Origin of the sequence: Chitinophaga solisilvae, from assembly GCF_009928525.1 — a bacterium.
GTDB classification, from domain to species: Bacteria; Bacteroidota; Bacteroidia; order Chitinophagales; family Chitinophagaceae; genus Chitinophaga; species Chitinophaga solisilvae.
Genome location: NZ_JAABOK010000021.1, coordinates 57672 through 102158, shown reverse-complemented (window position 1 = coordinate 102158; position 44487 = coordinate 57672). Strand labels below are relative to the sequence as shown.

Annotated in this window: 41 protein-coding genes (1 of these 41 cut by a window edge); 15 read left to right on the top strand and 26 right to left on the bottom strand. The window is 48.4% G+C overall.

Annotated features, from left to right (window positions below):
* Positions 1-171 precede the first annotated feature (171 nt).
* The gene (locus GWG06_RS28090; RefSeq protein ID WP_160717726.1) at positions 172-1623 is read right to left on the bottom strand and encodes a hypothetical protein; all 1452 of its coding nucleotides are present in this window, start codon (positions 1621-1623) and stop codon (positions 172-174) included.
* 287 nt (positions 1624-1910) lie between these two features.
* On the opposite strand from GWG06_RS28090, the gene GWG06_RS28085 reads away from it, so the two are divergent.
* On the top strand, positions 1911-2240 hold the full coding sequence (locus tag GWG06_RS28085) for a carboxymuconolactone decarboxylase family protein (protein WP_160717724.1): 330 nt from the start codon (positions 1911-1913) through the stop codon (positions 2238-2240).
* Here GWG06_RS28085 and GWG06_RS28080 read toward each other — a convergent pair.
* From GWG06_RS28080 to GWG06_RS28065, 4 genes are all read right to left on the bottom strand, one after another.
* On the bottom strand, positions 2237-2761 hold the full coding sequence (locus GWG06_RS28080; RefSeq protein WP_160717722.1) for an RNA polymerase sigma factor: 525 nt from the start codon (positions 2759-2761) through the stop codon (positions 2237-2239). The two genes, GWG06_RS28085 and GWG06_RS28080, sit on opposite strands and share 4 nt — an antisense overlap.
* A 24-nt stretch (positions 2762-2785) precedes the next feature.
* The gene (locus tag GWG06_RS28075; RefSeq protein ID WP_127040489.1) at positions 2786-3544 is read right to left on the bottom strand and encodes an SMI1/KNR4 family protein; all 759 of its coding nucleotides are present in this window, start codon (positions 3542-3544) and stop codon (positions 2786-2788) included.
* A 137-nt stretch (positions 3545-3681) separates the two neighbouring features.
* A complete protein-coding gene (locus GWG06_RS28070; protein ID WP_160717720.1) occupies positions 3682-5877 on the bottom strand; it encodes a TonB-dependent receptor domain-containing protein in 2196 nt (731 codons plus the stop codon).
* A gap of 330 nt (positions 5878-6207) precedes the next feature.
* Entirely contained in the window at positions 6208-6666 is a 459-nt protein-coding gene (locus tag GWG06_RS28065) for an Lrp/AsnC family transcriptional regulator (RefSeq protein WP_127040495.1), read from the bottom strand.
* Positions 6667-6788: 122 nt separating this feature from the next.
* Between GWG06_RS28065 and GWG06_RS28060 the strand changes: the two genes are divergently transcribed.
* Complete coding sequence (locus GWG06_RS28060) at positions 6789-7982, top strand: aminotransferase class V-fold PLP-dependent enzyme (RefSeq protein WP_160717718.1); 1194 nt, start codon at positions 6789-6791, stop codon at positions 7980-7982.
* A 155-nt stretch (positions 7983-8137) separates the two neighbouring features.
* On the opposite strand, the gene GWG06_RS28055 is transcribed toward GWG06_RS28060, so the two are convergent.
* The 7 genes from GWG06_RS28055 to GWG06_RS28025 form a co-directional block, all read right to left on the bottom strand.
* On the bottom strand, positions 8138-8872 hold the full coding sequence (locus GWG06_RS28055; protein WP_160717716.1) for a M57 family metalloprotease: 735 nt from the start codon (positions 8870-8872) through the stop codon (positions 8138-8140).
* Between the two features lie 45 nt (positions 8873-8917).
* Positions 8918-9517, bottom strand: coding sequence for a M57 family metalloprotease (locus GWG06_RS28050; RefSeq protein ID WP_160717714.1), 600 nt, complete (start codon positions 9515-9517; stop codon positions 8918-8920).
* Positions 9518-9761: 244 nt separating this feature from the next.
* Positions 9762-10487, bottom strand: a complete 726-nt coding sequence (locus GWG06_RS28045; RefSeq protein WP_160717712.1) for a M57 family metalloprotease — start codon at positions 10485-10487, stop codon at positions 9762-9764.
* Positions 10488-10596: 109 nt separating this feature from the next.
* On the bottom strand, positions 10597-11319 hold the full coding sequence (locus GWG06_RS28040; RefSeq protein ID WP_160717710.1) for a M57 family metalloprotease: 723 nt from the start codon (positions 11317-11319) through the stop codon (positions 10597-10599).
* A 105-nt stretch (positions 11320-11424) separates the two neighbouring features.
* On the bottom strand, positions 11425-12159 hold the full coding sequence (locus GWG06_RS28035; protein WP_160717708.1) for a M57 family metalloprotease: 735 nt from the start codon (positions 12157-12159) through the stop codon (positions 11425-11427).
* A gap of 539 nt (positions 12160-12698) precedes the next feature.
* Positions 12699-13229 carry an OmpA family protein gene (locus GWG06_RS28030; protein WP_127040516.1) on the bottom strand — a complete coding sequence of 177 codons (531 nt, stop codon included), beginning with the start codon at positions 13227-13229 and terminating at the stop codon, positions 12699-12701.
* A 170-nt stretch (positions 13230-13399) separates the two neighbouring features.
* Entirely contained in the window at positions 13400-14296 is an 897-nt protein-coding gene (locus GWG06_RS28025; protein ID WP_160717706.1) for a glycerophosphodiester phosphodiesterase family protein, read from the bottom strand.
* Positions 14297-14454: 158 nt separating this feature from the next.
* On the opposite strand from GWG06_RS28025, the gene GWG06_RS28020 reads away from it, so the two are divergent.
* Positions 14455-15588, top strand: coding sequence for a serine hydrolase domain-containing protein (locus GWG06_RS28020; RefSeq protein WP_160717704.1), 1134 nt, complete (start codon positions 14455-14457; stop codon positions 15586-15588).
* Between the two features lie 169 nt (positions 15589-15757).
* Here the strand turns inward: GWG06_RS28020 and GWG06_RS28015 are convergent, their stop codons facing one another.
* The 4 genes from GWG06_RS28015 to GWG06_RS28000 all read right to left on the bottom strand — a co-directional run bounded on the left by GWG06_RS28015 (position 15758) and on the right by GWG06_RS28000 (position 18155).
* Entirely contained in the window at positions 15758-16306 is a 549-nt protein-coding gene (locus tag GWG06_RS28015; RefSeq protein WP_160717702.1) for a hypothetical protein, read from the bottom strand.
* A 3-nt stretch (positions 16307-16309) separates the two neighbouring features.
* Positions 16310-16780 (bottom strand): RNA polymerase sigma factor, encoded by a 471-nt coding sequence (locus GWG06_RS28010; protein ID WP_160717700.1) that lies wholly within the window; start codon positions 16778-16780, stop codon positions 16310-16312.
* Positions 16781-16876: 96 nt separating this feature from the next.
* Positions 16877-17407, bottom strand: a complete 531-nt coding sequence (locus tag GWG06_RS28005) for a DUF1697 domain-containing protein (RefSeq protein ID WP_160717698.1) — start codon at positions 17405-17407, stop codon at positions 16877-16879.
* Between the two features lie 7 nt (positions 17408-17414).
* Positions 17415-18155 carry a DUF4184 family protein gene (locus tag GWG06_RS28000; protein ID WP_127040534.1) on the bottom strand — a complete coding sequence of 247 codons (741 nt, stop codon included), beginning with the start codon at positions 18153-18155 and terminating at the stop codon, positions 17415-17417.
* Between the two features lie 163 nt (positions 18156-18318).
* Between GWG06_RS28000 and GWG06_RS27995 the strand changes: the two genes are divergently transcribed.
* Positions 18319-18843: a YceI family protein gene (locus GWG06_RS27995; RefSeq protein ID WP_127040537.1), complete on the top strand. Its 525-nt coding sequence runs from the start codon at positions 18319-18321 to the stop codon at positions 18841-18843.
* A 77-nt stretch (positions 18844-18920) separates the two neighbouring features.
* A complete protein-coding gene (locus GWG06_RS27990) occupies positions 18921-20171 on the top strand; it encodes a DEAD/DEAH box helicase (protein WP_127040540.1) in 1251 nt (416 codons plus the stop codon).
* A gap of 153 nt (positions 20172-20324) precedes the next feature.
* Here the strand turns inward: GWG06_RS27990 and GWG06_RS27985 are convergent, their stop codons facing one another.
* The 4 genes from GWG06_RS27985 to GWG06_RS27970 all read right to left on the bottom strand — a co-directional run bounded on the left by GWG06_RS27985 (position 20325) and on the right by GWG06_RS27970 (position 22807).
* The gene (locus tag GWG06_RS27985; protein ID WP_160717696.1) at positions 20325-20912 is read right to left on the bottom strand and encodes a YceI family protein; all 588 of its coding nucleotides are present in this window, start codon (positions 20910-20912) and stop codon (positions 20325-20327) included.
* A gap of 57 nt (positions 20913-20969) precedes the next feature.
* A complete protein-coding gene (locus GWG06_RS27980; RefSeq protein WP_127040546.1) occupies positions 20970-21404 on the bottom strand; it encodes a DoxX family protein in 435 nt (144 codons plus the stop codon).
* 81 nt (positions 21405-21485) lie between these two features.
* Positions 21486-21938: a MarR family winged helix-turn-helix transcriptional regulator gene (locus tag GWG06_RS27975; RefSeq protein ID WP_127040549.1), complete on the bottom strand. Its 453-nt coding sequence runs from the start codon at positions 21936-21938 to the stop codon at positions 21486-21488.
* 47 nt (positions 21939-21985) lie between these two features.
* The gene (locus GWG06_RS27970) at positions 21986-22807 is read right to left on the bottom strand and encodes a class I SAM-dependent methyltransferase (RefSeq protein ID WP_160717694.1); all 822 of its coding nucleotides are present in this window, start codon (positions 22805-22807) and stop codon (positions 21986-21988) included.
* Positions 22808-22986: 179 nt separating this feature from the next.
* Between GWG06_RS27970 and GWG06_RS27965 the strand changes: the two genes are divergently transcribed.
* Entirely contained in the window at positions 22987-23532 is a 546-nt protein-coding gene (locus GWG06_RS27965) for a DinB family protein (RefSeq protein WP_160717692.1), read from the top strand.
* A 152-nt stretch (positions 23533-23684) separates the two neighbouring features.
* Here GWG06_RS27965 and GWG06_RS27960 read toward each other — a convergent pair whose 3' ends face one another.
* From GWG06_RS27960 to GWG06_RS27945, 4 genes are all read right to left on the bottom strand, one after another.
* Entirely contained in the window at positions 23685-24425 is a 741-nt protein-coding gene (locus GWG06_RS27960; protein WP_127035483.1) for a 3-oxoacyl-ACP reductase family protein, read from the bottom strand.
* 120 nt (positions 24426-24545) lie between these two features.
* Positions 24546-25055 (bottom strand): DinB family protein, encoded by a 510-nt coding sequence (locus tag GWG06_RS27955; RefSeq protein WP_160717690.1) that lies wholly within the window; start codon positions 25053-25055, stop codon positions 24546-24548.
* 76 nt (positions 25056-25131) lie between these two features.
* On the bottom strand, positions 25132-27411 hold the full coding sequence (locus GWG06_RS27950) for a glycosyl hydrolase family 95 catalytic domain-containing protein (protein WP_160717688.1): 2280 nt from the start codon (positions 27409-27411) through the stop codon (positions 25132-25134).
* A gap of 117 nt (positions 27412-27528) precedes the next feature.
* Complete coding sequence (locus GWG06_RS27945; RefSeq protein WP_127035477.1) at positions 27529-27900, bottom strand: transmembrane 220 family protein; 372 nt, start codon at positions 27898-27900, stop codon at positions 27529-27531.
* 606 nt (positions 27901-28506) lie between these two features.
* Here GWG06_RS27945 and GWG06_RS27940 point away from each other — a divergent pair.
* From GWG06_RS27940 to eboC, 6 genes are all read left to right on the top strand, one after another.
* Entirely contained in the window at positions 28507-31740 is a 3234-nt protein-coding gene (locus GWG06_RS27940) for a SusC/RagA family TonB-linked outer membrane protein (RefSeq protein ID WP_160717686.1), read from the top strand.
* A 32-nt stretch (positions 31741-31772) separates the two neighbouring features.
* A complete protein-coding gene (locus GWG06_RS27935; RefSeq protein WP_127035473.1) occupies positions 31773-33548 on the top strand; it encodes a RagB/SusD family nutrient uptake outer membrane protein in 1776 nt (591 codons plus the stop codon).
* Between the two features lie 184 nt (positions 33549-33732).
* Positions 33733-35241, top strand: coding sequence for an FG-GAP repeat domain-containing protein (locus GWG06_RS27930; protein ID WP_160717684.1), 1509 nt, complete (start codon positions 33733-33735; stop codon positions 35239-35241).
* Positions 35242-35626: 385 nt separating this feature from the next.
* Positions 35627-36520, top strand: a complete 894-nt coding sequence (locus GWG06_RS27925; protein ID WP_202183143.1) for an EboA domain-containing protein — start codon at positions 35627-35629, stop codon at positions 36518-36520.
* An 18-nt stretch (positions 36521-36538) separates the two neighbouring features.
* Positions 36539-37525 (top strand): TatD family hydrolase, encoded by a 987-nt coding sequence (locus GWG06_RS27920; protein WP_127035469.1) that lies wholly within the window; start codon positions 36539-36541, stop codon positions 37523-37525.
* Positions 37526-37578: 53 nt separating this feature from the next.
* On the top strand, positions 37579-38499 hold the full coding sequence (gene eboC / locus GWG06_RS27915) for a UbiA-like protein EboC (protein ID WP_202183142.1): 921 nt from the start codon (positions 37579-37581) through the stop codon (positions 38497-38499).
* Between the two features lie 111 nt (positions 38500-38610).
* On the opposite strand, the gene GWG06_RS27910 is transcribed toward eboC, so the two are convergent.
* Positions 38611-39246: a response regulator gene (locus GWG06_RS27910; RefSeq protein WP_127035467.1), complete on the bottom strand. Its 636-nt coding sequence runs from the start codon at positions 39244-39246 to the stop codon at positions 38611-38613.
* Positions 39247-39271: 25 nt separating this feature from the next.
* Positions 39272-41242 carry a tetratricopeptide repeat-containing sensor histidine kinase gene (locus GWG06_RS27905; RefSeq protein WP_127035465.1) on the bottom strand — a complete coding sequence of 657 codons (1971 nt, stop codon included), beginning with the start codon at positions 41240-41242 and terminating at the stop codon, positions 39272-39274.
* A 646-nt stretch (positions 41243-41888) separates the two neighbouring features.
* Between GWG06_RS27905 and GWG06_RS27900 the strand changes: the two genes are divergently transcribed.
* The 3 genes from GWG06_RS27900 to GWG06_RS27890 form a co-directional block, all read left to right on the top strand.
* Positions 41889-43043, top strand: coding sequence for a 3-dehydroquinate synthase (locus GWG06_RS27900; RefSeq protein WP_160717682.1), 1155 nt, complete (start codon positions 41889-41891; stop codon positions 43041-43043).
* Entirely contained in the window at positions 43043-44245 is a 1203-nt protein-coding gene (gene eboE, locus GWG06_RS27895) for a metabolite traffic protein EboE (protein ID WP_160717680.1), read from the top strand. Before GWG06_RS27900 ends, eboE begins: the two co-directional genes overlap by 1 nt.
* Positions 44246-44310: 65 nt before the next feature.
* Positions 44311-44487, top strand: partial view of an alkaline phosphatase family protein gene (locus tag GWG06_RS27890; RefSeq protein ID WP_127035459.1) — the 5' portion only. It continues 1191 nt past the right edge of the window; the window shows 177 of its 1368 coding nt (coding positions 1-177); the start codon lies at positions 44311-44313; its stop codon lies off the right edge, out of view.

Genomic DNA, 44487 nt, shown 5'->3' with positions numbered 1-44487 from the left:
CGGATTTTGAGATTTTGAGATTTTATAATGCAGCGGAGATATTCGCGTAAATCTTTGCTGCATTATAAAATCTCAAAATCTCAAAATCCGAAAATCCGAAAATATTCAAGGGGGCTCCAATTATTGAAACAAATCTCAAATCTCAAATAACTAAATAATAAAATAATAAAATTATTTTAGGGCTTTGCGGTAGATCTCAATTTTAGATGTGCGTCTGCCGGCATCGGGGGATTCAAAGGGTTTGTCTACAAAATTCATCAGGAAGGAGCAGTCGCTGCCCAGCTGTACCTGTGTTACCCCGTGGCAGCCCTGACAGCCGCCCATGCGGTAGCCGCGGCCTCGCTGTACATTGTTTACTCCATAGTTAAAAGGATTGTTGATACTGCTGCCATGAAAATCTGCCAGCGTGGGATCAGATTCAATCACATAATTCGCCAGGAAATAACTGAAGCTGGTGCTGTCGTTCGTAGGGTTGCCCTGTACGCCCACCAGCCGGTAGTATTGCCAGATAGAGTTGGGATTGTTCAGCCGCAGCAGCCGGTGCGCATGGGCAGTAGAGGAATCTACCACCGGAGGAATAGGGTGCAGGCGGTTATACGCCTGGGGTACAGGATTGAAAGGGCCGTTTCTCAGCTCCACATATCCCATATTGCTTTGTTGTACACCCACATGTTCAAAGGTGGCAAAGATGAAGTTGGGATAGTTCTGTGTTTTGTGAATGATATGCATGCCGATGAGGCCGTAGCGCCTGTTCTGTGCATAAACTTTATCACCCACCTTTTGATAGGTGATAACGGTGCGGGTAAAATACAGTGGCTCTTCAGCAGGAAATACAGGCTTCCAGGCGGTTTTTACTTCTATGGCGCCGGTATATTGCGCATTAGGGGCGCCGCCGGGCTTGAAAGCGCCGCCGCATGGCAGACAAAATACTTTGGCTGCATCCGGGCAGTTACAGGAGTTTTTAGCGCCGCGGTAATAGGCCGAATCCCTGGAGATATTGCGGACAGTATTGTCCAGCGCTTCTTTCAGCTGTACCGCTTTAGGATAGGTGTTGAGCAGGTATTCATATTCATCCCTGTTAACTTTGGCCTGATACAGCACCATCCTGTCCTTGTTATAATAGCGGGTATCCGCATACAGTTCACAGGAACCTATTTCATTGTTTTCATCGAGGTTGTTGAACAGCAGGTAATTGGTATTATTGATTTCCGGCTGATCTTTATACACATATTTGGGAAATTTGTCGAAGGGAAGCATGGAGTCGTTATAGGGCCGCAGCTCGGTACGATGTGCGTAGGTTTCCCATACCAGCGGATCATCCGGGTAAGGATGGCCGGGATAAACATAACTCCAGTTGTTATCAGGGTTACCGCGGGTGCCGGTTTGCTTCCAGCTTGATTTCCAGTTAACGGCAAAGAATTCGTTCCAGGCGAAGCTGACCAGTTCTTCCGGTGTGGCATCAGCCTTGAGTTCTATAGGAATGTAGGGGGTAATGTTAATGCCGAAATTAAATTGATGTTGCTGGGGTACCGCGGCGGTAGCAGGCGAATGTGGCTGACGGATAAGCGTAATGAGGATTACGCCCGCCAGGATCATGGCGGAAATGACAAGTGCTTTTTTCATGGCAGACAGCTTTTAAACGTGTAAGGATTATTTTGAGGTTATAAAATGTGAACAGTGATTTATATGAGAAGGCTGTCGGAAGGTGTAGCAGCAAACAACCCGCTTGCGGGCGGGTTGCTGACATATGGATGAATTCCCCTTGTTAATACCGTTATTAATAAATGATGTTTGCTTCTTTGTTATGCTATAACAACCTCGTCCGCTTTTTGTTCCGGATAGATAATTAAATATTTTTCAGGCAAACGGGTGATAAATTACTGGTAGTGGTATTAACATAAAAATACTTCATGAAACATTTATCTGATCCGGCATACCAGCAGCGCATAGCAGACCTGATGCAGGGGGCGCCGCTTCAAAGCAAAGCGTGGATTGCTTTTGATCAATCAGTTGAACATGCGGACAATCACCTGCCGGCAAAATACCGGGAGCTGACAGCCATTGCGGTAGCGGTAGCGCTGCAGTGCCCGTACTGTATAGAGAAGCATACGGTGAAGGCTAAGGAGCTGGGTATTTCCAGGGAGGAACTGGCAGAAGCAGTGATGATAGCCGCCGCCATACGCTCCGGTGCTACCCTGGCATACGGTCTGCAAACGATGGAACATTTCCGGAAGGCTTAACCGGGGTCTTGTCTGCTGGCTTTCCTGAGCTGCTGCAGGCATTTATATTTCTGGTTGTCGGAGGTATGTTTGTTTTTCCAACCCATCTGCTGCATGAGGGTTTGTACCGGCACCCGGTAGAAAAACAGTGCTTTCAGTATACGCTGACAGTGACCGGTGATGCGTTGCAGCCAGCGGCGTAACAATAAACTGTAATTACGTATATCCGGTTCCGTTATACAGGCTGTTTCGGGAATATCAGCGGTAACAATGCGGGGGGTATCCCGCAGCTGTTTCAGCCAGGTATTGCGGGCAACGGAAAAGAGATAGGTCTTTACGGCGGAGGTGAGTGTAAAATCAGGTTGCTGCAGTCTGGTTACCAGTACTATCATGGCTTCCTGGAAAATATCGGCGGCATCTTCGCGGGTGCCGCTGTTTTGTTGTATCCAGGCCGATATGGCCGGGAAACAGGTATCGTATACATATGAAAAGGCAGCGGGATCATGTTGCTTTAATTTTTCCGTCAGCAGGCTTTCGGTCATGGTCGTAAATATTTGGCTGATAGTTTATACCAGCTTTATCGTTTTATCACCCGAACGCCGGAATAATTTTGTGAAGAAATTCTGCCCGCTTTTCCGGGGAATACCCCAGATGAGTTCATCGGGACATTTTACTGTGCCATCCAGCTCCGGATTATGCCTGCCCCAGGCGAAACCTGCGCCTGCAGGCTTATGCCGGAGATCGGCTATCAGGTAGTTGTCCGGCAGTGACAGCGCGAAATTACTCAGCGCCTGGTCATCAGTATGGCGGGCATCTTCCAGTACCATAAAACCCTGGTGAACACGCCATACATCAAATACGGTTTTCTCATGAATGTGATACAGATTAGACTGTACCGGGAACTTCCCGTATTCGTCAATATGTTCCAGGAACTGAGAGAGGCTGTGGGAATGTACCACTACTACCGCCGGATCATGGGATACATAGAACACTTTACCCCATTGGCCTTTGCTGTTAATATCAAGTATCCAGAAATTGCCCAGGCCGTCATGCGCCAGCTGAACAGAATGAGGGAAAAGATTTTCAAAACCAAACTGCCCGATGCCATCGAAGGTGATTTCAATAACGGCATTAAATTCAAATCCCCGGGTAAACCGCAGCAGTTCTTTGATATCAGCAGGTAATTGCCCTGTTGGCAGCCTGCGTGAAATGCTGCTGATTTCTTCCTCGGTAAGTCCATTTTCCGGCTGAATGCAATACTCATAACCATTCTCGTCCAGATAGATTTCGGGCAGGAGGGATTTTAACTGCTCTGTAATTGTCATACGATGGGGTGTCTTTTAATTGGTTAAGCGCTGATCATCTTATCCAACAAATCCTCGTCTTAATGGCATGTTTTAAATCGCTATTGTAAAGATGCGGTTTTATTGCACAATTTCAAAACGGTGTTTTCCCCGGTACATTATATCCTTCCCCGCTCTTCTGTATTGCCGGAGCGCTTCTGCTGCCTGTCGCCATTAGCCCCGAAACGGTAGCTGATGCTCAACTGGTAAAAGCGGTTAATCTGGAATCCATAGAACGTTTGTGGTATACCATTGATATGAGATGATACAGCCACTGCACTGCTTCTCAGCAGATCGTTGGCAGTGAGCGTAACCGTCGCCTTTTTCCGGAACAGCATCGCTTTAATGCCGGCATCCAGCCTGTAATAGGTGTTAGTACGGCCTATCTGCGTTACTTCCGGAAACTGGCACCAGAAATTAAGACTGCCGGCCAGCGTTTTATCTTTACTGAAATAGAAATTATTGTTGGTAGAAACATAGCAGCCATAACCGGAAATATCGCGGATATCATCGCGGGTGGCGTGTGCATTGGTATGATATACTGTTAACAGCTGATTGCTTTCCCACCACGATCCGATGGTCAGCGCTACGTTTTCTGAAACCCCGATACGCTGCGTTTCCAGGTAATTCAGCGGCCGGGTGAATACCAGGCTGGTATCTGCCTGCCCAAAGGTGATGTTGGAAAATCCGTTGTTGGTGATACTATAAAATACACTGGTGGTGAACTTTTCCCGGTAGGTATGCGATACTTCTATGTTGGTATTGTATTCCGGCTGCAGATAAGGATTGCCTTCCAGGTAGCTGCTGGCGGTAGTCAGCGACTTATACGGATTGAGATTCCAGAAGGTGGGCCTGTTCACCCGCTTGCTGACAGAAAACGTATAGTGGTGATCGTTAGATGGTGTAAAGGCAATCAGTAAAGACGGATATAATTTGAGGTATTGCTGCCGGTGAGTCTGTTGCAGGGTATGGGAATAACCTTTCGTCTGCGTCAGCTCGCCGCGAAGCCCTGCCTGCAGGTTCCAGTTGCTGATATGTTTGCTGGCGCTGCCATACAATGCCTGCGTGTTTTCACTGTAATCAAACTCATTGCTCAGATTCCTGTTCAGCGTGAGCCGGTCGTCATTGGCTTTATCATAGTAAAAGGCATTGCTGTAATTGCTGATAAAGCTCAGCTTGCCACCCACCTGGTATTTCGCAAATTTTGCCGGAATATCGGCATCTGCCTTCAGGGTATATACATTGATATGTTGTTTGTTGTCGTCGTAAATACGCGTGCGTCGGTTGGGCTGCAGCTTGCCGTCGGCGCCGTAGCTGTTGCTTTCAAAATCAGAGCGGTCTGTTCTGTAGTAGTTGAAATAATCTGCGTCCAGCAACAGTTTTTTGCCACTGCTGTCCAGCGTAATATCTGAATGTATATTGAATGAGTTGGTAGCGGCTACCGGGTAATAATCAGCATACGTTGTCATTAGCTGCTGTTGTTTTCCGGAAAGGTCATACACCGGATTACGGACATGGTCTGCACCTTTATAGTTATTTTTACCACCCAGATAAGATACGCCAATTGTAGCGCGGGAGCTGAGCCTGTAGTCTACGCCGGCTACCACGCTGAGGTTATTGAAAGTATACAGCCCTGTATCTGTCTGCATCCAGGTTTTCTGCGGATATTGCAGATCTATGCCGAAACCTTCCAGGTGCCTGTCTTTCGTAACATTCACACTGCCGTAGGCAGACCACTTGCCGGTATTGTAATTGATGGTACCGCTGCCAGCCAGTTCACCGAACGTTTTTTTGCCATAGGCTTCGGATACGCCGGGAGCGGACAGTTTAGAAGATAGCTGCAGGCTACCGGAATATCCCTGCTTTTTATCATGTTGCAGCACAATATTAATCAGCCCCGCATTACCATCTGTTTCATATCTGGCAGAAGGATTGGTGATGACTTCAATCTTCGACACCTGGCTGGCAGACAGTGATTTCAGGTACCGCATCAGGTCTTCACCGGAAAGGTTCATCAGCCGGTTGTTAATCATTACTTTCACGGCGCCTTTGCCTGCAAGACCAATAGCATCCGTGCCTACTTTTACGCCGGGAATTTTCCCGATAGCATCCAGCACATCCGTGCCCTGTGCGGTAATGCTGTTGGAGAGGCGATAAACGGTTTTGTCATCAGATTTTTGTATGATGGCGGTATTGCCGCTTACGGTAACTGCCTGCAGCTGCTTCACCGTATCGCGGGAGCTCACCTGTGCAAAGGCTGTATGGCAATAGAAGGATAGTAGTAAAAGGCACGGAAACCTGAATGATATCTTCATGATTAATTGTTCACATATGGCGAATCCCTAAAAATAATCATTCAGGTTAAAAAATTATATCAGAATGTGATCAACGGAACAAGTCAGCATAATCACTGATGAAATGCTGCAAGGTCCTGGCAGGTTTCCCCGGTATGTCGGGAACAGCGCTGCTGGCATGATCTGTTTTTTCGTTGTATGGCTGTGCAATGCAGGATAGTAGCGGGTTTTAAGATGCATCGGCTGAATGGATATAACGTAGCAGCCTATACGAAATATAAACATCCGCATCATTTCGCGGCTGCCTTTAAAAGGAAGTTCGGGATCATGCCTTCACAATTGAAATCCTGATTACAGGGCAATGTTATAGCCTACCTTTACCTTATCCATGACTACGTGCGTGTGGAAATGTTTAACATTGGGATTATCCAGCAGCCACTGGTTGGTAAAAACTTCGTATTCCTTCATGGTACGGGTATTCACAATCAGCACAAAATCATAACTGCCGGTAACATAGTAGCATTGCATCACTTCCGGTGACTGCATCATAGATGATTTGAACTTTTCCAGCGCACGGGAATCACCTCTTTCCAGTGCCACATCTACCACACAGGTAATTTCCAGTCCTACTACCACGGGTGATATAATTGATACGTCTGCTTCAATGATTTTTTCTTCGCGCAGCTTTTTCAGGCGGCGTTGAACGGCAGAGGAGCTAAGTCCTACCTGTTCGGCCAGCTCGTCGGCAGTAAGACGGTTGTTCTGTTGCAGCAGGCGCAGGAGGTCTTTATCAAACTGATCTATGGTCATGCAGTTTTTATGCGTTTAGGCAGTGAAAATTAAAGTAAAAACCCGTTGAAGTGTTGTATTTGCAACTTTTCAGCAGCAGGCAGCAGGTAATTTTGTTATCAAATTAACAGATTATTATGCATATGCAAACGCAATTTTCTACCGGTGAAATAATTTCGCTGAGAAAGGAAACCCGGGGATGTGAACATGTCATACATTTAAATAATGCGGGGGCAGGACTGATGCCCGATATCGTCACCAATGCCGTTACAGATTATATCCAGCTGGAAGCTACTATCGGCGGGTATGAGGCGGCAGCCCTCAAAGCGGAGGACATCAGAGGATTTTATACGGCGGCTGCGGCGCTGATTAATGCGCGTCCTTCCAATATAGCCTTTACCTCCAGTGCTACAGATGCCTATACCCGCGCCTTATCATCAATTCCCTTTGTAGCAGGCGATGTAATACTTACTTCCAATGATGATTTTATTTCCAACCAGATACAGTTTCTTTCCCTGCAGAAGCGTTTTGGTATAAAGATAGCGCGTGTCCGCAATGCGCCGGAAGGTGGTGTGGACCTGGAAGACCTGGAACGGCAGCTGAAAGCCCTGCGTCCGAAGCTGGTATCGATCACGCATATTCCTACCAATTCCGGGCTGGTGCAGCCGGTAGAGGAAATAGGGGATATTGTCCGGCAGTACGACACCTGGTACCTCCTGGATGCGTGCCAGTCTATCGGGCAGATGCCGCTGGATGTAACAACGCTGCAATGCGACTTTCTCAGTGTTACCTGCAGAAAGTTTCTGCGCGGCCCGCGGGGTACGGGTTTCCTGTATGTGTCAGACAGGGCGCTGCAGGCCGGACTGGAACCGCTGTTTATTGATATGCGCGGAGCGGAATGGATAGAAAAGGATGAGTACCGGCAGCGGGCAGATGCCACCCGTTTTGAAGACTGGGAATTCGCCTATGCGCAGGTGCTGGGTACACGCTATGCGCTGGAATATTGCCGGCAGGTAGGAGAAGGCCGCATCTGGCAGCGCGTGAAATCACTGGCTGCCCATCTGCGGCGGGAGCTGGCAGAGATCCCCGGCGTTAATGTTCTGGACAGAGGTCCGGAGCTGGGAGGGCTGGTCACCTTTACCATGAAAGGTGATGATCCGGTAAAGCTGGTAGATCAGTTCAGGCAGCAGAAAATCAATGTGGTGCCCAGCTACCGGGGATTTGCGGTAATTGATTTTGATGAAAAACAGGTGCAGTGGGCGCTTCGCGCTTCTCCGCACTATTATAATACTGCAGACGAATTAGACGAATTTATCAGTAAAGTAAAACAAATGTGAACCACGGTAACAAAAAGAAGGGTGTACCTGTTCAGGTACACCCCTATCCTGTATTATATTCTGATCATGCTGGAATAGATAATGCTACGATTGTCCTTTCAGATTGGTAGCAATTTTCGTTGGACTTTGGATAAGTGCCGGATGATACGCACCCGTTATAACGGGTATAAGTAGCGGATGGCTGCCTTGTCATAATTGGAAAGCATAGTAGCACCTGTACCGCATTCCCCTGCATTCATCAGCGACAGCGGATCTACTGGTGTTCCCGGAATAGCAACTCCCCCCATTTCATTGGTATGTGAGAGGCCGATAGTATGTCCTAGTTCATGCGCAATGGTGCGCTGCCGCTGGGCAAAGCTATGTCCGGAAATATATGATTTGTTAATCTGGATCAGGTTGCCGGGAGCGCCTCCGGTAGGGAAGTTGGATAGTCCGCATACCCCTGGCCCGAGGTTGGCATCCCTGATCAGCACATCATATGTAGCGCCTGTGACCACTGACATATGCAAAGAGGTACTGCCCACAGTATTGTACTGATTCACCGCAAAATTGAGTTCGCTCACCATGGAGGTCATGCTGGCGTCTACTTTTATACGGATGTTCCTGACTAAGGCATTAGCCACTCTGCTGCCGCTCCATCTTTGTTCCGTTGAAACTGTGCCGTCAGGTACCTGCATATCTTTCGGAAACCGGATATCTCCCTGTACAATATAAGCGTCACCGTTATCAACGATGCTGCCGGAAGAATAGCCCATACTGAGAATAAAGGAATATACTTTAGCTGCCTGATCTCCTTTTGCAGGAGTGACAGCATCCGGTTTTTTGTTACAGGCTGCCAGGAATAGGACTGACAGCACAATAATCACGATTGATGTAAGAGATTTTACCATAACGGTTCAGGTTTTAGTAGGAAACAGCAGTATGAAGCCGGTTTATCAAGGGTACAGCCACTGAACAGCTACTTTATCATTAGGTGATAATACAGTAGCGCCGCTGTTGCACTGACCTGCATTCATCAGAGAGATGGCATCAGTAGGAGGGGTTCCTGTAATCAGTAAGCCACCGGACTGGTTAGTGTGCATGATGGAAATGTTATGTCCGATTTCATGTGTGATAGTGCGCTGACGCTGTGCGAAGCTGTTACCTGCAATGTAGGCTTTGTTGATCTGGATCAGGTTACCTGCTGCACCGCCTGAAGGGAAAGTACCCTGTCCGCAGATACCAGCACCCAGGTTGGTATCCTTGATCAGGATATCATAGGAAGCGCCGGTTACTACAGTAACATGTAAACCTGCAGCGCCGGAAGTATTCCACTGGTTCACAGCAGAAGTGATTTCAGCTCCCATGGAGGTCATGCTTGCATCAACTTTAATACGAACGTTCAGTGCGTTGGCTGCTGTCAGCTTACTGCCTGTCCATTTCTGTTCTGTGGAAAGTTTGCTGTCAGGAACCTGCATGTCTTTCGGGAAGCGTACGTCGCCTTCCACGATATAGGCGTCACCGTTATCAACGATGCTGCTGGAAGGATAACCCATGCTTTGGATAAAGTCTAATACTTTATCTCCTTTTTGATCAGGAGTTACAGGTGCATCTGAGTTTTTGCTACATGCTGACAGGATTAACGCTGACAGCGCAATTGAAGCGAGAGCTTGAAGGGTTTTTTTCATTTTGGTTTAATTTTGGGTAATTGTGGATGACGATCAGAAAATATACAGGATAATGTGTGCATCTGCAGAAACAAACTGTTTCCCGTTGCGGAATATTTTATAGCAGTACCAATCAGGGATACAGCCATTTAACGGCATTTTTATCTTTGGGTGACAATGTAGTGGCGCCAGAATTGCACTGGCCTCCGTTCATGAGACTAATTAGGTCAGGCTGACTGCCTGGAATCAATAATCCACCTGCCTCGTTGGTATGCATGAGTGAAATGTTATGCCCGATTTCATGAGCGATAGTACGCTGCCGCTGAGCAAAGCTATTTCCTGTAATAAAGGATTTGTTGATCTGGATCAGCGCGCCTGCGGCTCCTCCGGAAGGGAAGGTGCCCTGTCCGCAGATACCGGTACCTAGATTAGTATCTTTTATCAATATATCATAAGCAGCTCCGGTTACCACTGATATGTGTAAGCCAGGCGCACCGGCAGTATTCCAGAGATTTACTGCACCATTTATTTCAGCTGACATGACAGATATGCTGGGGTCAATTTTGATACGGACGTTCAGTGCATTGGCAACTGAAATTTTGCTGCCGGTCCATCTTTGTTCCGTATTTGCTTTGCTGTCAGGCACCTGCATGTTTTTCGGGAAGCGCACGTCGCCTGCTACAATGTAGGCGTCACCGTTATCAACGATACTGCCTGCTGTATATCCCATACTATGGATGAAGGCCAGTACTTTGTCCGCATTGCTTTGCGGATCGGGATTAACCGGTATGTCTGTGTTTTTGCCGCATGCGGATAGTATCAGCATCAAGGCAGCAATTACTTGAAAGTGTTTTTTCATGTTGGTTTCATTTTGGGTGTTAGTGGATGACGATCAGCATATACAGGATCATATGTGCATCTGCAGTAACAAAACCTTTCTATTGCAGCCTGCTTTTTAGTGTTACCTGTCATGGATATAACCATGCAACGGCTCTTTTATCGCCGGCTGATAGTATAAAAGGGCCGGTGTTGCATTGCCCTCCGTTCATAAGAGATAATATGTCTGGCAGGTTTGAATTAGTCAGAATACCTTCCGTTTCATTGGTATGCATCAGAGAAATGGTGTGCCCCATTTCATGCATAATGGTGCGTTGCCGCTGGGCCTGTGTGTGACTTGCTATATATGTTTTGTTGACCAGGATCAGGTTGCCTGCTGCGCCGCCGGAAGGAAAGGTCGCCTGTCCGCAGTTACCGGTACCCAGGTCAGCATCTTTTATCAGGATATCATAATCTCCGGCGGATAAAGAAAAATGCAGTCCCGGAGCCCTGGAATCATTCCATTGATTAATAGCAATTTTTATTTCTGCTGTCATCGAAGTCATGCTGGAATCGATTTTAATGCGGATGTTCGCTGCATTGGCTACCGAAAGTTTACTGCCTGTCCATCTATGTTCTGTCCTGATTTTAGTATCAGGCACCTGCATGTTTTTCGGAAAGCGCACGTCGCCTGCTACAATATAGGCGTCACCGTTATCAACAATATTGCTGCTTTTATAGCCCATACTTTGAATAAAGGCCATCACTTTATCTGCATTATTTTGAAGTTTAGTATTAACCGGTGTGTCTGTATTTTTGCTGCAGGCAGCCAGTATCAACATCAGGGAGCCAATAACTTGATAGCTTATTTTCATGTGTTTTTATTTTGGGTATTTCCGGGTGAAGCTCAGAATAGCTGTATGTTATTATGATGTACAGGCAGGTTTAACCCCTTTTTGGCATTGACGCGATATGTATTATTAATATAACCACTGAACTGCTTTTTTATCATCAGCTGATAATACAGTTGCGCCGCTATTACATTGTCCTTCATTCATCAGGGAACTTGCATCAGTAGGGGGAGTTCCCGGTATCCGAACGCCACCTGGCCTATTGGTATGCATGAGGGAAATAGTATGCCCCAGTTCATGTGTGATGGTACGTTGCCGTTGCGAAAAACTATGATTTGCAATGTATGCCTTGTTGATGAGGACCAGATTGCCTGCAGCGCCATTGGACGGGAATGTGGCTTGTCCGCATATGCCGGTACCCAGATCGGCATCCTTGATCAGGATATCATATGACGTACTGGTTACCACTACAAAGTGCAACCAGATGGCTTCTGCAGTATTCCAGTTGTTCACGGCGGATTGGATTTCAGCCATCATGGAAGTCATACTGGGATCAACTTTAATACGTATATTCTGGGAGTTAGCCCGCGTTAGTATGCTGCCTGTCCATTTTTGTTCTGTCCTGATTTTAGTATCAGGCACCTGCATGTTTTTCGGAAAGCGCACATCACCTGCTACAATATAAGCGTTACCGTTATCAACGATGCTGCTGCCGCTGTAGCCCATGCCTTGAATAAAGGCCAGTACTTTATCTGCATTACTTTGGGAATCAGGATTAACAGGTATCTCCGTATTTTTGCTGCAGGCGGCCAGTATCAGCACTGTCAGCGTCATGAAAGCAATAACGTGAAAGCGTATTTTCATGTTGTTGTTTATTTTGGGTATTTGTGGAGGATGCTCAGCAAACAGCATGATACAGGATAACATAAGCATCCGCAGCAACAATTTGTTTTGCGTTGCTGAAGGATTTTTATAATGGTTTGCGGATAATGAAAAATGTTGACAGCCTGAAAACGTTGTCAGCCAACAGATTTACTACTACGGGTTTACTGAAGGTTTAAACAGATTTACTAAATGTTGTTTGTTAGTCGGGTTTGATCAGATTTGTCTTATTCCAAACATCCCTGAGCCGGGACTTATTGCGTACAGATTTTGGTCTTGTATTACAATAATACAATAAGCAAATCAAAAAAAGAATTTTTTGAGTGAAAAAATATGAATATAGTTTTCATCAGATGTATAGGCTGCTGCTGCCGATGCTGAAGAATTGCAACAGTAGGGTGTAGCCGGTTTTCAGTGTAGCCGCCGGTTGTGTTAATGGCTTGTTAGGAATGCTGATAGATGGAATAAAAAAACCGCGGCAGAATTACTGCCGCGGTTTTTATTGATGAAGTAATAAGTATTTATTGTTTTACATCATACAGAATCACAAATTCTACTCTTCTGTTTTTTGCTTTCCCTGCCTCAGTGTCGTTAGTAGCAATCGGATCGCGGTCAGATTGTCCCCAGGTAAACATCCTGTCATTATTTACCTGGTATTGCCCCAGTAAACGTTTGGTGCTTTCAGCGCGGCGTTCGGATAACTCGCGGTTATATGCCGCAGTTCCGGTATTATCTGTATGCCCTGTAATCAGGATCTTTGTTTTATCGTATTTGTTCAATACATCCGCAAAATGTGAAAACGTAGGTTTGATCTCATCTCTCAGCTGATCAGAAGAAGAGGCAAACAGCACATTATTGGGAAAAATCACTTTGAGACTGTCTTTGATAATACTTACTTCCGCTTCGTTCAGCACATTCTTCAGCTCTTTATACTGTTTATTCATGTATTGCTGAGAACTGGTGCTTTTTTTGGAGGAAGCGCAGGAGGTCAGCAACGCAAGTACCGCTACAGCGTATAACCAGCAACGTGAGGTCAATAACATTTTTTTCATTTCTGATTGTATTTGCTGCAAAGTTATCTAAAATAAAGATTATCAGCTTTTTGTAATTATTTTATATAATATGTCTGCAAATAAATATGTATTTTATTGAAAATGAAAATGCAGCATGAAACACCAACAGATGTATGCATGCTGCATTTCAGCCCGTTGTGCGGAAAAATTTATTGCTGATAACTGCCGGCAATGCTGATTAACCGGTCAGGATAATTAGTGATAATGCCATCTACCCCCAGGGATAACAGGCGTTGCATATCTGCCGGGTCGTCTACTGTCCAGGGGAGTACCAGTACTTTTTCGGCATGTGCTTTCTGTATCAGCGCGGGCGTCACCAGGGCATGGTTGGGGCTGTAGATATCCGGTGTGAAACCCAGGCGGGCAATGTTTTCTGCAAAACTCTCCCGGTTTCCTACCAGCAGGGCGGTACGTTGTTTCGGGAAGGATTTATGCAGCACCTGCAATGTTCTGATGTCGAAAGATTGTATGGTAACCCTGTCTGCGATTTTTTTTCTGTTGATAACGTCCATAACCAGCGCAACAAATTCGCTGGGGGCAGGGTTATACGTGCCATCGCCATCGGCAGACGACTTGGTTTCCATATTATAATATACCGGTTTGAGGTGGTGCAGCCGGATATAGGCCTCTACGCTATCTATCAGGTCCGTCAGCAGCGGCCGGTGTACCATCATTTTCTCCTGTTGCGGAAACCGTGGATGCGGTTTGGTGCCGGCGTCGTATTTTTTAATACTGTCGTAGGTCATGGAGAATAATGCCAGCGACTTTTCAGTTGCTTTGGGGATATCGTTGCCATCAGGGCGGCGCATAAATTCTGCAGACATGTAAGCATCATGGGAAACCACCACTTTGCGGTCTGCCGTAATGATACAATCCAGTTCCAGGGTGCGTGCTCCCAGCTTTACGGCATTGAGCATGGCAGGAATAGTATTTTCAGGCATCAGGCCCATACCCCCGCGATGTGCCTGCACATCTGTCTTTTGCTGGGCTTCGCCGGCGGTGGCCAGCAGCGTGCTGCCCAGTAATAAAAAGAGAATCCGTTTCATGTATGCTGTTTTTGACATGTCAGTATCGCACAAGATAAGCCATTCAGGCGCTTTTCATATCTCCGGACCTGACGGGATCGTCATTCATAAACAAAATTTAATCCTTCCTGCACGACTTGTCTATCTTCACAACATCATTATTGTGTATATCCTGACGTATGAAATTACTGATAAGCCTGTTGCTGCTGTCAAAACTCGGCACCGGCACACTCCCTGATACGGTGGCGGTGCCGCAGGTAGACAAGGCGGTGAAAACCTTTATGGAGAAGTATAACGTACCTGGCGTATCTGTTGCGGTTACCCGTAACGGAAAGCTGGTGTATGCCCGCGGTTACGGTTTTGCCGATACTGCTGCCCGGCAGCGGGTAACTCCAGGCAGCCGCTTCCGGATTGCCAGTGTATCCAAGTGTATAACGGCCGTGGCTATACTGAAACTGGCGGAAGCCGGTAAGCTGTCTGCAGACGATAAGGTTTTCGGTGCTCAGGCCCTGTTAGGCGTCCGCTATGGGCAATTACCGTACTCCGGATGGTTACAGGAAATAACCGTACGTCAGCTGTTGCAGCATACTGCCGGCGCCTGGCCCAACAACGCCAGGGATCCGATGTTCCTGTATCCGTCCCTGTCGGCTGACAGCCTGATCTCCCGCACCCTTATTGAACAGCCGGTATTATATCAGCCAGGAAAGGTATATGCCTATTCCAATTTTGGCTATTGTCTGCTCGGACGTATTATAGAAAAGGTCAGCGGCCAGTCTTATGAGACATACGTGCAATCCCTTTTACAGGAAGCCGGTATACACCAGATGGAAACAGGCAGCAATACCCTGGCAGAGAGAAAACCACAGGAAGTAGTGTATTACGGGCAGCAGCAGGAGAACCCGTATATCTATAATATCGCCAGGATGGATGCCCATGGCGGCTGGATAGCTACTGCTACGGACCTTGCCAGGTTCCTGACAGCAGTGGATGGTTTTCCTTCCCGCGCTGATTTACTGTCTTCCGCTTCCATTACACAGATGACTACACCGTCTGCAGCCAATCCCAATTACGCCCTCGGATGGCTGGTCAACGTCTATAACAACTGGTGGCATGCTGGTTCGCTGCCTGGAACAGCCTCCGAAATTGTGCGTGCAGCCAATGGCTTCACCTGGGTGATCCTCTGCAATACCCGTACAGATAAGGGCTTTTTCAATGATCTCGATGGCCTCATGTGGCAGGCGGTGAATAACCCGCAAACACGCTGGCCGGATACTGACCTGTTTCAGCCTGTACCTGTCCTCACCACCCATTGATGCAAAATGTGGCGGTGCATATTAACACCGCATATTAAAACGGACACTGTTTCCATGGAATAGTGTTTTCCTTTTCTGAAATGTTATTGTACCTGCTTGCCGTGATTGGGAGCGTAGGTCAGTGTTACGCCTTTACGTTATCAATCATTGTCTTACGCTCCGTTTTTATCTATTGAGGTGTCAGTTGCAACAGGGTGTTGCGCAGCCGGCTTATCCGGTTACGCCATATTCCTGATAAAATATACAGCTGTACCAGCAGTATCAGTACAGCTGCGCCCAGTATCCAGTATTTGAAGGGCGTCCAGCGGATGCCGGCTGCGAAGAAAGTAATGAGTCCTGCAAAACCGGTTGCCCGCGAGAGAACAGATATGATTGCGTACTGCCGTAAGCGTGATATCTCCTGTTGCAGGGAGCGGGTAATTTCCCTGCCGCTTATCCGTGCTGCCGTATGGATATATCCGAGTATGTTGTGCAGCAGCATAAAGGCGATGGCTGCTACCAGTATAAGGTTAAGGGTGAGCGGCCTGGTATGCCCGTCGAAAATATCATAGTACGCCAGCAGCAGGGCCAGGTAGCAGGCGGCTTCCAGCAGCAGCTGATTTCTGATGCCGCGGCGCACCGGATAGCTGCCTTTGTCCACAATGGCCTGCAGGGCTTCGGGAGATCGTTGTGGCGCTTCTCCGCTGTTCCATGCGGTTATTAAAGGATCTTGTGCCATATGTTATAAGTTTAAAATGGTTTTAATCTTCGTCTTGATACGATTGATTTTTACGCCGATGTAATTCTCTGTAACGCCGGTGATAGCGGCTATTTCCTGATAACTCAGGTCTTCCAGGTAAAGGGTGATAATGGCTTTCTCTGCGTCGCTGAGCTGCCGCAGCGCTTTAAACAGCAGCTCCTGCTGTTCTGTGGAAGGTTCGTTCGCGGCTGCCTGCTCCGGTAGCTGGTCGGTATAGGTGATCCGGGGCTTCTTCCGGCGTAAGCCCATCAGGGCGGTATTCAGGGCAATACGGTACATCCAGGTGCCCGGCTTCGCCAGCCCCTGGTAGTCCGGGTAAGACTTCCACAGTTGATAAATAATTTCCTGGAACAGGTCTTCCCGGTCCTGTAAGGTGTCCCGGTACAACCGGCATATCTTGTGAAGTAAATGCTGATGCTGCGCTATTACAGACAAAAACGCTTCCTTACTCATACGCAGCGGTTGTAATAAAATGAAGAATACATTAACTGTAATTTCCCATATTAGTTGCAGCAATGGCGGAAAACTTACAGCGGGAAGCGTATTTTTTTATTGGGTTACTTTGGTGGCCGTTGCCAGGTTGCGGGTAGTAGCCACTACTTTCAGTTTTTTCTCCAGGTAATTATTGGAGAAAGGTGTAGGATCCGGTCTTTTCCGGGCCAGGACAAACACTTCCCGCCCGCATAACCGGTAGGTTTCCCATTCGTTATCCATACCTGCCAGTATACCGGCCGCATCTGCGCCGGCGGTATCCCGCAGAAAGGCAATGTAAATCTGTACCTGTTTGTCCGGCGTAATACCGGGAAACGGATTGTTTTCCAGCACGGCGGCCATTTCCGCCATGCTCCGTACACATACCGGCGCATCAAATCCGAGGGCCTTCTCCAGCGCCTTTTCTATTTTTGTTCCGATAATGGCTGTATCCTTACCGGTATGGTCAAACAGCACATTGCCGCTGTTGATGTAGGTCTGCACCTGCCTGAAACCATGTTGCTCAAATATATCCTTCAGTACCTCCATTTTCACCATCCTGTTACCTCCTACATTGATTGCCCGGAGAAATGCTACATAACGCGCCATAGACAACTTATTGTTTTGATATTCTTAACCACAATACTACGCTGCAGAAACCATAAAAAAATGCCCCCATCACAGTAGCCAGGTAGTCCATATTTTTTCTTAACGGATGCGGCTCCAGGGAATGCACCCACAAAATAGCTGCCGCTATAAGTACCGCCAGCAGCCAGAACAGCGGAGGCGCTATCCGTGGTGGCTTTCCCGCCGGCCGCATAGATTTCGGTATACGGAAGAAAAAATAAATCAGCAGCAGCAGGCCCGCAATAGAACTCAGGTACTGCATCAGGTACCACATCTCCATCGGATGATGAAAGATCCGGATGTTACGCCGGAGAAACGGTATCGACCCTGCGAAATATCCGTGACCATGCGTAAAGGCATCCAGCAGCAAATGAGAAAGCGCTCCCAGGATAACAGAGGAAATCACCACCAGGTAATGTTGCCGGAAATACTGATCCCAGCTGAAATACCGGAAATGATGGATACGCATGCCGGCCCAGCCCGGCAGATATTGTATCAGCGCTGCCTTCACTACATCATGATATAAAAATGTGAGTAACAACGCCAGCGGAACATCATATAAAAAAATTCCCCACCAGGTATGCCCCGCACTGAAATACGGATCCAGCAAAATGAAATATAAAAAATCCGGCGTCATTGTGCCTGTCATCAAACCCGTTACTGATAAGTATTTCCGCCGGCGGCAGGCAAATGGCAACACAATGGCAATATGTGAAATCGTAAACGGCATAGGTACTGCTATTGATAATAATTTACAACAAATTTAACACTTGCTGTCCGCTTCTGACACCATGTGCAAATTGTCCATCATTTCCGGTGTTTTATCCAAGTGTTGTAAGCCTGTCTGCTGCTACATTTGTGAAGTCTTTGAAATTATCTAAAAACAATGTGCTATGACTAACTGGAAAATTGACGAATCACACAGCGAAATTGGATTTAAAGTAAAACACCTCATGATTACGAATGTGAGTGGCTATTTTACCCGTTTCTCCGGAAGCATCCAGACAGACAGCGATGACTTCCATGATGCTACTATCTCCTTTGAAGCTGCCGCCGACAGCGTTGATACGCAAAACAGGCAACGTGATGAACACCTGAGAAACGGCGAATTTTTTGACGCATCAAATTACCCCAGCATCAGCTTTATCTCTAAAAAAGTAAAGAAAATTGATGAAGAGAACTATAAGCTGCTGGGCGACCTGACCATCAAGGGACAGACACACCCGATTGAACTGGAAGTTGTACACAGCGGTGTTACCAAAGATCCGTGGGGACAGGAAAAAGCAGGTTTCGCCCTGAAAGGCCGGCTGCACCGCACCGATTACGGCCTGCGCTGGAACGCTACCACAGAAGCGGGCGGCATTGTGCTCAGCGATGAGGTGAAACTGAACATGGAAATACAACTGGTGAAATCATAGCGCCCCGCCGCTCCTGTGCTGACAAAAATATAGCCTATCTTTGTGGCCCCTGCCTAAAGCGGGATTAATGTCAGCACATGAAATTTGAACAGTACAATATTTCTAAGGAAATAAAGGACAGCCTGGCCGAACTCGGCTTCAAACGTCCTACAGATATACAGTTTAAAGCCATTCCATCTATCCTTCAGGGAGATGATGTAATGGCTATTGCCCAGACCGGAACCGGCAAAACCGCCGCTTTCGCCATCCCGCTGCTGCACCGCCTGCAAATGCAGGACCTGCGTTTCAATAAACGTAAATATGAGGTAAAATGCCTCGTGATGGTGCCTACACGCGAACTGGCGATCCAGATTGCAGAAGTGTTCCAGCAGATCGGACAATACACCGACCTGAGCATCCTGGCGCTGGTAGGCGGCGTGGACCAGGGCCCCCAGATCAAAATCCTGGAAAAAGGGGTGGATGTACTGATTGCCACACCCGGCCGTATGTTCGATCAGCTGAACCAGCAACACCTGGACCTCTCCAAAGTGCAGACCCTGGTGCTCGATGAAGCGGACCATATGCTGGATCTGGGGTTTATCCGCGATATCCGCGATGTCATCAAACATATTCCCCGTAATCACCAGACATTATTTTTCTCCGCCACCCTCGATAAAGATATCAAGGACCTCGCTTATTCCGTCGTGAATAACCCGATCCGTATCCAGATTTCTCCGCAGGACCCCGTTTCCAAAAATGTGAGCCACGCAGTAGCCTACGTGGAAATGGATGATAAGCGCTTCTTCCTGGAAAGACTGGTAAAGGAATTCTCCGGAAATAAAATCCTGGTATTTGTACGTACCAAAGTACGCGCAGAACGCGTAGCTGCCGCCATGGAAAGAGTAGGGATCAAAAGCCTGACCATGCACGGCGGAAAAGAACAGGACGACCGCCTTCATGTCATGGACGAATTCAAGAAGGGCGATGTCAAACTCCTCATCACCACAGATGTGAACGCCCGTGGTATCGATATTCCCAACGTGGAATACGTGGTCAACTACGACCTGCCCGATGTTCCCGAAAATTATGTACACCGCGTGGGCCGTACCGGCCGCGGCGTACAGAAAGGACAAGCCGTTTCCTTCTGCAGCACCGAAGAAAAACCCCTGCTGGACGCCATCCAGCAATTCATCGGCAAGCCCGTTCACGAAATGAAAATCGATAAGAACGACTACCGCGAAACCATCAGCTTCTCCGAAGATATACCGAATGATAACTGGCAACTGTTGTTAGATGAACATAATAAAGAGCAGGAGCAGTTGAAGAAAAAGAAGAAACGGAAGGGTTAATAAATAATTACGAATTGCGAATTACGAATTACGAATGTAGCCCGAAGATAAAAGCGAAGACCAGAGCATATACTTAAAGTATAATCGCTCTGGTCTTCGCTTTTATCTTCGGGCTACATTCGTAATTCGTAATTCGCAATTCGTAATTATTTATTAGCCCTTCACAATCTCCGCATCCACCTGTATATCTACAACGGGTGCTACAGCGTAGACGCCTGAAGGTAATTTGTCAGCATATTTTACGCCGAAGTCCAGCCGGTTGATCCTGCCTTTGATGGTAAAACCTGCTCTCCACAGTCCCCATGGATCTCTTACTACACCATTGTAGGTAACGTCGAAGGTTACACGTTTGGTAGTGTTGCGGATGGTTACATCAGCGAGCATGGCGTATTTGTTTCCGCTCAGTTTTTTGAAGGAAACGCTTTTAACTTTAATATCCGGGAATTGAGCTGCGTTGAAGAAGTCATCTGTTTTCAGGTGGCCGTCGCGCTGTTCTACGCCGGTGCTGATGCTGTTAACATCTGCGGTGAAATCTATTTTCGCGTTCTGGAAGTTGGTGCTGTCAGCGGTTTCAACGGTGCCGTTGAATTTGGCAAAGTGACCGTTTACATAATTGATACCGAGGTGTTTCACGCTGAAACCAACGTGGGTGTGAGCCGGGTCAACACCCCATTTTACCTGTGCAAAACCTGTGATGCCGGCTAATACCAGGAGTAAGGTAGAAAATAATGCTTTCTTCATGTCTGAAAGTGTTAAAAATGAAATGATAGTAATTAAGCAGTTGATGATGTCGTTGTATTATCTGGTCAGCATACGGTCAACGGACCAGCGGCCGGCGCCTTTGATGATCAGCGCGATGTTGATGCCGATTACCAGCAGGTGATATTCAAATCCTTCACCGGCCTGTGTGCCGCCCCAGTTCATGAAGAAGCCGTTGGCTGCATGCATCGAGGTAGCTACCAGCATGATGATGGTGAGCATACCTGCCCAGAAGCGGGTGGTGAATCCGAGAAGTATCAGCACGGAGCCGATGCTTTCCGTGAGGATTACCAGGAAGGCGAGGAATGCAGGGGTACCGGTGGAGGTAAAGTAGTTCATGGTAGCTTTAAAGCCATATCCGCCGAACATGCCAAGCAGTTTCTGAGCGCCGTGCGGTAACATAACCAGGGCCAGCGTTACCCGGATAATGAATGATGTTATGCTGTCGTCTGTCTGTAATAAACGTTTGAACATAGATGTGTGTTTAAAATGATGAGTGTAAGTTTGTTGTAAGTGGTTACAATTATTGTATATACAATTGTTAGGGCAAAAAAATCAGCTGCGGAGCTTATCCAGAATATGATTTAAGGTAGCAGCTTCATCAGGAGTTATCTTTTTAGTGATTTCCAGGTGGTTCCTGCTCATCAGCGGATCCAGCGTATCCAGCAGGGATAAGCCTTTTTCTGTGATGGCAATTTCCACCTTGCGCCTGTTTTCTTCACATTGCGTACGGGTAAGCAGCCCTTTCTGCCGCAGTTTCTCCACCAGCCGGGTGGCATTGCTCATCCTGTCCATCATCCGCTCCTGTATGTCCAGCAGATTCAGCGGCCGGGGATTGCTCCCCCGCAGGATCCGCAGTACATTATATTGCTGGGAGGACAGATCAAATTCCTTCAGTACATGCGCAATGGCCAATTCCAGCCAGTTCGCCGTAAATATTACGTTTAACATAGCTTTTTGGTATTCGTCCTTAAACCTGGCCTGTTTCAGCTCTTCTTCCAGTCTCATAAATGTATTTACTACTATTGTATATACAACAAAGGTAGATACATTTTTTATTCTTCCAAATTTTTTTCTGGAATTAATGTGGAAAAGATGATATTCCTGGCTTTCAGGATTTCCATATCATCCATCACCCGGGACTTCATAAACGGCTGTATCAGCCTGTCCAGCCCATACCGGCCGGCGCCGGCAAGCAGTGCAAACAGCCACCTGCCCGGCCTGTGCGCTGTCAGTAAATGATACCCCTTCAGGGAATAGACCTGCAGCCCGTATTTATCTGCAATTATCTGCAAGGCCCTGGGCGTATAAAAAGATATGTGCTGCCCGTGCTCTGTGGCATAATACCACCACTGCCCCACCGGTGGCGCAGGTTCCGGTATCAGCTGCGTGGAAAAGAACACATTCCGCGATATTGCCAGTATGCGCTCGATCTCCGCCAGGGGATTTTCAAAATGCTCAAAGCTCTCAAATGCGGTCACCAGCTCTATTTCATCTCCGGGATGATACTCAAATCCTTTTGCCAGCAGGTTCTCCGTGTAAAGATCATGCGTGTAGAAATCAAACCCGTAGTTACGCATCAGCCGCGTAAACAGCCCGTAGCCCCCGGCATAGTCCAGGAATTTTTTCTTCCGGTCAAAAAGAAAGAAAATCAGGGCTGCCGCAGACCGTGCCGCCAGCAGGTTCCTTCTGACAAGGCCGGTGTCCGTAGCATTGATAGGTATCGCATAGGCTTCCTCCAGCCAGTAGGGCTGCTCTGTCTGAACAAAACCGCAATTTCTGCAGGCATAGTATTTTACCCGGTATTTATTCAGCACAGTACCCGAAAAAACAAATCCGGAGATATGGTTACATATTTTACAGGAAACTTCACCCATTATTAAATAATTACGTGCTATTCCTTCTAACACTATTCGCGGGTTACGGTTCATTAATTTCCTGCTAAAAAAAAGTTTTTTCTGCCGGCCGGAAAATTTTTTAAACCCTGCTGACATACAGCTGTCACTTCCCCTTGCTTTCTTTGTATCATCAAACTGAAACATAAAACTGAAACACTATGATACTCACAGCAACTACTTCCGGCAACACTACCCTGACTGAAATGGTAAAAGAATACACCGCCTATAACCTCTGGGCCAACAAAGCCCTGGTAGAATGGCTCCGTACCCACGATGCCGCCCTGCTCGAAAAGGAAGTGCCGTCCAGCTTCTCTTCCATCAAAGCTACCCTCCACCACATCTATACCACCGAAAACTGGTGGCTGAGCAACCTCCGCAATGAAAATCCCCAGCTGGAGTACGGCGCTGTTTTCACCGGTACCGTTGCTGAAGCGCTCAGCGAAGTGCTGGCCGTATCAACAGAACTGAATGAACTGGTCCGGAATTATTCGGCCGAAGAACTGGAAGAAACCTGTGAAGTAGTGATTCCCTTTACCGGCACCTTCGATATTCCCCGCGCCCAGATCATCAACCATATTATGTGCCACTCCATCTACCACCGCGGACAGGTAGTAACCATCGGAAGAAATGTGGGGGTTACAGGCGCGCAGAATACGGATTATATGTATTATCAGCTGCTGGGGAAAGGAGAACAGGTGGGATAATTACGAATTACGAATTGCGAATTACGAATGTAGAAGCGGAGAGCTAAACGTAGATTAAAGGAAGATATTTTTTAAGTTATCACCTTTAATCTACGTTTAGCTCTCCGCTTCTACATTCGTAATTCGCAATTCGTAATTCGTAATTATTTCACTTACGCATTCGTGCCTCCGTCAATCGTAATTGCCGAACCGGTAATATAAGCGCTTTCTTCTGAAGCCAGGAAGGAAACGATGGCCGCAATATCTTCTGTGGTGCCGTATTCGCCCAGGGCGATATTCTGGCGCTGCATGTCGGAGTGCGGACCGCTGGCAGGGTTCATGTCGGTGTCTACGGGGCCGGGTTGTACCAGGTTAACGGTAATGCCGCGGGAGCCGAGATCGCGGGAAAGTCCTTTGTTGAAGGAGGTCAGGGCGGATTTACTCATGGCGTACAGGGTACCGTACGGACCGCTCACCCGCTCTGCCATGCAGCTGCCGATGGTGATAATACGGCCGCCTTTGCCGATATGCGGTACTGCTGCCTGCGTGCCTACGAATACGCTGCGTACATTCACCGCCATGGTGGATTCGTAATCTTCCAGCGTATAATCTTCAAAAGGTTTCATAACAGCGATACCTGCATTATTAACGAGTATGTCTATACGACCAAATTTATCAACGGTTGTTTTAACGGCGTTGGTAGTGGCGGTTACTTCAGCAGCATCTGCCGCAACGGCCAGTACCTGGTGACCGGCCTGTTGCAGGGTGGCGGCCAGCTCATTGGCTTTGGCGGCACTTTTTCCATAGGTGAACACAACGGTGGCGCCTTCTGCTGCCAGACGTTTAACAATGGCCGCTCCCATACCGCGACTTCCTCCTGTTACCAGTGCTATCTTATTTTCCAGACGTTTCATAAAAAAGTATTTATGACCGCAAAGCTATGCCGGTAGCCTGATTCAGAGAAGAGGAGAGCTAATTATCAACTACTAACATAAATGTTAGTACAACAATTCATCATTCATGATGCATCATGCTCACAGGTATCTTTCACGGATCACCTCAAAGTGATGAATCTGGTGTCCTGCTGTAGTGAAACCCATGGCCAGCACACTCATTTCATATTTCCAGGACATACCTTTTCTTAACAGCACTTCGTCGCTGAAACTCTTGAACAGCGCAATAGTAGCCATACGCTGTGCTTTCAGCTCATCCAGTACTTCTCCGAAGGAGCGGTCTGCCACCTCGGCAATTGCTGCATAGTAGTTCTCATCGAAGCCGGGAGCCACATTGCTATCTTTCCTGGCAAATAACAGGGTACGGTAGGTAAATATTCTTTCTGTATCGGTAAGATGCTGGAGCACCTGTTTGATGGTCCATTTGCCGGGGCCGTAGGCGTAATCGGCCTTTGCTTCCAGCGGTGCGGTGTCCATTGTCTGTAATTCGTGTAAAGACTGCTCCAGCGCCGGTATCAGGTCGATGTCGGGAACTTTGTCGATATAACGGCTGAAATATTGAGGGTCAGGGGAGATAGCGGCTTTTTTCATATAGAGACTAAAATTTTGCCGGCAATGTACGAACAATTTTTCAGCCGGCGGAGCCGCTCCGCCGGCTGAAATTTATTTATTCATATCCGTTGTTGAGCTGAATGGAACCACCTTTACGGAAGGTGATTTCCATGAAGCCGTCTTTCAGCTCTTTGGCAATAACACCCTGTTCCCTGTAGGGATACCAGGTGCGGAATGGCAGCTTCAGCCTGGCTTTACCACCTTTTTCGGCGGCGATGGTTACCTGTGTAACCTGTCCGCCGCTGCGGGCGGCGCTCACCAGGAATGCGCCTTCTGCGCGGAGCTTATCAAACGACAGTTCCTGCCAGGAAGAAGGCACTGCGGGGAATACGTGTATATATCCTGCATAGCTCTGCAGCAGCATTTCCTGCAGCCCGCCGGCGAAGGCGAAGTTCCCTTCCAGCGTAAACGGGCGGTAGGTAAATCCTGAATAGCCGCTTTTTGTCTGGTCGCCATTGGCGTGGAAGCTGTTAGGCAGGCAGAAAGCTTTTGCGAAGATGCGCAGGGCGGCAGCGGCGCCTTCTCCATCCCAGGCACGGGCTTTCATATTACCCAGCCAGGAGTAGGAGTAACCGCACCATCCCCGCGGTCCTATGCTATCCAGCAGATGAATGGAGTTGCGGATAATGGCCTGTTCTTTTTCACCGTTTTCCATACGTACTAACCCTAACGGGTATACGGACATCATATGCGAGAAGTGCCGGTGCGAATGGGTGTATGGCTCGCCAGGTGCTATCAGCATTTCCCCGGCGGGAGATAGTGCCAGTGGCGGTAACGAATGCAGCACTGCTTTCCAGTGTGCCGCCTCCGCCGGCAGCGACAGGGAACCTGCGGTTTCAGCGGCAATGCTGAAGGCATAGCGCATCAGCGACAGGTCGTAGTTGGTGGTCTGCGGGAACCAGGCGGTAATATTGTTATCATTAAATTCCGGGCTGGAGCTGATGGGCAGCTGTCTTTGTCCGGCGGCGTTTTTTATGGTAACACTTTCCAGGAATGCGGCTGTCTCCTTTATCCAGGGCCACGTCTGCCTGCGCAGGAAATTGCTGTCCATACTGTATTTCCATTGCCAGTAAAAATGCTGCGCCAGCCAGGCGGACACGGTAGGCGAACAGGAGTATTGTATCCAGCCGCCCATAGGCTGTCCATCCAGGGTTTGCACTCCCGGAACGTTGAGCCCGGACGAACCGTAGTATTGTTGTGTATAATTTTTACTGGTACCTTTCACCTTGTTCAGCCAGTTGGTAAAGGATTGTGCTTCTTCCAGGTGGTTGCCGCTGTAGGAAGGCCAGTAGCTCAACTGTGTGTTGAGGTCATTGTGTACATCGCCTTTCCAGGGTGGCAGACGGCCGTTGTCGGCTGTCCATACGGCCTGCAGGGTAATTACCGGCGACTTGCTCCTGGCTACGGAGCCGAATTTATACTGTTCCAGGTACCACTGTTTTTCCAGCAGGCTGTCCGGCAGCCTGATAGCCGACTGCTGCCAGAACTGCTGCCACCAGCGGATGTGCTGCGTATAGTCTTTGGCGTAGGGTTGCTGTATCCGGGCGCCGGCTACACGGCTGGCGCGAACAGCCTTTTCGCCGGGATAGTGTGAAGAAATACTCCAGACCCCTTCTATGGCATCGCCGGCTACCCGTTTCCAGGTAACGGCGATTTCATATTCAAAGCCGTTCCATCCTTTCTGCAGATAAGTAAGCGTTTGCCCGTTACTGTTAACATGTCCCTGTTCGTATCCCAGGCGGGCGAGGTCATCGCCGGCAACGGAGCCGCCGGCTGCCTGCCGTGCATCACCGGCATATGCAGGTGGTATCAGCAGCGGCTGAAAGTCTTTGCCCGCGTGCTCAAAGCGGAACCTTCCCACGGGATCGGTGGCATGTACAAAGGTGGTAAGCGTAACGCCATTTTTCCAGGCTACCTGGCAGACAGCTTTTTTAATATCCAGCTGTACGCTGGTGGCTGCGCCCCACTGGCGGGTATCGAACTCCAGGGCGCCACCCGGAATTTTACAGGGTGCGGCCTGTTCTTCATAGGGCGCATCAAAATATTCCTGCACAATGCCATAGTCTTTTTTAGCAACCTGTTCCTGCACCCACTTATAGCTGAATTCTTTACGGTCCAGCCCTTTCATGGGGCGTAGATCCCAGAGGTCGGCGCGATCCAGCGAAAAGCGGAGATGTCCGTTCTTTTCCCAGATGAGCGCACCCAGTATACCATTCCCAAGGGGCATGGCTTCATCCCAGCTATGCGCCAGCGTATTGAAGTGGAGATTATGTTGCGGCTGCGGCTGCGCATACGCCAGCTGACAACACAGGAGGAGTGCGAATAGTTGCTTCATTGTTCAGATGATTTTATTATTTGAGATTTTATTATTTGAGATTTCTATCCACTCATGATGTCCTCTGAACGGTATAACGTAGATCATGAGTGGATAGAAATCCCCAATAATAAAATCTCAAATAACCTTTTTTGAATAGAGATAATTAACTCCAAGAACCGCTATGCAGATAAACAGCCCGAAAAACTCGCGGGTGTCTTCTATCCAGGGTTTGGTTGCTTTCATGGTTTGTGCAATATTCTCTGCCTGGTGCTGGGAAATCCAGTCAATTACGCCATCTTTTGTGAAGAATAAATATAACGCATATACGAAGTAAACCAGTATGCCTGCCAGATACCAGGGGCGGAAAAATCGCTGTGAGGCTGCCAGTGCACAGAAGAGTGCGCTGTAGAGATAGATAGGCATCCAGATATAAGGGTCCGGATCATTGTATTGCAACCCGGCGAAGATGATGAAAATAACGCAGCATACGATGTTGAAAACTTTCATGAAAAAATATTAAGCGATAAACATACATAAAAGATCCACTTTTTTTTCCTTTTTATCAGCCAATAATTGTACTTTTTTAACCCTGGATACCGGAATGCTGTACGGATTGCAAAAAATGCGGGGAATATTTGCGGAAATGTTAAACTGACACTTGTTTGGGCTAAAATATTGTTATATATTCGGCTTGGTAAGACAAAAATTCCACGTGAGAACCAAAATCTGTTTTGAACTAAGCGTTGATATTAATCCAAAAGCGTTTCTCACTATTTATTGACTTTAAAACCAATGCTATTCATCATTTGAGGATCTGATGAACCCAACTGGTTGCTCCTGATGTTGTACATGTCCGCATCCATGTAGACATCTTTTTTTCGGTAGTTATATTTTAACTGTCCGGCAGACAATTATTATTTTCTCCTGGTCCAACGGCACCGATGTGGTGTAATGGAGAAGTAATGTCTTTCCATTTCTATCCCGGTACCTTGCTGCCCGCAGCCGCAGTACGGAAGGGGACTGTCATGCAAAGCCATATCTGCCTCAGTAATGATATAAAGCAGGTATTTTATTCATTAACCAATTTTCTTAAACGTTCCCTTAAACCACGTTATGAAAAAACATTTCTACCAGGGACTTGCCGTCCTATGCGGCATACTGCTTATGTTAGGTAGCAGTAACGTCTTCGCACAAACGAAAGTAACGGGAAAAGTGACGGACAAGGCCTCCGGCAATGTGTTGCCGGGTGTTACGGTGTATATAAAAGGTACCAACCGCGGCACAGCCACCGATCCTAACGGTAACTTTTCCATTCAGGCGAAAACGGGTGAAACGCTGATTTTTTCCTTTGTCGGATACGATCCGCAGGATGCGGTCATTGGCAGCGGGCCGGTTAATGTTGCCCTCTCGGAGAAAGTAGGTTCGCTCGAAGAAGTAGTGGTAACCGGTTATTCCAGTCAGAAGAAAAAAGACCTGACCGGCGCCGTATCCGTTGTACGGGTAGAAAACCTGACCAAACAACCGACTGCCCAGATCGCCAATCAGCTGCAGGGGCAGGTATCCGGTATTACCATCCTGGGTACCGGGCAGCCAGGCCAGGAACCGCAGGTATCCGTGCGCGGGGTGAATACTTTCGGTAACAACACGCCGCTGTACATCATTGACGGAGTGCCTATTTCCAACCTGGCCGACGTCAACCCCAATGATGTGCAAACCATGCAGGTGCTGAAAGATGCAGGCGCTGCCTCTATCTACGGCGCGCGTGCCGCCAACGGGGTTATCATCATCACCACCAAAAAAGGCTCCCCCGGCAGGGTGAAAGTTACCTACGACGGTTACTATGGCGTGCAGCGTCCCAAAGGTGGCAATGTATTTCACCTCCTCAATCCGCAGGAACAGGCAAACCTGAAATGGCTGGCCATCGCCAACTCGCCTAATCCTAAATATGATGACGAGCAATATGGCAACGGCGCCACACCGCGCCTGCCGGACTACATCACGCCAACAGGCGCCATGGAAGGCGATCCGGCAGTAGACCCCTCAAAATATAAAGTAGATCCCTTCTATAAAAATTCCAGCGATGTGGATGGCTTTTACCGCATCAACAAAGCCAACAAGGCAGGTACTGACTGGTTCCATGAAATCTTTAAACCTGCGCCTATCACCAGCCACAATATCTCCGTATCCGGAGGCAGCGACATAGGCAACTACTTCTTCTCCTTCTATTATTTTAATCAGCAGGGCACCCTCACCAATACTTACAATAAACGTTACGCAGTTCGTTCCAACAGCAGCTTTAATGTAACAGACCACATCCGGATCGGGGAAAACCTGGAGTATTCTGTCATTAATAACCCGCAGATAGGTATTCTGCAGGAAGGTAGCGGTATTGGTATGGCCTTCCGCCAGATGCCCATCATACCGGTTTACGATATTATGGGCAACTATGCCGGCAGCTCCGGCAAAAACCTGGGTAACGCACGTAACCCGGTGGCCATACAGGACCGCTTCGGCAGCACCAAAGCGCTCGCCAGCAGATTGCTGGGTAACGTTTATGCAGAAGCAGACATCCTGAAAGACTTCACCATCCGTACCAGCTTCGGCGGAGAAATATTCTCCTTCAACAACCACAACTTTACCTACCCGGAATACGAGAATCAGGAAAACAACCGGGCAAACTCATATACCGAATCTTCCGGCTCCGGCTATAACTGGACATGGACCAACACCCTGTCCTATCATAAGGTATTTAACCGCCGCCATGACCTGAAAGTCATGCTCGGCACAGAAGCCTATGATAACGTGTTCCGTAACCTGGGTGGTACGTCTACCGATTTCTTCACCTTCGATCCGGCATTTACCAACCTGACTACCGGTACCGGTACGCCCACCAACTTCAGTAATAATGGCAGCGACGGATTATTTTCGCTCTTTGCCAGGGTAGACTACACGTATCATGACCGCTACCTGATCGGGGCGCTGATACGCCGCGACGGCTCCTCCCGCTTCGGCGCCAGCAACCGCTATGGTAACTTCCCGGCTGTAAGTGCCGCCTGGCGTATTTCACAGGAAGAATTCATGAAAGGTATTTCCTGGATCTCCGATCTGAAGTTACGCGGAGGCTACGGTATTATGGGCAACCAGATCAACGTAACGCCCAGCAATATATTTACCTATTACGGTTTCGATAAAACCTCTTCCTTCTATGATATCAAAGGAACCGGCAATACTACCGCCACCGGCTATATGCAGCGGCAGATCGGCAACCCCAACGCCAAATGGGAAAGTAACGTGAACTCCAACATCGGTATAGATGCCACCCTGTTCAAAGGCGTATGGGAATTTACACTCGACTACTATCGCAAAGAGGTAAGAGATCTGCTCTATAATCCTGAACTGGCGGGTGTTTTCGGGGCAGCTACCGCACCGTACTCCAACGTGGCCCGGATGAAGAATAACGGCTTTGATTTCTCCAGCACCGTAAAAGTAAACCTGGCTAAAGATCTGAAGCTGGATGTTACCGGAACGCTGACCACATACAACAATACTATTATCGCTATTTCTGAATCAGCGCCCTACTTTGATCTGCAGCCACGCCGGTTCAATGGGAGCGCCATCATCCGTAATGCCACCGGACAGTCTATCAGCGAGTTTTTCGGATATAAGGTCATTGGTTTCTGGGACAGCCCCGAAGAAGTGACCGCCGCCAATACCGCTGCCAAAGCAAAGTACCCGGGACTGGCAGAGTACCAGCAGGACGCAGCCATGGGACGCTTTAAATATGCAGACGTTAACAATGACGGTAAGATCGATGCTGATGACCGTACCTACCTGGGTAATCCCAACCCGAAATTTTCCTACGGGCTGAATATCGGTCTGACCTATAAAAATTTCGATTTCAGCATGTTCCTGTACGGCGTACAGGGAAATAAAATCTGGAATCAGGTACGTTGGTGGACAGACTTCTATCCTTCCTTTGAAGGCGCGAAAAGCAAGACAGCACTGTATGACAGCTGGCTGCCTACACGTAAGAATGCCACCGCGCCCATCCAGGAAACCAAATCCTATAACAGCACTTCCGGTGTGCCTAACTCCTATTTCGTAGAGAACGGATCTTATCTGCGCGCCAAGAACCTGATGCTGGGTTATACTTTCCCCATCTCCATGATGAAGCGCCTGGGCGTACAGAAATGCAGGGCATACATACAGGCTGCCAACCTGTTTACGATCACAAAATATACCGGCGTAGATCCTGAGATCACCGGTAATACCACCGCATTTGGTATCGATGAAGGCGCCTATCCGAACCAGCGTCAATACCTGGTGGGAGTGAACCTGGTATTCTGATTTTTTATCCGAACTGTAAAACTGAAAGAGACATGAAACCAATACGATATTCTACATTAATAGCCCTGATAGCAGGCGGAATATTAGTGTCCTGCGGGAAAAATTTCCTGGACAGGCCGCTGTATGGCGCGTTGCCGGAAGAATCGGTAGCCAATAAAGCCGGCGTTAACTTTTTACTGATAGGCGCCTATGGCGCACTGGATGGCCAGGCGCCCGGTCAGCAGGCGCTGGGTGGCGGTGGCAGCGGCTGGGAAGCATCTCCTACCAACTGGATCTATGGCAGCGTAGTAGGTGGCGACGCCCACAAAGGCAGCTCCGGTAATGATCAGGAAGGGATCAATACTATCATGACCAGCACCGCCAATGCAGCTAACAGCTTTTTCAATACCAAATGGAAAGCCGTATATGAAGGCATCAGCAGATGTAATATCACTATCCGGAAGATGCAGGCGGCCCAGGATATGAGTGCCGCCGAAAAAACGGAAGTAGAGGCGGAAGCGAGATTCCTCCGCGGGCACTACTACTTTGAGCTGAAGAAGTTTTTCGACAAGGTGCCGCTCATTACCGATACCACCACCGAAGTACGTATCGCCAATGACAAGGATATCTGGCCTTTCATCGAAGCGGAGTTTAAATTCGCTATGGATAAGTTACCCGCTACACAGTCCGACGTAGGCCGCGCCAATAAATGGGCCGCACAGATATATCTTGCCAAGACATACCTGTATCAGAAAAAGTATGCAGAAGCGCTGCCTCTTTTCAATACCGCCATCGCTTCCGGGGTTACTTCCAATGGTATGAAATATGCGCTGATGCCGGATTTTAAGGATAACTTCTATGCCCCTACGAAGAATAATTCCGAATCCGTTTTCGCCATTCAGATGACCGCCAATGATGGCACCAATGCTATCACCAATGCCAATGCCGGAGATATGCTGAACTTTCCCTATAACAGCCCGTTTGGCTGTTGTGGCTTCTTTCAGCCTTCGCAGGACCTGGTGAACTCCTACCGTACCGACCTTAACGGACTGCCCTACCTGGATACCTATAACCAGCATCCCGTGAAAAGTGATGCCGGCATCAGTTCAAAAGATCCGTTTACACCGGATGCCGGTCCGCTGGATCCGCGGCTGGACTGGACCGTAGGCCGCCGTGGCCTGCCGTATCACGACTGGGGCTACCATCCTGGCGCCAACTGGGTACGTGACGCCAAATATGCAGGACCCTACGCCGGCAAAAAAATGGTGTACTGGCAGCAGGATCAGGACAAATACAAGGACGCCCACTCCTGGGCTCCCGGCTCCGCCATCAACGTAGTGCTGATCCGCTACTCCGATGTACTGCTGATGGCCGCCGAATGTGCCGCACAACAGAATGACCTGGGCAAAGCCCTCACCCTGGTGAATGAAGTACGCGGCCGCATCGCGGACAATCCCTCTAAATGGCTGCACCGCTACCTGGTAGATACGCTGCCGCTCAGGGGATTTGATCCTGCCAAACCGGCCGCCAACTACTCCATCAAACGCTACCCTGCCTTCTCCGATAAAACCTATGCGCTGAAGGCCATCTATTTTGAGCGTAAGCTGGAACTGGCCACAGAAGGACACCGCTTCTTCGATATCTCCCGCTGGGGAATCGCAGACCAGGTACTCAATGCCTACTACCAGTACGAGAGCGCCATCACCGGCGATCTCGGCGGCGCCCACTTCACCAAAAATAAAAATGAATACTTCCCCATTCCGCAACGTCAGATAGACCTCACGATGATTGACGGGAAAAGGACGCTGATACAGAATAAAGGATATTAACGGGAATTGCGAATTACGAATTGCGAATTACGAATGCAGAAGCGAAGATGTAAACGAAGATCAAAGGGTATACTCAATAGTTATTTCCTTTGATCTTCGTTTACATCTTCGCTTCTGCATTCGTAATTCGTAATTTGTAATTCGTAATTTTTTTATTTTCGGGTTCAATCAAAATCATCACCTCATGCGGGGCTTTGCCACTTTACTCATCACCGGTTGTTTTATTTATAGTTGTCAGATGCCCGCGAAGGAGGAAAAGGGAAAAGTGCTGGCAGATAAATATTGTTCAGGGTGTCACTTGCCTGTGGCGCCGGATATGCTGGATAAGGAAACATGGACCAGGCATGTACTGCCGGCAATGGCGCCGAAGCTGGGCATACGTGTCTGGAACGGAGATCAGTATTATCCGCCGCAGCCGGGAGAAAAAGCGTCGCTGATTTCTATTGAAGACTGGACCACGCTGACAGCATATTACGAAAAGATGGCGCCGGAGAAACTGGCGCCTGCCAAAGTGCCGGCGCCGCTGCAGCGTGACTGGAGCATCTTCAGTATGAAGCGCCCGGAAGGTGTGGATACCAATGCGCTGGCAACTACCACGATGGTGTCTTTTGATCCGGAGCAGCCGGTAATATATACCGGCGACGCCGGCTCCAATGCGCTGGCACGATGGGATAGCACGCTGCATCGTAATGCATGGTGGCGGATGCTTTCACCGGTGGTACATATGGCGTATTACCGTGACAGCGCCGGACAGCAGCAGGGTCTGTTGACGCAGATCGGTAATATGCGCGCCCTGGATGCCCCCGCCGGCGTAATCAGCAGCCTGAACCTCGGAGAACCCGGCAGTAAGCTGAAAGACCTGGCCGCATTTTTAAAACGCCCCGTGCAAACAGTGACCGCCGATTTCGACAGGGATGGCCTGAATGATATGGCCGTATGCGCCTTCGGGCATAACCAGGGCGGGCTTTACTGGCTGAAACAATTACCCGGTCACCAGTATCAGCAGTTGACCATTTCGGAAGTGCCCGGCGCCATTCATGCCGAAACCGGCGATTTTAATCACGATGGCTGGACAGACCTGATGGTACTTTTCGCGGCTGCTGATGAAGGCATCTGGTTATTTGAAAACGATAAGAAGGGAGGATTCACATCTTCCTGTCTGCTGAGATTCCCGCCCCTGTACGGTTCTACGGGATTCCAGCTGGTGGATCTGAACGGGGACGGAAAAGAGGATATATTATATACCTGCGGAGATAATGCAGATTTTTCCATGATCATTAAACCTTATCATGGTTTATATGTCTATCTGAATGAAGGTGGGCATAAATACCGCCAGGCATGGTTTTATCCGGTCAATGGCTGTACGAAGGCTGTAGCGGCGGATTTTAACCGGGATGGTAAAACAGATATCGTTTCCATTGCTTTTTTTGCAGATATGAAGACGAACCCTGCTGAGAAATTTATTTACTTCGAAGGCAGGGGACAGCTGGATTTTGTGCCGCATGCACCACCTATTGAAAAGGAAGGACATTGGATATGTATGGATGTGAAAGATTACGATCATGATGGCGATGTTGATATCATACTAGGAAACTATGGACGCGGATTTAATATACTGGACGATTATAAACCGGAGTGGAAGGAATATCAACCGTTTATAGTGTTGCAGAATAATGTTGTCATAAAGAGGTGATGATAAAAACAATCGTTTATTTGGAGAAGACGTAGAATAATATGTATATTACACCCGATAATTATTGCCGCGTGCAAAAGCTCTCTGACTGATCACACTGAAGGGGATAAACAGTTAACTGTTTTGACTAATTTGTGTACGCTTGTTCTTATCTTTGGTATTCCAATCACAAAATATTACATGGTATCGTCCGTCTGATGCTATGATATAAAGATATCCTGATGCATAATCAGGTTTTAGAATGGCGGAAGGAGAGGCAGCAATGCCTCTCTTTTATTTTTATAACCATCTATCAAAATATTACCTCACTTATTCTGAAAATCTGGGTAATCATGGTTATTTTTAATCAGAAATTCAGCATTATCATTTTAAACAGGATATTTCAGTGGCTGCATATGCATACGATCAGGAGAGGGTAGCGATACTGCTAGGAACAATTATCCGTAATAACAGTAGTGAAAAATCAACTGCCTGGCTGCAGCAAAGACTGCAGGTTTATCAGGAAACCGGATCCCTGCCTCAGTTTAATCAGACCTTTACCGCTATTCCCAGGTTTACCGGAAAAGATATTATCAGTCTGACGCCGTCAGACAGCAGCGGACTGGAAGCTGCTGTACCCGCATTTTTCGTACACGGGTGGACGTTAGACCGCCTCGTACGCGTATGGTGGTTGCTGCAGTTACCCGCCGGCAGCCAGACTGCCTATATCGATGCGGTTGAAAATCTGTTCAACGCCGCAGAAATGAACGAACTGGCCGCATTGTACAGCGCCCTGCCCCTGCTGGCATGGCCGGAAGAATGGAAACAGCGTACTGCCGAAGGTATACGTTCCAATATAGGCATTGTGCAGGAGGCTATAATGCTGCACAACCCTTACCCGGCGCAGTACCTGGACGAACCCGCCTGGAACCAGCTGGTGATGAAAGCTATCTTTACAGAAAAGCCGTTGCACCATATAACGGGTTTGGATAAACGCAGTAATGCCGCGCTTGCTGCCATACTCACCGACTTTGCCCATGAAAGATGGGCCGCCGGCAGAAAGGTATCGCCCATGCAATGGAGGCTGCTCGCCGGATTTATTACCGAAGCCAATTTTGCCGACATCACACGTGTATGGCATTCTGCCGACCAGACAGAAAAAGCCGCCGCCGCCCTTACCCTGTCGCAATCCGATTATCCGCCAGCCCGCCAGCTGCTGGCACAGGATAGCGCCCTGGCCGGCGAAATACAGCACGGTACCCTGTCATGGGATACCATTGCCGAAAAATCTGAATACTGACATCTAAATCTAAAAGCCATGTGTGGAATTCACGAACTCACAGAAAAAGATCTTCAGCCACTCACATATACACCTGCTTACCTGGATAAAATAAAAGGCATGCGCTTTTTTGATCCGCATGTGCATATGACTTCCCGCACCACAGACGACTATCAGGCAATGGCCGATGCCGGTGTAACAGGTATCATCGAACCTTCCTTCTGGCTGGGACAACCGCGTACCGGTATAGATACCTTCCGCGATTATTTCAGCAGCCTGCTGGGGTGGGAACGTTTCAGGGCATCCCAGTTTGGTATCAAACATTATTGTACCATCGGCCTGAACTCAAAAGAAGCCAACAACGAAAAGCTCGCAGAAGCTGTTATGGAGATACTCCCGCAGTTTATCTATAAAGAAGGTGTAGTAGGTGTGGGAGAAATAGGCTTTGACGACCAGACAGCCCTGGAAGAAAAATATTATCGCGCCCAGCTGGAACTGGCTAAGGAAGCGGGTTTGCCCGTGCAGATACATACTCCCCACCGGGATAAAAAGAAAGGTACACAGCGTAGTATGGACATCGCCCTGGAACATGGCCTGGACCCGCGCATGGTAATAGTGGACCATAACAATGAAGAAACAGTAAAGGAAGTACTGGACCGTGGTTTCTGGGCAGCATTTACCATTTACCCGTTTACAAAGATGGGAAATGAACGGATGGTAGCCGTAGTAAAACAATACGGAAGCGAGCGCATCATGGTCAATTCCGCTGCAGACTGGGGTATCAGCGATCCGCTGGCCGTTCCTAAAACAGCAGCCCTCATGCACGAAAGTGGTATTGACTTGAATGACATTCATTTGGTAACTTACAGGAATGCCGTTACTGCCTTTGCACAAAGCGGACAACTGAATGAAGCTGATTTTGACACTGCAGGAAACATCGATCAGAGTGAAAAATTTAATGGAAGTACCGTTTTACGCGGTGGTCAACAGCCAAGAATCAACAAAAATACAACCATCATCCGGTAATGCCTGGCGGCCTTTTTACTGCTGGCAATTAACCATGAAAACCTATTTACGCGGTGAGTTATATTGTTAGCAAAGTAATCGGATACCTGCGCCTGATGCGCCCCGCCAATATTATTACTGCCATTGCAGATATACTGGCCGGCGTTGCCATTTCCGGCTATTTTTTACACACAGATTTCCAGGAATATACACTGGATCAGGTATTGCCCGTCATCTGCCTTTGCCTTGCTACCATCGGTTTGTATGGCGGCGGCGTAGTGTTCAATGATATTTTTGATGCCACCCTGGACACTACCGAGCGTCCGGAAAGGCCCATTCCCAGCGGTATTATCTCCAGAGTACAGGCGGTTATCCTCGGTATATACCTGCTGCTGGTAGGTATTATCGCAGCCTTCTCCGTAGGCCGGTTTACCGGATGGGCAGGCTGGATTTCTATTGCCATTGCCGCATCCGCGCTGATCTATGATAAATGGGGAAAGCACCATAAAACATTAGGACCCCTTAATATGGGACTATGCCGCGGCCTGAACCTCCTGCTCGGTATCAGCGTAATACCTGATGCAGTAGCCACCTGGTGGTGGATAGGACTGATACCCGTACTCTATATTGCGGCTGTCACAAACATCAGCCGCGGAGAAGTATATGGCGGAACTACACGCAGCATAAAAGTTACAGCTGTCTGCTATCTCATTGTGCTGGCGGTCATCACAGCTATGGCAACCCTGCATCATCGCCTGCCGGTAGCTGCGCCGTTCCTCCTGTTATTTGCCGTCATGATATTCTCTCCTTTATGGAAAGCATGGAAAAACCCGACAGGACCCAATATAGGTAAAGCCGTAAAAGGAGGCATCGTTGCCCTGATCGCCATGAACGCCGCCTGGGTAGCCTCTTTCGCCACCCTGCCACTGGCCATAGCCGTATTGCTGCTGCTACCGGTATCCATGATTCTGGGAAGACTCTTTGCAATAACCTGATGGTTATGTGGTTATTTTTTTATTTGAGATTTGTTTCTCATCAGTATGCATTTTTAACATCAGTATGCATACTGATGAGAAACAAATCTCAAATAAAAAAATAACCACATCTTAAATAATTCCTCTCTTTATCGCTTCCTTTACCAGCCCCGCTGTATTTTTTACGGCGAGTTTCTGGGTGAGGTTGAGGCGGTGGGTTTCTACGGTACGCAGGCTGATGAAAAGCATTTCTGCGATTTGCTGATTGGAGTGTTCTTCTGCAATCAGCTTGAGGATTTCCTTTTCCCGCCGGGTGAGAGGAATATCGTAACCGGTCGACTTCTGGCCGGTGAGCATCTCCTGTAATAATTGTTGTTTGATGCTGGCATCGATGAACTGTTCTCCTGCATGCACTTTTTCGATAGCGGCAGCGAGGGTTTCCTGATCTGTATTTTTGAGCAGGTAACCGCTGGCGCCGTTGCGCAGCATCTGTTTGATGTAATGCGATTCCATGAAGTTGGTCAGCGCAATAATTTTTACGCGGGGATGCGATTTTCTTACCTGTTTGCATAATTCCAGCCCGTCAATTTCCGGCATCTGAATATCCAGCAGCAGCACGTCGGGTTGTGCGGCAGGTAAGGCGTCAATAAGGGTAATGGCGCTATTGCTTTCATATACCACCTGAATGTGGGAGTATGGCGCCAGCATTGCTTTTAATCCATTAATGACCAGCATATGGTCGTCAGTAATGGCTAATCTGATTTGCATATCGAAATAAAAAATTAGAATGGAATTATACTTCCATCAGTTGCATAATGGCGATGTTGAATTCTATGTATGCGGTTGTGCCTTGACCTGTAGAAGCGTCTATTTCCAGGTTACCGTTTAATGCCTTTATTCTTGATTGAAGACTGTTTAAACCCATGCCCGTAGCGGATTCCGGATGTTGCTGAAAGCCTATGCCATTATCTTCCACCTGTATTGTCAGCAGCGCTTCATGTTGTGTCAGCTGTACAATCGCTTCTGTAGCTTCAGCATGTTTGATGATATTGTTGACCAGTTCCTGTATGATCCGGTAAACGGAAAGCTCAAAATTCCCTTTGAACCGTTGAATGTTGTCTGTGGCATAAAAGAATATCTGCAGCTTCCGGGAGTGGCTGACATTCCTGCAATACAGCCGTAAAGCGTCTGCAAGGCCCATGCGGTTAAGTACTTCGGGCATGAGGTTATGCGCGGTTTTACGTACTTCTCCGATGGAATCATCCAGCATTACCATGGCGTGATTAAAGCCGGTGTCCCGTTGCAGGGTAGGGTGTTCGTATTTGAGGGCGCCGAAATGCATCTTCACGGCGGAGAGCAACCCGCCGATGTTATCGTGCAGGTCCCGGGCCAGCCGCGTACGTTCCCTTTCTTCTCCCGCTATCATGGCTTCCAGCACCTGTACGGTTTTTTCTATCTCCAGTGTCTGCAGCTGCTGCTGTTGCAGGTGCTGCCTGTGTTTCAGCCGCTGCCAGATGAAGAAGGCCATTGCCAGTAAGATCATGACAGAGATCATGATGATGATGATCCACATGTTTTTCTGTTGCAGTTGCACATCCTTCTGCACCAGCAGCAGTTTTTTTTCTGTCAGTTCCCTGTCCTTTTTCTCAGACAGATATTGCATTTCCAGTTGTTGTACCTGACTCTGTGAAGCTACGCCGGTGAGAGAATCATTCAGCACTTCGTACTTTTCCCGCATGGCGAAGGCGCCTCTGTAGTCGCCGAGGGCGGCTTTCATGTTAGACGATACATAATATGCCCAGCGGAGATCCAGGCCGGCATGCATACGCTTGGCCATACTGATGGATTTATCCACATAGGCCAGTGCTTGCCTGTCGTTCCTGTGATAGAACAGTGACCGGCCATAGCCCAGGTACAGATAGGTATCCGGCATCTGGAACTTTTCCGATATGGCCAGCGCCGTTTTATACTGCTGCAGGGCCTGGTCATGTTTGCGCTGGTCAAAATAAGCGCTGCCGAGGTTGATCATCGCTTTCATTACAAAGAAGCTGTCGCCTACTTCTCTTGCCAGTGTAATGGCCCGCCGGTAATAGGTTTCGCCTTCCCCGTAGCGTTTCATGCCGGTAACACTGGCGCCCATGATGATTAAGGCAGCAGACATACGCTTGCTGTTATTGATCTGACTTCCTAACCGGTAGCCTTTGACCGCATATTGCAATCCTTTCCGGTAATCTTCAAGTTTATTGAAAACAGCGCCCAGGCTGTTGTTCATGGCGCTGGAAAAGACGCTGTCATTGCATTTTTCCGCCAGTTTGAGTGCTGCGAGGTAATGCCTGGCTGCCCCGGGAAAGTTACCCATGTTCAGGTACTTGTTAGCGCTGTAGTTGAGCGCACGCATCAGATTGCCGGTATCGCGCAGGGCGGTGTAAATTTCAATAGCCCGGTCCAGCATGAACAGAGACTGTCTGTATTCTCCCCGCAATTCCTGCACAAACATATAGTTGCAGGCAAAATCTGCCACACCTTTGGCGTAATCTATTTTACGGCTTAGCCGGAGAGCGCTCCGGAATACGCTGTCAGCCTTCTTCAGCTGGTCTGGCAGATAAGTGACGCCAATACAGAATAAGGTATGGATGCGTCCCGTATCGCTGGCCTGCTGCCTGAATACCTGCAGAAGGCTGTCACGCTCCTGTTCCCTGACGCATGCCGCCGCAATACGAACGGTAAGTAAAAAACAACAAATCAGCAGTAGCTTTTTAGACATGGTTTAAACAGTTACACAACCTTACGGTTGCCCCGGTAATTGCAGAAAAATACCTGGTAACGTTACCCGAATACAGAATGGCAGCAGGAATCAGATGAACGATCGCCGCCGGTTGTTGTGCCGGTATTAACAGGGTATTGCAACAAGAGAAGTACAATACGCATCCGGGTGACAGGGGCAACATCAGCAGTACAACCTGCCAGATATTCGTCTACAGACAAACAATTTTTTCCTGGAACGACAGCGTGGTTACAGTCAGTTTTCAGTTATCGTAAAGGTCCTGATTTCTGATGGAATACACAATAGTCAATAGGATAAGCGGACACTGTGTTTTTACGTAGTTTTCCCGGCGCCTTTCTGGAATCCTTTACGGTAAAAGGTTTGGCGCCGGCAATACGGACGTCCGTAGTTCTACGGATTTTTGCAATTACCGGTATGTACTGTCATACGGGTACCTGAGTACATGTTATTTTGTACTATGGTTATGGAGTTTGTATCACTGTTTCTCTATTGCATACAGATAACAACAAAAAGGTAAAAAACTGTAAGGGCTCCGTTCCCGGAGCCTTATTCTTTCTGTAATATCAAATTTTTTATATGTACTTTAGAAGTATTGTTTTTTCAGAAAGATGTTTGCGGAATTGCCATGGAATATATTCATCAAAATTTTGACGTCAACTTTAAGTACGGGGTGCACTTTTCCAGTCACCTGTTCGACCCGGCCAACACCTGTTTGTCAGCCTTCCTGGAATCCAGGGCAGATGCTGCTTTTCAGAAGAAATTACTGGTAATCCTCGATGGAGGCGTGGCAGCAGCTCATCCCGGCCTGCCCGACCAGATAACCCGGTATCTCAGCGCAGTGCGCGGCTTTCAGCCAGCCCCCGAAATTATTACCATCAGCGGTGGCGAAAGTGTGAAGAATGATTTACCATTGGTATTCAGCCTGGTAGACGCTATTGACAAATACGGCATCGACCGGCACTCCTATGTCATCGGTATCGGCGGCGGCTCTCTGCTGGATCTGGTGGGGTTTGTAGCTGCTATATCCCACAGGGGAGTAAAGCATATTCGTATACCCACTACCGTATTATCGCAGAATGATTCCGGCGTAGGTGTCAAGAATGGTGTTAACTACAAGGGAAAGAAGAACTTTCTCGGGTCCTTTGCACCACCTTCTGCTGTTTTCAATGACAGCCATTTCCTGACAACGCTGGACTCGCGTGACTGGCGCTCCGGTATGGTGGAAGCGGTAAAGGTAGCGCTGATCCGCGATACCGCCTTCTTTGAATGGATAGAAGAGAAAGCAGTTGCCCTCACCGGCGGCGATATGCCTGGTATGCAATACCTTATCTTCCGCTGTGCAGAACTGCATGTGGCACATATCGGCGGTGGCGGCGATCCGTTCGAAAGCGGTTCCTCCCGCCCCCTGGATTTCGGCCACTGGAGCGCGCATAAGCTGGAACAGCTTACCAGCTTCTCCCTGCGGCATGGTGAAGCAGTAGCCATCGGTATTGCGCTGGACAGCGTATACTCGTTCCTGTTAGGTTGGCTCGACGAAGCATCTATGTACCGCATTATCAGTGTGTTGAAAAATATGCAGCTGCCCGTATGGCATCCGCTGCTGGAAAAGCAGGATGGCCGGCCCTCTCCCGTAGTAGCGGGCCTGGAAGAATTCCGCGAACATCTCGGCGGGCGCCTGACCATCTCCCTGCTGAAAGCTATCGGCACCGGGGCAGAAACGCATCATATGGATCTCGACCTGCTATATGCGGCAGCCGATATCTGCAAAAAATTACAGTAATGCAAACACCATACGGACACCTCACCTATTGCACCAATATACATCCCGGCGAAAAATGGGAAGACCATTTCGCGCAGCTACGGCAGCATATCCCGGCTATTAAGCAACGCCTTTCACCGGATAAACCCTTTGGCATAGGCCTGCGCCTGGCCAATACCGCCAGCCTGGAACTCGCCAGGGAAGAACAGCTGAATGCCTTCCGGAAATGGCTGCAGCAGGAGAACTGCTACGTGTTCACCATGAACGGTTTCCCTTATGGCGGATTTCACGACACCGTAGTAAAAGACCAGGTACACACACCCGACTGGACCCAGGCCGATCGCGTAGCCTACACCATCCGCCTGTTCAGGATACTGGCCGCCCTGCTGCCGGAAGGAATGGAAGGTGGTATCTCCACCTCTCCGCTGTCTTATAAATTCTGGTGTAACCGCTGCGAAGAAGAGCAAAATTCATTCACAGAAAGCGCTACACTCAATATGCTGCTGGTGCTGGAACAGCTGGTACGCATCCGCAGAAGCGGCGGCCCGCTGCTTCATCTGGATGTGGAACCCGAACCGGATGGCCTCCTGGAAAACACCGGGGAATATATCAGCTGGTATTTCAATGACTTACTGCCCGCAGGTATCCCGTTTATAAAAGAGAAATTTGATGTGACAGATGAAGCCGCGGCAGACATCATTAAGTCACACATCCAACTGTGCTACGATGTATGCCACTTCGCCCTGGTATATGAAACGCCGGCGCAGGTGCTGGAAACACTGCACAGCCGTGGCCTGAAAGTAGGAAAGATACAGATCAGCGCCGCCCTCAGGGCAGATATGACCACCCGGCGCGAAGCGGTAGTCAACGCTTTCCGGCAGTTCAATGAACCCGTATACCTGCACCAGGTCATTGCCCGCAAGGCATCAGGCGAATTGATTCATTATCCCGACCTGCCGGAAGCCCTCGCGGATGCCGCCAATCCACAGGTAACAGAATGGCGTTCCCATTTTCATGTACCGGTATTTATCAACCGGTTTGATGTGCTGCAATCCACGCAGGAAGACATTATTGAGGTACTGGCCCTGCAACGCAGCCAGCCCTTTACCCAACACCTGGAAGCCGAAACCTATACCTGGGAAGTTTTACCGCCTGCCCTGAAAGAAGAAATCGGTCTGTCCGTTTCCAGGGAACTCGAATGGATAGCCGCACAGCTGCAGTAGTATTTGTTGGAATTGTGAGCGCGGAATTATAGCTTTATACCGGAAAAGAAACGGCGATCATCTCTATGAGAAAGACAGTAGTAATGGATGTAGTTGGCTTGTCTGCTTCACTTCTGAAGCACATGCCCTTTATGCAGCAATACACGCAGCAAAGGCATATGGCCACGGTAACGCCCATGTTGCCGGCGGTGACTACAGCAGTGCAAAGTACTTACCTGACAGGTAAATGGCCCAATGAACAC

Bases quoted from the DNA above. Each gene is read 5' to 3' on its own strand.
- GWG06_RS28090 (WP_160717726.1), bottom strand. From the start codon at position 1,623: ATGAAAAAAGCACTTGTCATTTCCGCCATGATCCTGGCGGGCGTAATC.
- GWG06_RS28085 (WP_160717724.1), top strand. From the start codon at position 1,911: ATGAAACATTTATCTGATCCGGCATACCAGCAGCGCATAGCAGACCTG.
- GWG06_RS28080 (WP_160717722.1), bottom strand. From the start codon at position 2,761: ATGACCGAAAGCCTGCTGACGGAAAAATTAAAGCAACATGATCCCGCT.
- GWG06_RS28075 (WP_127040489.1), bottom strand. From the start codon at position 3,544: ATGACAATTACAGAGCAGTTAAAATCCCTCCTGCCCGAAATCTATCTG.
- GWG06_RS28070 (WP_160717720.1), bottom strand. From the start codon at position 5,877: ATGAAGATATCATTCAGGTTTCCGTGCCTTTTACTACTATCCTTCTAT.
- GWG06_RS28065 (WP_127040495.1), bottom strand. From the start codon at position 6,666: ATGACCATAGATCAGTTTGATAAAGACCTCCTGCGCCTGCTGCAACAG.
- GWG06_RS28060 (WP_160717718.1), top strand. From the start codon at position 6,789: ATGCAAACGCAATTTTCTACCGGTGAAATAATTTCGCTGAGAAAGGAA.
- GWG06_RS28055 (WP_160717716.1), bottom strand. From the start codon at position 8,872: ATGGTAAAATCTCTTACATCAATCGTGATTATTGTGCTGTCAGTCCTA.
- GWG06_RS28050 (WP_160717714.1), bottom strand. From the start codon at position 9,517: ATGGGTTATCCTTCCAGCAGCATCGTTGATAACGGTGACGCCTATATC.
- GWG06_RS28045 (WP_160717712.1), bottom strand. From the start codon at position 10,487: ATGAAAAAACACTTTCAAGTAATTGCTGCCTTGATGCTGATACTATCC.
- GWG06_RS28040 (WP_160717710.1), bottom strand. From the start codon at position 11,319: ATGAAAATAAGCTATCAAGTTATTGGCTCCCTGATGTTGATACTGGCT.
- GWG06_RS28035 (WP_160717708.1), bottom strand. From the start codon at position 12,159: ATGAAAATACGCTTTCACGTTATTGCTTTCATGACGCTGACAGTGCTG.
- GWG06_RS28030 (WP_127040516.1), bottom strand. From the start codon at position 13,229: ATGAAAAAAATGTTATTGACCTCACGTTGCTGGTTATACGCTGTAGCG.
- GWG06_RS28025 (WP_160717706.1), bottom strand. From the start codon at position 14,296: ATGAAACGGATTCTCTTTTTATTACTGGGCAGCACGCTGCTGGCCACC.
- GWG06_RS28020 (WP_160717704.1), top strand. From the start codon at position 14,455: ATGAAATTACTGATAAGCCTGTTGCTGCTGTCAAAACTCGGCACCGGC.
- GWG06_RS28015 (WP_160717702.1), bottom strand. From the start codon at position 16,306: ATGGCACAAGATCCTTTAATAACCGCATGGAACAGCGGAGAAGCGCCA.
- GWG06_RS28010 (WP_160717700.1), bottom strand. From the start codon at position 16,780: ATGAGTAAGGAAGCGTTTTTGTCTGTAATAGCGCAGCATCAGCATTTA.
- GWG06_RS28005 (WP_160717698.1), bottom strand. From the start codon at position 17,407: ATGGCGCGTTATGTAGCATTTCTCCGGGCAATCAATGTAGGAGGTAAC.
- GWG06_RS28000 (WP_127040534.1), bottom strand. From the start codon at position 18,155: ATGCCGTTTACGATTTCACATATTGCCATTGTGTTGCCATTTGCCTGC.
- GWG06_RS27995 (WP_127040537.1), top strand. From the start codon at position 18,319: ATGACTAACTGGAAAATTGACGAATCACACAGCGAAATTGGATTTAAA.
- GWG06_RS27990 (WP_127040540.1), top strand. From the start codon at position 18,921: ATGAAATTTGAACAGTACAATATTTCTAAGGAAATAAAGGACAGCCTG.
- GWG06_RS27985 (WP_160717696.1), bottom strand. From the start codon at position 20,912: ATGAAGAAAGCATTATTTTCTACCTTACTCCTGGTATTAGCCGGCATC.
- GWG06_RS27980 (WP_127040546.1), bottom strand. From the start codon at position 21,404: ATGTTCAAACGTTTATTACAGACAGACGACAGCATAACATCATTCATT.
- GWG06_RS27975 (WP_127040549.1), bottom strand. From the start codon at position 21,938: ATGAGACTGGAAGAAGAGCTGAAACAGGCCAGGTTTAAGGACGAATAC.
- GWG06_RS27970 (WP_160717694.1), bottom strand. From the start codon at position 22,807: ATGGGTGAAGTTTCCTGTAAAATATGTAACCATATCTCCGGATTTGTT.
- GWG06_RS27965 (WP_160717692.1), top strand. From the start codon at position 22,987: ATGATACTCACAGCAACTACTTCCGGCAACACTACCCTGACTGAAATG.
- GWG06_RS27960 (WP_127035483.1), bottom strand. From the start codon at position 24,425: ATGAAACGTCTGGAAAATAAGATAGCACTGGTAACAGGAGGAAGTCGC.
- GWG06_RS27955 (WP_160717690.1), bottom strand. From the start codon at position 25,055: ATGAAAAAAGCCGCTATCTCCCCTGACCCTCAATATTTCAGCCGTTAT.
- GWG06_RS27950 (WP_160717688.1), bottom strand. From the start codon at position 27,411: ATGAAGCAACTATTCGCACTCCTCCTGTGTTGTCAGCTGGCGTATGCG.
- GWG06_RS27945 (WP_127035477.1), bottom strand. From the start codon at position 27,900: ATGAAAGTTTTCAACATCGTATGCTGCGTTATTTTCATCATCTTCGCC.
- GWG06_RS27940 (WP_160717686.1), top strand. From the start codon at position 28,507: ATGAAAAAACATTTCTACCAGGGACTTGCCGTCCTATGCGGCATACTG.
- GWG06_RS27935 (WP_127035473.1), top strand. From the start codon at position 31,773: ATGAAACCAATACGATATTCTACATTAATAGCCCTGATAGCAGGCGGA.
- GWG06_RS27930 (WP_160717684.1), top strand. From the start codon at position 33,733: ATGCGGGGCTTTGCCACTTTACTCATCACCGGTTGTTTTATTTATAGT.
- GWG06_RS27920 (WP_127035469.1), top strand. From the start codon at position 36,539: ATGTGTGGAATTCACGAACTCACAGAAAAAGATCTTCAGCCACTCACA.
- GWG06_RS27910 (WP_127035467.1), bottom strand. From the start codon at position 39,246: ATGCAAATCAGATTAGCCATTACTGACGACCATATGCTGGTCATTAAT.
- GWG06_RS27905 (WP_127035465.1), bottom strand. From the start codon at position 41,242: ATGTCTAAAAAGCTACTGCTGATTTGTTGTTTTTTACTTACCGTTCGT.
- GWG06_RS27900 (WP_160717682.1), top strand. From the start codon at position 41,889: ATGGAATATATTCATCAAAATTTTGACGTCAACTTTAAGTACGGGGTG.
- eboE (WP_160717680.1), top strand. From the start codon at position 43,043: ATGCAAACACCATACGGACACCTCACCTATTGCACCAATATACATCCC.